A 56,614-nucleotide genomic window follows, 5' to 3' on the forward strand; every position below is an offset into this window, starting at 1 on the left:
AGACTTTTTGTGCGCCCGAGCGGGGAGTCGCGAGCCCGCCCCCCCCCCCCCGGCGGGGGGGCGGGGTGGGGGGGGTGTCGGGGGGGGGCAGGAGGTCCTTGCGGCCATTGCCCCGATTCCGCGGATGCCGTCCGAAGTCGATCCCCGTACAACGAGAGTTAGTAATTCACCGGGAACAGCTGGACAGAACTCGGCTCGAAACACACATGCTGCCCCTCCTTCAGGGATGGTGACAGATCACCCTGTTCTAACATCACGGTTCCGGGGGCAAGGTCTAGTACGAAAACCCCATCGTGGAATGTAGTCGAAACTCGACCGCTGACTTCAACTTTACCGTCCGATATGAAGACGCCACTCCGGTTTCTCTGGTCGGAAGTGCCACTGTCCCAGCAGTCGATTTCATTGATTTCGAGTTCGACATCATATTCTCTGCCCTTCTCGGCAGGTTCTCGACCGCACCATATAGCGAACCATTCTCCGGATTGCGAGCGTATAGTTGTTTGCTCGCCAGGAGTGGCCTCCTTCAGGACGGTAATTCTCATCATCAGCTTCCTTTCGGAGATGGAACCCATACGACGCGGTCGTCATCACGCCATCCCGACGCCAAGTCGAATATCCAAGTCTCCTCGTGGTAATGACGTTTTGTCGGCTTGCCTCTCATCTCGTGGGCCCGACACGAATGCTTCCGGGGTCGTCGGAAGCTATTTGGGCCGGGCAGCCCTGTACCGGATACCCCGCGTCTTGGGCTCATTGGCCAATACTGCAATAGCCTTCAGGCGGGGTGGGTCGCCGTGCGTGGGGACACTGCTCTTCCGACGCGATGGGTCGGCTCATGAGCACTCGTTCTGTCTAGAGGGGCGGTGCCTATGCGATCAGGGTCATTTCCGGTCCGTCTGGGTCGATTCGATTGCCCGGTCGATGTGTTGGTTATCGAGCCTGCCGTTGGCGCTGGTTGTCCGCTGCGCGTAAAGCTGTCCGGTACGCGCAATTGGTTGTCGCCTTTTCGTCTTTCCGTCATCGAATTCCAGCGCTACCGTTGGCGAAGCACGCTTCCGAATGCGTGACTCGTTCATCGAAATTGCTTGCAGGGCAGCATCTTTCCTTGCATGAACTGTTATGAGGGCTCTATGTCGACCACCACTATCGCGCCACCTGGCAGCGACCAGGTCAGCTCAGGCGGTACCCACGCCAGGGCCGGCCTGGTGCTGTTCATGGTGTGCTCGGCGATCTTCATGCTGATGCTCGACGCCACCGTCGTATCCGCCGCGCTCGCTGACATCCGCACCGACTTCAACACCTCGATCGATGGCCTGCAGTGGGTTATCGACGCATACGCGATTCCGCTGGCAGGTGTGTTGCTGACCTTCGCCACGATCGGCGACCGCTACGGACGCAAGCGCATGTTCGTGATCGGCATGGGGGTGTTCACGGCATCGTCACTGGCACTGTCGGTGTCGGACACCATCTTGCAGCTCAACATTCTGCGCGCGGTACAAGGCGTTGGCGCGGCGATACTCTTCGCCACCGCGCTGCCACTACTCTCGGTGGCCTTTCCTGATCCGGCCAAGCGCGTGAAGGCGATCGGGATCTACGGTGCGGTCATGGCCGGGGCCTCGGTCGCCGGGCCGGTACTGGGCGGTGTGCTGGTCACCCAGTTCGGCTGGCGTTCGGTCTTCACCATCAACATCCCCATCGGCCTGGTCATCATCGCGCTGGCGGTGATGCGGATGCCCGAATCGCCGCGGACACCGGAGCGCCGCACCGATTGGTTCGGCTCGCTGCTGCTCACCGGCGGACTTGTGGCCGGGGTCTACTGCCTGACCCGCGGCAGTGCGCTCGGTTGGGGTTCGGCGACCACGGTCACACTGGCCGCGCTCGCCATCGCGCTGCTCGTGTTCTTCATGGTGTGGCAATTCCGCGCCACGCATCCGCTGTTCGACGTGTCGATGATGAAGAAGTCCGGATTCGCCGGTACCGCAATCGTTTCTATCGCGCACATGGCCACGCTGATGGCGGCATCGAACTATCTCGCGTTGTTCCTCATCAATACTCTCGGCTACACCCCGCTGCAGATGGGTCTGCGGCTACTGCCGATCAGCCTCGCCGCGCTGGTCACAGCACCGCTTGCGGTGATCTATGCCAAGCGGATCCCGATCCCGATCTCCTTGCCCGCGACCATGGCGCTCGTCGCCCTCGGCATGGTGTTGGTCGGCGGCTTCGAGCGGGGTGACTCGTGGACGCACTTCGTGCCCGGCATGGTGATCGGCGGCATCGGCCTCGGGGCCATCACGGCGATCAGCCAGGCCGCGTCGTTGACCTTCGCTTCGGCGGAGCATGCGGGTATGGCCAGCGCTACCTTCGGCACGCTGCGTCAGGTCGGTATGGCGATAGGGGTCGCCGGGCTCGGGGCGCTGTTCGGCCACGTCGCCAAGGACCGCGCGGGCACCGGATTCGATGCGCTCCCGCATTCGGACCAGATTCCCGCCGGGCTGCGCGAACAGTTCGTCGACGGTGTCGGAGCCGGTGCGGGCGCCGAGGTAATACATGCGGTGCCGCCGGAATTCACCGGCGCGGCATCCACGTTGGCCGACACCGCGAATACCGCGTCGATCGACGGCCTCAACGCGCTCGCGAACCTGGGTGCAGGCATCGGTGCCGTCGCGGTGATCGGCTCGGCGCTCGCCTTCGCCGTCGGCCGGCGGCTGACCGGGCCGGTCAAGCAACTGGTCTAGTTCTCTCGGAATCGGTAGCACTTCCGCCGAAATAAGCGGCGGGAGTGGTACCGATCTCCCGTCTGAACGCGGTGATGAACGCGCTGGCCGTCTTGTAGCCCACCGCCCGCGCTACTCGCGATATCGGTAGACCCGCGCCGAGTAGCGGAAGTGCCGCGTTGAGGCGCTCGAAGGTCCGCCAGCTTTCGAAACTGACACCGGTCTCGGCGCGGAAGCGTCGCGACAGCGTTCGTTCTGACGCGCCGACCTCCCGGCCCCAATCATCGAGCCCACGCGCATCGGTCGGGTCATCCTTTATCGCCAACGCGATTTTCCTGGCCTGCGGATCGGTCGGCAGGATCGTCGGAATCGTCGTTACCGACAGCGGTGTCACCAGATCCCACAGCACCGCCGTGGCGCGGTCGCGTTCGGCGTCCGCCCCATCGGGCAGCCCGACCAGGTAGGTGAGCAGTGGGCCGACCAGACCGGTGGCGTCGATGACCGTCGGCTTTTCCCAGCGCTGTGGGCATTCGGCCGGATCGAAGTAGAGCGAGAGCATTTCGCACGATGAGCTGGGGACTACCGAATGCGCGGTGTCGCCGGGAATCCACAGCGCGCGCGAGCGCTGCACGATCCAGCGGTAGGAGTCGACCTCCATCGCGAGCACACCGTTTGGCGCCCAGGTCAATTGATGCTGGGGATGGCTGTGTACCGGAACACCGGTGGTGGCTTCCAGCGGAATTACGATGCTCGGGTAGGCGGAGTAATCGATCCTCGGAGGAATCCCAGTCGCCATCCCGAAATATTATCGGAGTTCCAGCACGGTTGCCCTGCGTAGAAATGCGGCGGTCAGCCCACCTCATGGCGCGGCTGGGGAACCCGGCGGCGTGGGCGATGGTGGTGAGGTCATGTCCTGCGGTGGCCTGGGTGATCGCGTGAGTGAGCCGCAGCCGGAGTAGGTAGCGCCCGCAAGGGCAGCCTGACTCCCGCGGTGAACAGGTAGGTGAGTCTGGTTGGGGCGACGGCGAATAGGCAGTCGCCCAAGTCCGGTCAAGCGGGCTCCTGTTTGACCAGGCGGGGCCGTAAGCGTAGGCTACCGGCGATTATGTGTTGGGGACTGTGTGTAGCGACAGACGCTGACCGGGTACGCCTGGTCGGCGACTTGTTTGTCTCCCCCCTCGCTCCTCTCGCTCACCACCATCACGAGCACCTGTAGCCAACTCGGGCTGCGTCGTTCTTGCTGAACTGCGCCACGAGTTGGCGACTCCGGCGATGTGTATCTGACCACTGCCGTGACGTGCTAGATGCAGCTACGGCACATTGTTGAGCGAGAAGCAACCTAATGACTGCCAACGAACCGGCGTCCTATCAAAGTGTCACCGCTGCAAGTGGTGCCCGGTACTCGAACCCGACCTATCTGGCGACCTATCTACGCGCGGAGTGGGACGACCTACTCTCTCCGCCATCCTTGACGCCTCCTGAAGAACCAGCTGTCCTGACAGCCGATGCCCTCGATGATCAGAGTAGACCTGGCCGGTTCTACCGTCGCGCCGGCGCAATTGTGGAGCGATGGTGCAGCGAGCTGGCGATGGACCCAGAACGCATCTGTGACATCGGCGGATCTACTGGCCGCATGGGGCTAGAACTGCGGACCCAATTCCCGCAGGCAGGGGAAATCCTGATTGTTGAACCGTCGGCGGAGTTTTGTGAGTGGTCGGAACGCCTGCTCAAGGGCCCCACACTCGACCTGCAGATCCCGGTGCCGCAGTCGGTCGGACGCGTCAACTATCGCCCGGCCCCAGAGGATTGGAGCCCCATCGCGGCAAGCAACATCCAGATATTGAACGGAACCGCGGAGTCTGTTCCCACAGGCCGCGCCAGATTTGATGTGATCACATGCCTGAACGTCGTAGATCGAGTTGTCGATCCAGTCGGTCTGATCAAGGAAATCAAGCGGCTGATTCGACCTGGCGGGCTCTTCGTCCTGGCTAGTCCGCTGCACTTCGACAGCCAGTTCACCCCCCGCGAACTGTGGGTCGAGGATCTGCGAGAGCTATTGAATCCCGCGGATTGGCGAGTGGACGACAGAGTAACTGATGTGCGTTACAACTTCTTTCATTACTCACGGCGACTCAGCTGTTATTTGAGTCAAGTGGTCGGCGCTATTCGAAACGGAGACGAAGATGAGTAGGCGAGAGGTATACCGGCTCCTCGAGGAGAAGATGCTCGGCTACAAAGATTACGCCGACATACCGAGTACTCCCGAGGAGGACGAGATCGGGCTCGTAGTCATCCGATCCTCGGCGGTCTTGCGAGCAGAGCCGCTGACCGATGGGCTGGTACGGGTACCCAAAGACGGAATTATCGTGCGACGCACAGTGGCCGATCGTTTGTACTGGGCCGGCCAAGCGCTCAAATCCTATGATAAGGACCTTCAGCTCGAGGTTGTCTGCGGATACTGGTCGCCGAAGATTCAGCGAGATCTGTTCGAGCAAGCAAGAAGTTCATTGGACGACGACTATCGTAGCCGCGACGATCTAGTTGAAGCAGCGCACCGGCGGATTGCCGTACCTGATGTGGCGGCGCATCCTACCGGCGCGGGTGTCGATGTCCACATCCTTCGGGATGGTGCACCAATTGATATGGGAACAAAGATCTGGGACTTCGATCGCAACTCTTATACATTCTCGCCGTTCGTTTCCCGGGAAGCATGGGATAATCGTCAGCTTTTGCGTCGCTGTATGATCCACGCAGATTTTGCCCCATTCGATGGTGAGTGGTGGCACTTTTCCTATGGAGATAAAGAGTGGGCATGCTTTTACCACAAGCCGGAAGCATTGTACGACGTTATTGACGAGCATGATGTGCAAGACCGGATGGTATAGCGCGAGATCTAACACCGACTGTCCGCATTCTGCAATTTCAACGCGACCAACTGATCGATACATTTCCTCCGAGGAGCTGAACTCGCATGCTCGATGACAACGCGATCCGACTGGGCATTCCGAAAGGAAGTCTCCAGGCATCAACGCTGTCGATATTCGAAAAGGTCGGACTGAACTTTACGGGGGGATCCAGAACGCTGTGGCTCAGTTCCAATGATCCTGAGATCGTACCGGTCCTCTTGAAGCCGCAGGAGATACCGGAGTATGTACGCTCCGGTCGGCTGGATGCCGGTCTGTCCGGGCGAGATTGGATCGTGGAGCAGGATGTCGTACAGCACATCAGTGTGCTGGCCGAACTGCCCTTTTCTCGTCAGACCAGCAAACCGGTCCGATGGGTACTTGCAGTGCCGGAGGCGTCGAGCATTCGCACGGTCGATGATCTCCGTGCAGTCTGTGATGAACGTCGTGCATGCGGTGATCCGTTCACGATCTCTACTGAGTTGATCCACATTTCACGCATGTGGCTGGCGCGAAACGGTATCGACGCCCATGCAGAATTCTCATGGGGAGCGACCGAGGCAAAGCCGGAATACTTCGTTGATGCCATCATCGAAGGTACAGAGACTGGTGCGTCACTTCGGGCTAATCATCTTCGCGAGGTGGCGGAAATTTTCAGCTCGACGAATCAGTTCTTCATGAACCGCAAGGTTTACCGGGAAAACCAGTGGAAGCGTGAGAAACTGGAAGGCATCGCGCACCTCGTCCGCGGCGCATTGAAGGCGAATGAGTTCGTCGAAATGCGTATCATCGCCACGCGGCCCTTGCTGCTGGATGGGATCCTTGGTGACTCCGGCCGTATGATCACCAGCTCCCTCCCGACTGCTGGGATGCCCTTCATGGCGCTGGTAACTCTCCCGAAGGCCGAGGTGCCACGAGCGCTGCCTGCCGTGATCGCAGCTGGGGCTACCGACGCATGGGTTACCCCGATGACGATCTACTACGACACTGAACCGAGCGCAGCGGGCAACGGGGTTGTTCGCAGCGCTCCGATGACTGGGCGTTAGTCGAAATCAGAAATCAAACCAATCAGTTGCAACAATTTACAGGATAGACATTCTGCAACTCTATTGACTAGTTGAAGGTAATACTTGTAGTATAAGTGTGTGAAAACCGTCAGGCGCGTCTCGGCTTCGAATGCTCGACGCTCGGTCGAGGCGTCTGATGATATTGGAGTTCTATTCCATTCCGCCGTCGAAACTCTAGCTCACCCGCATCTGTTGCCGGTTCGTGCTGGCTAGTTCTGGTCGTGAACGCGACTCAACAGAACGCCAGCATAAGCTGGCGTTCTGTTCTTCTATTAACTGATAGTTCAATAAGGGATAAGAAATTGTGTGTGAACTTCCATATGTTGTGTCGGCGGAGATCGAGTATTGCAGCGCGACAGCCGTCCGGCGCGATAAAATAGATGAATTCAGAGAAAGTCTCGACGAAGATCTGCGGGGGATGGGTAAGAATCCCGAATGGGTGAGTGCGGATACTCTCAGTCGAGGGATGGAACGACTTATCGCTCGGACTACCCTGCCGGTTGTGAGTCTCGACAGGCGGTACGTCTCCACTGCGGACATGTATTTCGGTATCTCGCGTGCTGTCGACCCAGGGTTCGATGATGCAGGATATGACGCTCGGCTGGGTTACCCGTCCCTCGATAACCAGTTCGATGATCTCGCCAGACGATACGGCGGTGGAGCGGTCGTCATTGCCGACGACGTGCTTTTCAGTGGTCGGATGACTCTCATGCTCGACCGCGAACTCGCAAAACGAAACGTCCGGCTGGCAGCTGCCCTCTGCGGCATAGCAATCGGAAATGGTGTCAACCGTTTGGGTGACGCCGGAATACCGACTGAAAGTGTGATCTCCTTTACTGCCGTCGATGATGAGGTCTGTGAGCGAGATTTCACAGTCCTCGCAGGATCCGGTCGCAAGGTCTATGGAGAGCAGCTAAGTGCTGTCTACTTCGACGACCGATTTGGGCGACCGTCGGACTGGGCCTCGATACCCCAAGACGCGGCACCTAAATTTTGCCTCCAGAATCTATTACGCAATCGTAAACTGTTGCGCGCAGATGCGCCGTTTCCGCGCTTCGTCGGCTACGCTGGCACTCGAACTGGATCTGCAATAGACCGCGCAGTGCGTGAAAGGACTGACGTATGACGGGTGTCACCGTCATCACCGATCCCGGTGTCGACGACATGATTGCGCTCGTGCTGCTCGACAAGCTGGCGGCCGGCCGACGCAAGACTTTGGTGTCAACATATGGCAATGTCGACGGCGATACTACAGCGAAGAACGGTCGCGAATTCGTCTCATTCATTGGTGGAGAATGGGAATTCCGGCGAGGTGCCGACCTGCCGGAGTCGCGGTCGTTGAACCGTCCGTGGGCTCGTAACTTCCACGGCGATGACGGTTTATGGGGAGTGCAACCGCCCGTTTCCGGCGGTCCGGTCAGGGACGCGATACTCGAACGGCCCGCCGATGTTATTTCGCTTGGACCACTGACCGAGACACGCAGCTTGGTAGACGGGGGACTCGTCGAAAGTTTGCTGATAATGGGTGGAACGATAGATGTTCCAGGAAACGAAACAAAGTGGTCGGAGTTCAATGTAGCGATGGATCCCGAGGCTGGCCGAGCGCTGTTCAGGGCATGCCACGGGATCGATGTTCGGCTGGTGCCGATGGACGCTACTCAACAAGTAAAATGGACAGTCGATGACGTACTGTCAATTCCGGAAACAACAGTGTCGAACCGCTGGATGAAAGAGCTATTGTTCACCTGGTTCAAGAACTATGAGCGGGCCGATGAGCTCGGCTTTGTGCTGTATGATCCACTCGCGGTCTACCTTGCGTTCAACCCTGGCGAGGCTTTGTGGGTGCGAAGCGGTCTCGATGTGATTACCGACAGTGCGCAACGTGGACGCACGGTCTTGTCCGACGCGCATCCATCCTGCTCGATCGCCATGGATATTTTCGACCCCGACGCGACTGCTGAGAATATCTTCTCACTGCTGTTCGAGGCTGACTGAAGATGAACGCAGTGGGGGGTGCAACACCAAATCTCGGCCTTGTGCTCCTGGACTTGGATGGCACATTGATCGACCATCGGTACCAGCTGGCTACCGATAGCATCTATGCGGCCATAGAAGCAGCCCAGGCTGCCGGTTGGACAATTGGGCTCAACTCCGATACCCCTTACGAGGCACTCTGCGTTTGGGTTACGCGGCTAGGCATAACAGGTCCGATCGTTGCCGAGAATGGTGCGGTTATTGGAGTCGACGGTCATCTGTGGTATGACCATGAAACGGCCGACAAGTTTGCGGAATCGCGGCGTGTAATACTTGGTGGACTGCTCGGCGACGACATCGGGGTGTGGTCCGGAAATCCGGTCGAAGCAATTCGGAATGGCGAGGTGACGATACCTGCTGAAATGCCATTGGTGATGGTGAATACGCTGCGCCGGTGTAGTCTGAGCCTCCATATCCGGCGTGGCAGCCGCGACGGACTTCTCCTCGACACTGACTTGACGGAAGTCATTGCCGACCGTGTCGCATCGGCATACCCGGACTTTTCAGACCTGATAGTCGATAAGAATCATGACTATGGCGTCATTATTGTGCAACGAGCAGGGTTCACAAAACGACTCGGTGTCCAGCGACTGATGGAGAAGATCGACGCCCCTCGCGTCATTATGATCGGTAATTCTATTTCCGACTATCTCGGCGATGATCTCGCGATGCACATTGCCGTGGCTGATGCGACCGAGGCATTGAAACAGCGTGCCGATCGGGTGACCGAGGCGCCTCTGACCGGAGGTGTTTCGGAAGCCTTGCACCAGCTGTGTGCTGAACAAGCATCTGCTTGATTCGGCACCAGAATGGTTCTCGCAGCTGCAATATATCCAGACCGGTCGGCTTTCGTGCGGCCTTGGGGTTGCTGTGACGAGAGAGCTGGGCGGTAAGTGGACTAGCGGGTCTGATTATTTTGCTCGCTAATGCATGGAGATCAAGCTACGATTTCTATCGCACGGTAGTCGTTCCGTAGGCTTGGGCTTTGTATTCATACACAATCTCCGCTCGAAGGACTGCCGCGTCTGGTCACTTGCCGCACGGATGGCTCGATCGGAGATTAGCGCCATGGACGAATTGGTCATCAGGGCCGACTATACGGCTGCAGTAACATCATTTCTTCGACATAACGGACTTCATAGAATTGTGGCCTTCTCTGGTGGCGCTGATGACAAGCTACACGGAGTGGGTGACAAGAAGTTGGTCAGCGACTACGAAGCCGTCATGAGCGCCAAACAGGAACGTGTGGTTGGCGACGCAATTCGCAAACTTCGGTACTATCGCATTGCCGTACTAACAGGCGGAACCAAGGGTGGACTGCCCGGTACTGCCACCTCGCTGGCGCATGAGTACGGCCTGAAGACCATAGGCGTATTTCCGGAAAATGCCCGCAAAAAAGGGTATGTCCTGCATGATCTGCTGGACCTCGAGTTGGAAGTACCAGCCGTGTACGATCAGAGTCAATGGGGTGACGAAAGCCCCTTTTTCGCCAGCCTTCTCCATGGCGTCTTCGTATACGGCGGCAGTGCCGGGACGTTGATCGAAATGGCGCACGTATTGAAGATCAACGACAGGCTGAATAATAAAGAACAACCATTGAAATTTATTGTTCCGATCTCTGGAACCGGCGGCGTTGCAGATGGATTGAGATTCATCTGGGCGAAGCCGGAAATACGCGATGCCAGCATGCCCAAGTCGGTTGTCCTCGGCGGCGGGGATGCGGCGAAAGCGATGATCGACCAGCTGGAGCTGGATGATTACTATAAAGACAGCTATTCAAATGAGGAGAACTCGTGACCGCTCCGATGCAGATCAGTGGATTTCCGGAATATACACCGGAAGAACAGCTCGCATTCAACCGGCTGCTTGATGCTATTCGGAAGGGGTATGAGCGCTTCGGCTTCTCTGCCATCGAGACGCCTGCTGTGGAACGTCAGGAGTCCCTCCTCGCGAAGGCGGGAGATGAGAATGAGAAGCAGATTTACGCGCTCGCGCGGCTGGCTGCGAAAGACAACGAAGATGATTCAACCGGCCTGGCGCTGCACTTCGACCTCACCGTGCCACTCGCCCGGTACGTGGCGACCCGGCAGGATCAGCTGACGTTCCCGTTCCGGCGCTACCAGATTCAGAAGGTGTGGCGTGGGGAGCGCCCCCAAGCAGGGCGGTTCCGCGAGTTCTACCAATGTGACATCGACATTATTGGTAATGAGCAGCTGAGTCTGTTCGCTGACGCCGAGATTCCGAGCGTGATCTATCACGTTTTCTCCGAGATGAGTATCGGACGCTTCAAGATCCGGATCAGCAATCGCAAGATATTGCAGGGCTACCTCGAGCTGCTGGGAGCGGGCACCGAGGAGGAATCGCGGACGGTCCTGCAGATCGTGGACTCACTAGAGAAAGTCGGTACCTCCAAGGTGCGGACCGACCTCCTTGCGGCAACCTCGCTGACCGACGAGAAGGCCGCACGATTGATCGAGTTCGTCACCTACGACGGCGATACCGATGCCATCCTGGCCTACCTCGACACCGTGCAACCTACGCAAGACAGCGAAGAGGCCGGCGAGGTCGGTGAAAGGCTGAAGGAGGGCGTCTACGAGTTGAAGACCGTTGTCGCTTCTGTCCGTGCACTCGGTGTTCCGGATGAATACCTCGCCGTCGACCTGCGAATCGCCCGCGGTCTCGACTACTACACCGGCACGGTGTACGAAACCGTGCTGGTCGACCACCCAGGGCTCGGCAGCATCTGCTCGGGTGGTCGGTATGACAATCTGGCAGAGTATTTCACGGAAAAGAAACTGCCAGGCGTGGGCATCTCGATCGGCTTGACCCGACTGTTTTCGAGGCTGGTCCAGGCCGGGATCGTGTCTGTTGACCGATCGACGCCGTCGCAAGTTCTGGTGGCAGCCATGAATGAGATGCGCATGACGGACTACTTCGGCATCGCCAACGAGCTGCGCACCGCTGGGGTCAACACCGAGGTCTACATCGACAACAAGCGGCTCGGTCAGCAGCTCAAATACGCCTCCCGCAAAGGATTCGACGTCGTGGTCATCGCCGGCGACGACGAGCTCGCCAAAGGCACACTGACCGTGAAGGATATGGCCTCGGGCGACCAAAAAGAAGTCGTCCGAGGTGATTTGGTGACGGCGGTTCAGTCCATCCTCGCCAATCGGTAGTCCGGCAGCCCAGCCGTCCAAGACAGTTACACGAGTTCACCTCTCGCACGGCTGTCTTGGACGAGAGCATCGAAGTCACCGGCAGAGAGGTAGCGCCGATACAGGGGATCGCGCCGCAGCTGATCAAGGGGACGTTCGCCAAATGCTGCCTCCAGGTAGATCATTCGTCGCAGAAACCGGGCGTGAATCCAGCGGTGCGAGATATCGAGCGTCTCGTCTGACCCAAGTGCCCGCAGGGCGTTCGTATTGACAAGCCGGTTCGTGTCCAGCAGCCGAAGATCACCGGCCCGGTCGATCACCAAGTTGCGGAAGCGGTCGTCGAAGATGTCGGGCAGGAGCATCGGCCGGCGCCGGGCGTCCTCCAAGACAGTCCGCGTGATGGCAATGAAGTGACCCAGTTGGGCCGTGGTTGTGCGCGGCAGGTGCTGCCGTCGGATTCGTCCCAGCGGCAGCGCCATGTTGACGTCGACCCACCGCTTGACCACCAACGCCTCTGAGATGTGATCGTGCGGACTGCGCGCGAACAACCGTTGAAACGGGATGAGCTGTGGCATTGTGCCGTAGACCGTACGGAGATAGTCATATTCGATCCGCACTTTGATCGGCGTCAACTCCGGGCAGCCAACCCTGAACAGCTGGACGCAGTAGGAGCTGCCCGGGCGCCGAAACACCTGACTATGCTCGCCGTCGCCGATCATCACGTAGGCCGGCGGTGGTGGCTTACGAAGCTGCGACATCGACGATGCTCCCCGCGGCTATGGACAACTGAACCAGCAGGTCGCTGATCACAACGGCATCTGCTTCAAGCCGCCGTGTGCAAGCTAGAGCTTGGTCGGCCGTATCTAGGAGCACGGGAGGATGGCCACACTGCATCAGCTCGTCGAGCACTGCGGCCACGAACTCGTTGTCCGATCGCGTCAGCTGTTGTGGCCGGGTCGTGCGGTCGATGAACGCGAGAACCTCGCCCTGGCTATTTGTCGCACATGCTGCCGCATCATGGTAGGTGTAGGTGCCCGCATTAATGCCGAGAATGTACGTCATCATGATTGCCCCCTTTGATTGAGCCGTCGGCATGACCACAAATGACCGCGTCGTAGGCGTCGATCATCGCGTCGACGGTAAATCGACCAGCGCTCGCCCGACCTGCGGTGCCGATCCGGTTATGTGCTGCCGCATCATGCAGCAGCCAATGAATCGCCGACGCGATCGCTGATGGGTTCCTAGGAGGCACAAGGACGCCGGATACTCCGTCTTCGATGTATTCCAGCGGCCCGCCATGAGCTGTCGCGATAACCGGCGCCCCCGCCAGCATCGCTTCGATATTCGCATACCCAAATGGTTCGGGATCACGAGACGGCAGAACGGCGATATAGGCAGCGGCGTAACATGCCGCGACTTCCTCTCGAGTGAGCCGATCGAGCAGGAACACTTTATCGGTCAGCTGAAGATCGGTAATGAGCTGACGTAGCTCGAACTCATAATCCATCGACCGCGAGTCCAACAGTCCCGCGCCATTGATGACGATGCGTCCATCGTCAAATCCGTCATACGACATCAAGAGCGCAGCAGCCTGAATGAGGTCCTCGTGCCCTTTCCATGGCACTCTGCGGGCGGACATAAGGATAATCCTGGTGTCAGGAGGCACGTTGTTGCGGCGGCGCACGTCAGAGAAAGTATTGGTAGCACGGGAGTGGCGGATCCGTTCGTGGAATTTATCGACGTCCATTCCGTTGGTGATCTTTCGAACCCGTTCTGCTGGAATGCCTGATTCGCACAGTGCCGACCGGATCGATTCCGAAACGGCGATCAGCGATATCCGTGGTCCTTGGTTTTCCACTACGTGCCGGGCTATGTATCGGAAACGTCCTGATGCTCCCGTAGCATCGTGAATCACGCCGGTGAGGCGGAGCTCAGAATTCAGCAAGCCGGTCTCCACGGCTTTCAGTACAGCGACCAGTGAGTTGATGTTTTGAAGTACCAGATCGTGAGTCTCGGCCGCGGTCACACATGAGGTGTACTGATGTGCCAATGATACCCATACAGGATTGTGCTGATCATCGACACGTTCGTCATAGAAGTGGTGAACCAGCTCTGCGTCCTTTCGGGTGCTACCGGAGCCGCATATCAGCTGTGGAAAGTGCGTGGCCACTCGGAACAGATCGACAGTCGGGCCATCGGGCGTTTGCAATCTGCCAAGCTGTTCCAGCTGTTCGCCTCCGGTAATGGTGACCGTAAAGCGCGTCCGAGGGTGACGTCGTGCCAGTTCGTCGAGCAGATGATGTGTGTGGCCCACGAGCCCGGACTCTCTCGTGGGCCATGGTGTTCCGGAACCTACCAGTGCACCACGGATGTCGTATGTACTGATCAGCAAGGAATGAGGGAATGGCAACCCGACCTCCCCTGGTCTTGTCTATTCGAAAGGTGACGTTCCCGACTCCCTGCCTCACCGGTTCTTGATGGCAAGATACAAGGCGTAGTACTCCTGCTCATCGGTCCACCATGTATGCAAGGCCAGCCCGGCACGCTCCAACTCTCTCGCGATTTGTTCCCGCGTGAACTTCGCCGATATCTCGGTTCGGATTTACTCACCTTCGGTAAACGGCACGTCGAATCGGCACCGTAGGAGTTGTTAATGAGGACGGTGGTGGTCACTGCGGCCTGCCAATTTGAGAAGTGAAGTCAGAAGCGGAGGTCCATGATACGACAATTCCAAAGCACTGGTGCAGGGCATTTTTCTGCGATACACATCTCTCCGAGGCGGCAGCTAACTGCTGGCGCAGAAGGGTATCCCGAGGTAATGGCCAGTTGGTTTTGGAATTTTAGATCCGGTAGCTCGGATAGTGTCGATCCCGCCTGTGTGAGTAGACGTATAGCTACTGCGCTCGCGGGCTAAAACATAATTTTGGTCTGTTATTCGGCCCCGGACGCGCTTCGGGGTCACTCGTCGATTAGCGGGCGACTTCTTCGTGTCGTCCTCCTCGCTCCACCAACGCGGCCAGCCTTGCCATCAGCTTGGACGAGCGTCTTGGGCCCCAAAGAATCTGACAGCGTCACGTCGGGTCACCCGGCTGCGGGCGCACTGCCTTCGGCGGGAGACCCATGGCCTTCTCCGGCGGCCGCACCCGGCATGCACATCGGCGACGAGTTGGTCGGACGCCTCGATGCGGCGCGTCGAAGCAGCAGCGTCATGATCGGCGTAGGCCGACTGGCGACACCCGCGAACACCCGCCAGGTAGGGCGCGACACCGCTTCGAGCGCGGCCTGCATCAAGGCTTCACCTCAGGCGGAGGGGGCGCCACTGCCGCGACTTTCGTCGAAGTACGCCTCCTCGCAAAGCAATTCGCCAGTCGCCAGATTCGATGATCGCGAACGATCGTTTATCGGCACTGCGCGGATCGGCTGGGAGGCATTGCGTTCGAGCTGGGGCCGGCGGCCAGTCCCTCGGCTCGACATTCGCCGGCTTCTCCGCCACGTGCTGATCCCAGTCGAATTCTGGTGCAGGTGGGCCCCACCGTAGGGGGCCGTCGAAAGTAACACGCTCGGAGCCGAAGTCGGTATTCGAGAAAGTGGTCGGGCCGGTGAATGTCACGCCACTGAACCCTGCGGTGCCGTTGAACATCGCCTTGCCGAAGTCGGCGGCCTCGTCGAACGTCGTATCGTCGAACCCCGCGTGGCCGTTGAACGTGGTCCCGTGGAACACGGTGCCGCCATCAAAAGTCGCGTTGTGGAACCTGGCGTGGCCGTTGAACACTGCTCTGTAGAACCCGGCGGCCTCGTTGAACGTCGCTTTTGGAACTCGGCGTGGCCATGGAAGGTCGCTCTGTAGAACCCGGCCTCGCCCTTGAACGTCGCCTTGTGGAACTCGGCGCTGTCGTTGAATGTCGCCTCACTGAACCCGGTGTGGCCATGGAAGGTCGCTCCACCGAATGCGGAGACGCCGTTGAAGATTGCATCGTCGAATCCGGCGGGGCCGTCGAATGTCGCCTTGTCGAACCAGGTGTGGCCGGAAAACGTGGCGGCATCGAAGGCGGCCTCTTCGAAGTGGGCGGAGCGAAAATCTAAATTGCTTGTCGACCAACGGTATTCCGCTTCAGACTGTAGATGCCCCGCGATGACGCGGACGATGGTTTGGCGGACTTCGCGGTCGTTCTGCCGGTACTCGATGTGTTCTTCGGTGTCGCCGCGGTCTTGTCCGCTGTCGACCCGGGGAATGGTGGTCACGAGCTTGGTCCGCCCGGTCCGGCCGGCTCAATGGCCGATCGCCTTGCTGCGCTCGACCATCCGAGCGTGTAGCGCACTCGCCCCCTTACGTTCTCGTGCGCCGCCTGCGCTCACCTCCCCAGCATCGCTCTCGAAGCCGCTCGGTTCCGCGAGCTACTCGCTGAACTTCCCGCCTGACCAGCGGCCGCATGTCGCCGGGGACCCATTCGCGGATGGGCCGACCGCGACCTGTCCCTAGGGCGCGGTTGCCCGAAGCCGCGTCGATCCAGCAATGTCGTGGCCGAAGACTTCCGATGGCGCAGTGATGAACCATCGGCTCGGGAGAGATGAATCCGCCGACGCGCGCTGTCTCTACGGGTATCACCGCCATCCGAGGTCGTGGCAGCGCAGAGCCAGGCGCAGCATGTGTCAGTGGGCGCGGGGTGTGCGGCCAGACAGTGAAAAGCGGTCGAATGACGATTCGAAGGGGGCACGCCGAAAACGGGCTGCCCCCTTCGAATCTCGCCTCGAGCAATGTCGATCGCTAGGCTGCGGCGGCCGTTTCCAGTTGCCGCCCCACCTGTGTCGGCCAACGGCGGTGTTCGGCGTCGATAACGAAGACGTGGGTGTGCCGGTAGTGACGTTCGTCGACGCGGTCGGCGCCGATCAGCCGGGCCGGGTCGATGGTGCCGACTTCATGCAGGTGAGTCAGCTCCTGAGGGTCGTGGCGCGGCCACATCCGCAGTGCCGCAGTGAATCCCGCGCCCGCGAACACCGCGAGCGTTATCCAGGTGGTGGTGAAACCGGCGGCGGCGGTGAGCCATCCGGCGATCGGATAGGTGATCAACCAGGCGAGGTGTGACAGCGAGAACTGCGCCGCGAAGAGTGCGGGGCGGTCGGCGGGTTGCGACGAGCGCCGCAGGACCTGCCCGGTCGGCGTCAGCACTGCCGCGGTGCCCGAACCGGTCATCGCCCACACCGCGATCGCGGCGCCCCATCGCCAGTCGCCGACATCGGCGGTGGACAGCGCGATAGCCGAGCCGAGTCCGGCGATCAGCGTGGCCGCACCCGTGAACATCACCGGCCGGGCGCCGACTCGATCGAGGACCCGGGGCAGCGAGAGCGCGATGATCATGGTGCCGAACCCGTTGGCGGCCAAGAGCATCGCCACTCCGGACTGTGTGCCGCCGAGGGTGTCGCGCACGTAGTTGACGGTGTTGACGATGATCACCGATCCGGCGGCGGCGACTACGAGGTTCAATCCGAGAAGGCCGCGCAGCCGTGGTGTCGCGGCGAAGATCCTCATGCCCACCGCAATCCGATCCCGGAAGGAGCCCTGCGTGACGGCAGTCGCGTTGGGGATGCGGGTGGTGATCACCAAGGCAGCCGAGATGGCGAATCCGATTGCGGTGCCGACGAACAGCCAGTGGAAGCTCATCACGGCCAGCGCCGCCGCGGCGAGCATCGGGCTCAGCAGCGTTTCCATCGTGGCGGCCAGTTGCGCGGCCGACAGCGCTCTGGTGTATTCGCGCTCATCGGGCAAGATGTCGGGGATGATCGCCTGGTAGGTGGGGGTGAAAGCGGCCGAGGCGGTTTGCAGCACCGCGATCAGCACGTAGATCTGCCACACCTGGTCGATGAACGGGAGTGCTAGCACGATGGCTGCTCGAATCACATTGAGCGCCACCAGGAAAAGCCTGCGCGGGAATCGGTCGGCGTAGGCTGCCACGATCGGCGCGATCGTCACGTAGACGAGCATCTTGATGGTCAGCGCGGTGCCGAGGACCGCGCCTGCGTCGGCTCCGGCGAGTTCGTACGCGAGCAACCCGAGTGCGACGGTGGTCAGCCCGGTGCCGAACAGAGCCGACACCTGGGCGGTGAACAGTCGCAGGTAGTCACGGTGGCCGAAGAGTGTGGCGATCATGGGCATAGAACGCATCGGGAACACATCCTTGGATTGAGTCGGGTGGATCATGGGTGCTGGGACAGCGGCATTCCGACATGTCGGGCTCCTTTCAGGAGGCGGCGGCGAAGGGGTGGAACATACACCCGCTCAGCGGTTTTCAGTGATCGGCGTTGATGGTGTGCTGCATGAGGCGGCGGTGCGGAATCTGTCACCGTGCTTGAAACCGAGCGCAGCCGGTAGGTTTCGGCGCCGGGTGCGGCCATGTGGCAAGTGACATCTGGACCGGGCGCGGTCAATCCGTCATTGGGTTCGAGGTTCGGGCGGATGCGGGCGAGGCCAGATCGCCCTCCCGCGGGGTCGCTGGCCAGGTAGGGCCGCCGGTCGGTGACCGGGTCGCCGTCCTTGTGCACGCCGAGCGTGAGCAGCCGGCCCTGGGCCTGCGCGAGTTCGTCGTCGAGGGTCGCCTTGTAGCCGTCCACGATCGCGGTGCGGGTGGCCTCCGGGGTGGGACGCGGTTCGTACGCGTCCGCTACCGGGAAATCCGCGCCGAGGGCTCGCGGGGCGATATCGGTGATGGCGCGGTACGCGCCCGCATCTGGATTGGTGTGCGTCTGCGTTGTCATCGCCCTGGCCTCTCCGATCTTGTTCGTTCGACCCACAGAGAAAAGATATACCCCTAGGGGGTATGTGGCAAGGTGGGTTGATGTGATGCGCCTCACTCGTGATTCGGGCGATGGATGCCGCCCGAATTCGCGAACACGCACAGGAAACCTGCTCGTGCGCGATGTCGACCCGGTCACCGGGGCGGCGCACATCAACAGGCATGGGGGAGGGCGGCACCGGTCAGCCCCAGAACTAGGGTCCGCTGGATCTGGTTGAGGCTTGCGGCACGCGTTTGTATATGGCGATCGAGTCTTATCCCGGGCGACGGTTTGCGATGTCGCGGGACGAGAGCTGTTCCGGAGCGACGTCCTGTGGTGTACGTGGGCTGTGGTGCAGCGCAACGGCGGTGCGTGGTGTCGATCAGGACCACTCTGTCCGGCCCGTTGTCGACGTTGCCGGTCGCATACAGCGACAACTTCGGCTACAGTCGGCATGCCAATTCGAGGCTGTTGCCCGATCCGGACTTGATGCCGACTCTCTGGTTCAGCATGGCTGTCTACGAGGCTGTTTCGATGATGAAGGATGTTTGTGAGTAGATCTCCAGTTGTTCTGTCAGTTCTCTCCCTTGCCGTGATCGGTTTGTCGAGTGTGACCGCGTGTGGCGACTCGGATAGTGGGGAACCTGCAACGACGTCCACCACAGTTGTCGCCCCGCCCGTGACGAGTGCGGCGCCGCAGTCGAGTTCGGTGCCGGTGCCGCCTCCGGTGAGCTCACCGGCCAGCGAGGCCGAGGTGCCGCCCCCGGCGCCGACGACGCCCGCGGTTATCGAGCAGCCCAAGCAGACCGCGCCCGCGGAGCAACCCAAGCAGACCGCGCCCGCGGAGAAGCCCGCGCCGCCGACACTGCCGGATCCCGGTTTCGAGCCGCATCCCGGTTACTGACCGACAAGATTGGTGTGCGAGTTTTCATGCAGTTCGGCGTAAAGGTCCGCGGCTCGTTGCGGACGACCAGGCTTTTTCATGTCATTCTCTCGGTACTCACCGTCGCGCTGCTCGGCGGTAACGCGGCGGTTGCCGCGGCTGAACCGGAGAAGACACCGGCCGCCGGTAAGTCACTCGTGGTGATCGGCGACTCCTACACCGCCAACGGTGTTCGGCTCAATGGTGATGAGAAGGAATGCCGGCGCGGTCCGTCGGCATGGCCGACCCAGCTGAGCCAGCTGATGGGGATTCACGGGACACCGGAATTCATGGATGTCTCGTGTTCAGGTGCCTCGATCCAGAGCCAGACCGCCTACAACCTGGTGCACGAGGCTCGCCTGGCAGACAAGGCGGGGGCGTTCGGTCCGAACACCAAAGTGGTGGCGATCCAGCTGGGTATGAACGACACCTGGGGCACGAACAAGACCATGCTGTGGACCGCGATGGATCCGTGCATCCTCAACCTGACCGACGGCTGTGGTCTCGAAGCCGCCGAGCAAGGCCGCAGCCCCGACTACCGGGCGGTGACCGGGAAAGAGTACGCGGACCGCATCAAGACCGTCATCGACTACATTCGCTACTACGCGCCGCAGGCACGGATCGTTCTGGTCGGTTATCCGGAACTGGTCCCCGCGCAAACGCAGAAGTTGTGCGTCAACATTCTCGGCGTGGGCGCCTTCGTCCAGGACCGGGGTGCGGCGGTGGTGGAATACATGGATCGGCTCGACCGAGCGCAGCGCGAGGCGGCCGAAATCCTGAAACTGGAGTTCTTCAACGCCAAGCCGATCACCGCGGGACATGGTCTGTGTTCGGACGAGCCGTGGGTCAACGGGATGTTCGATCCGCGCGCCGACTTCCTCGGGATGCCTTTGCACCCCACTGCGAAGGGCGATGCGGTCATGGCGGCCGGGCTGCGTGACTGGATCTCCCGGTGACGACATCGGACACGGAAGCGCCGAGCACCTCGGCGCTTTCACCCACGGCGCCCGCTACCTCCGGCTCATCGAGCACGGTCCGGCCGGGCGGAAATCTGCCAGGCCTGACCGGGGCGCGGTGGTGGGCAGCCGCGGCGGTTTTCCTGCTGCACGCGCTGGTGTTCTTACCGACCTACCCGTTCCAGAAGTCGGAGCTGTTCCGCACGATCCATCAGAACTTCCTGCCGATGCAGTTCGGCGCGACGGCTGTCACGTTCTTCTTCGTGCTGTCGGGTTTCATCATTTACTGGTCTTTCCGGCCCGGCACCTCCACGGTGGCCTTCCTGCGCCGCCGCATACTCAAGCTCTACCCCACCCATCTGGTCGCAGCCGCGATGTTCATCGTGGTGGCCTCTGTGCCGCTGAGCCGCATCGTCGTCTGGGTGCCGAACGTGCTGCTGATTCACACGTGGCTTCCGAAATGGACAACGGTGGGCGGGCTCAATGTCCCGTCGTGGTCGTTGGCGACGGACCTGGCGTTCTACATGAGTTTCCCGCTGGTTCTTCCGTTGGTGCGGCGCATCCGCGTCGACCGGTTGATGGCCTGGGTCATCGGTCTGCTGGCATTCATCATCCTGATGAACGTCGCCTACCACTTCGGTCTCGACGGTCCCACCAGCACCGCCAACCCGTTCGTCCCTCGCCTCGTCCCCGGCGAGGTGTCCCCGTCGACTGATCTGCACGCCTCGCAGGCCTGGTTCCGTCAACAAGACATCCCGGTCGTGCCGTCGTACTGGTTCAGCTACAACTTCCCGCTCTCGCGGCTGCCCGAGTTCTTCGTCGGCATGATCGCGGCACGGATGGTGATCGAAGGGCGGTGGCGCAACACCCGGCTAACCCTGCCGCTGGTCGCGCTTGCGGTGACCTACGCCGCAACGTACGTGGTGCCGGTGTCCTTCAAAATGTCGGCGCTGGTGGTTGGACCGATGTGCGCCCTGATCGCCACCGTCGCGGTTCGGGATCTGCGCGGAATCTCCGGGTTCACCGCATCCCGGCCCATTGTGTGGCTCGGCAACGTCTCGTACGCGTTCTACCTGATCCAATTCCCCATCATGGTCCTGGTCAGCAGGCTGGTCATCGGCGGACGGCAATTCGGTCTTCTCGGCTGGGTCGGATGCACCGCACTCTGCTTCGCCCTGTCGCTAGCCGCTGCCGCCGCCATCTATCAGTGGGTCGACCTACCGATCATGCGCCGGTTCGCCCACGTGCGACCCCGCAAGCCGGTCCAGCAGGCTGCGTAACCACCACCGGCATGTCGCGATGGGTTGCTCATGACCCGGCTGCTTCATACGGCATGTCACGGTTGGCAGCGCGAGCTGTCGAAGCCGGTGCCGCATACTGCGGCACCGGCTTCTTCGTCCGACTAATCGACCCGCCCGTCACACCGAAACATCGTCAGCGACAACATCAACCCTCACCATGGGCTCAGCCTGTCGCCCGCGCGATCTCGGGCAGTTGCTGACCATCCGCGGCCTGCGCCGCTGTGCGTTCGACCGGAATCTCGCCGCCGAGCAAATTACGCGGTGCGGCTCTGTGCGGGCCCGACCTGTGGTCAGGGCGGGCACTGGAACGCATCACAAAGGTGCCGGTAATCGGATCGGCAGCCCCTCGTGGACAAGTCCGGCCGGCAGTGCCCGCAGCGACGCGTCGTCGCCGAGCTGGACCAGTCGTGGATTGAAGTGTTCGTGTACGTACGTGCGTCCACCGTCGGCATCGTGGATGATGTACGACTTGAACGCCGACAACGTCGGCTCATCGCTACCCTGCCAGGGCGCCAATCCGCTGGACACGTGCGCGCGATACTGCGGAATCCGCTGTTGCCGCAGTTGCATGCCGAAGGGAATCGAGGTGTCGGGGCTGCCCATCCGGCGCCGGGTGATGTTGTCGGTGACGATGTGGTTGACGCTGACCACTTCGTCCTCGCTGGTCACCAGGCAGGATCGGCGTTCCAACACGGGTGCGTCGGTGTCGAGTGCCAAGGCGTCCCGGATTGTGTCCGAGAGACGTTCGGGCGATGTCTCGCCCTGGGCGTCGACCCGGACGAACAGAGTTTCACCGGTAAGGGCTTCGAGCAACACGGTGGTCGACCCGTCGCAGGCGAGCAGCATTCGGACGGTCGGTCCCAGCTGCACGGTCTGTCGGTTCATGCGGAATCCATCTATCTCATCTAGGTGCGGTCAGGCCGCGACGATGCCCTTGGGCTCGAGGAGGAATTGGGAGTAGTTCCCGTCGTGCGGAATTCCAGGGATCAGATCCCATGGTGATGCGGTCCCGCACGTGATCTTGCGAATTCCGGGGTCGGCGATCGCTCGCTCCCGGATATCGTCGTTGTCGGTCAACAGATTGAGCACCAGTGCCGGGCTCAGCGGGCGCACGCCGTCGGGTTCGGTCCATGGCGCCACGACGACGAAGGGGAAGCCCAGCTCCATTCCCACGGCGGGATGATCCGCGCGTTCGGCGGACAGGACCATCGGGCGCGGCAGGAACGAGCCGTCGCCGAGATCGACCAGGAAGCCACCGTCGTAGTGCGGCGTGCTGTGATCACCGAGTTCGGTGCCGAGTTTCGCGATCAGGCGATTCATCGCGTCGGCGCGGTCACGACCGAGCACAAGTAACTGCGCGGCCGGGTCCATGGCCGGTCGCACCGGCAGTTGCGCAAGTCGGGCAGCGAGCCGGTCGGCTGTTTCCGCGACGGGACCGCTCGTCAGCACGGCGGACAAATTGGTACACCGAGTGCCGCCATCGTAGGAAGCAGAGGTGACCAGATGGTCGAGAATCGGTTCGGTGAGTGGACAATCCAGCAACGCTCTGGAGCGTCCCGGTCCCCGCGTGGTGACCTGGCGGCGGTCCCGCCAATCGCGGACCGCGGCGTCGTTGCCGTAGATGATCCCGCGGTCGACACTGCGGAGCAGGAACGAGCCCACTGCCTGGGTGCACGGCAGCAGCGCCACCTTGTCGGCGGGCAGCCCGGCGGCGAGCAGTGCCGAGACCAGCCTGCGTGGGGTGAAGGGGTCGCGGCTGCCCGGGCGGACCGCCACGCTGTAGCCGACGAACAGCGCTTGCACCCAGGTCGAATGGGGCAGCGGATGGTTGCTCGCCATGATCGCCGCGAAAACACCGCCCGCGGGCACCCACCGGGTGTGGTGGCCCCGCTCGGCGACCGGTGCGGGCAGTTCGGACTCGGTGATGCGCGGCAGCGCCTCCAATTCGGCCACCATATCGGCGATCGCGCGCCGGACCGTGGCACTAGGAAGACCGGTACCACGCACGACTTGGCTCACGTACTGCTCGACAGATTGCCCGTCGAGTTCCGCGTCCGCGAACAGCCGTGCCGCTCGAACGAAGATCGCCGGCTCGGCGCGCTGCCCGTCGGCCGCCCGGCGAAGCTGGTCCACGGCGGCTTGCACACCAAGCCGGGGCAGCACACCGACATCGGCCAGCTCCTGGCCGAACACATCGATGAGCGGCGATCGATCCGAGCTGGTCGCCGAACGACCGCCGATGACGGGCTCGATTGTCGGCACGGCCATTCAGTACACCCCTTCCACCACGTCGACATCGTCGATCGTGCGGATGGGCCGGACGTCGGCAAGTCCGTCCGGTCCGCCGGGGACGGGCTCCACTCGGATCGCGGTGTCGCGTTCCAACACATTCGGCAGGAACATCTCCTCGCTCACCAGGTGCATCCGCACCCGGCCACGACTGCCGTAGTCGACCGGCTGTCGGTCCTCGGCCACCAGGTCGAGTCGGGTCGTCTCGTGGAACGGCTCGAACACGCAGCGGTGGTCGTCGCCCGGCTGTCTCGGTCGCTGCGGGGCGACACCCATCAGGCTGTTGCCGTAGATCCCGACGATTCGGATGCCGGGAAAGAAGACCTCTTCGGCCTGGCGGAGGCTCTCGGCGCTGAAAGATGTTCCCGCCCAGACGATTGTCTCGATCTTGGCCGCGACCAACGCGAGTAGCTCCGGTCGCGCGCAGATGGCTTCGAGCAGCGGAGGCGTCGTGTTGAGCACGCTGATCGGCTGGGTGCTCAACACCTCGTGGGCTTGGTCGAGCAGATGTTCTATGTAGTCGTCGGCTTCGGAGTGGCGGCCCGCGGCGATGAGCTTTTTCACCCAACGGGGATCGAGATCGATGGTGTACAGCACGCCACCACCCAGTGCCGCGTAACCCGCGGTGTCGAAGGCGACCACGTGCGGGCCCGCCGGTCCCAGATGCAGCCAATTCGCCGCATTCGGCACTCCGTGGGCTCGAAGCCGGGACCACGCCCACACACCCATTCGCGACCGGTATCCGCCGTCGACGATGCGCTTGGGCGCGCCGGTCGTACCGCCCGATTCGTACACCCGGAACACCTGGTCGGCGATGGCGCCTCTGGGGATGAGATCAGAGGCGGCCACGGTGCGCAGCTCGCCGCTGACGTCCGGGAAACGCAGCAGATCATCTCCGCTGTGGATATCCGTGATCGGATCGAATCCGAGCACATCGCGTTTGCCAAGCCAGAACGCGGACCCGGTGTCCTCGCTGAAGTGCCATTCCATCATTTTTCGAACATGCGCGTCGAAATCGACATTGGACACAGTGCTCAACCTCTCGAATATTTCGGCGTTGTCTAGAACGCCGTGTTGAGCTCGTCATCGACCTGGTGCGCTACCCGGACGAGATCGTTCTTCAAGAATTCGATCTGCCGGTCCAGCGAATCCTGGTCCGTGGTATTCATTTCCGAAAGAAGGATATTCTTGGACGCATCCTGGATCATTTTGCACCGGCCGAATCGGCGTTCCTGGAACTCACCGACCAGATCGGTCACCGCGCCGGGGCGGCTCATTACTTCGCCCAGTGCGACCGCGTCCTCGATCGCCATCGCGGCACCCTGGGTGCGATGTGGCGCCATGGCGTGCGCGGCGTCGCCCAAGACCAGCACGCCGTCCCGGTACCAGGTACCGCCGAGGAAGACCTCCTCGATCGGCGCGTAGACGATGTCGTCGGTCGGCACGAGGCCGGCGGCCAAGTCTCCGATGAGGCCGGTGTATCCGTCGAGCCGCGTCTGCAGGAGCTCGAAGAACTGCTCCCGTTCGTGCCGCGGATTGCCGGGCTCCGGGGTCACATGCAGCAGATACATGGTCTTCTCGTTGAGCGGGAACAGTCCCGCCTTCGTGCCCATGCCCTGGAAGTACATGTTGCTGGTGACCGCGGTGTGCCGGGGCAGCGCGACTCGCCAGACCGAGTAACCGGTATGGACCGGCTCGACGCCGAAGATCCGCTTGCGCTGCGACGAACGTATTCCGTCGAACGCCACCACGAGATCGAAGGTGTCCGAGGTGCCGTCGGTGAGCGTCGCCCGCACTCCGGTCGCGGCGGGCGTCACGGTCTCGACCGTGGTGCCGTATCGAATGTCGACGCCCGAGTCGATGCACGCCTTCTCCAGCAGCTGGGCAAGATCCCGGCGCTGGATCGCGCAGTTGGCAGGCACACCATCGATGCCGAGCTTCGACGGCACGGTGGCCAAGTGCACGGATGCGCTGTCGTGAAAGTCGACCCGGTCGAAGGTGTATCCGTGGTTCACGGTGTCGTCCAGCAGATCTAGCCGCCGCAGTGCGCGCAGCGCGTTCCCCGGAATGTTGATACCGACGCCGGCTACCGTGTTGTCCGGCTTTATTTCGACGACAGTGACGTCGACGTCTTTTCTTCCCAATGCCACACCGGCGGTCAGTCCGCCGATGCCGCCGCCAATAACAAGAATGCGACGTTTGCTAACCACTGAATTTTCTCCTCGGAAATAGCATCAGTGCAATACTGACAATGTGAGTGAGAGATAGTTCCGACCCTCGCGACGCAGGGATCGCAATTTACTGCTGTTGGCGATTCACTAACTCGTGATCCCGGTCGACATCGCGATATCGCGCTGGGCGGCCAGTTCCCCGGCCATATTGTCGAGCTTTGCCTCGACGCGGGCGACGCAGTCCGCGCCGAGCTGCAACCGCAGCGGCGGGGCGCTCTGGTCGGTGATCTCGACGATCCGCTGAGCCGCTTTGACCGGATCGCCGGGCTGATTGTGGTTGGTCGCCGCGGCCCAGCCGCGGGTCGCGCCGGCCGTCTGCGCGTAGTCCGCGATCGGTTCGGTGGACCGCAGTGACGAACCATCGAGGAAGTCCGTCCGAAACACGCCCGGCTCGATGATGGTTACCCGAATTCCCAAGGGGGCCAACTCGGCCCGCATCGCTTCGCTGATGCCCTCGACGGCGAACTTGGTGCCGTTGTAGACACCCCAGCCCGGCGCTCCGGTAAAGCCGCCGACCGAACTGATGTTCAGCACGTGGCCGCTGCGCTGCCCGCGCATAATCGGCAGCACGGCTCTGGTCACCGTGAGCAGACCGAAGACGTTGGTCTGGAACAACTCTCGGACCTCGACGTCGGTTGCTTCCTCGACGGCGCCGAGCAGCCCCCGGCCCGCGTTGTTGACCAGAACATCGATTCGGCCGAAGCGATCGATGGCTTGCCCGGTTGCATGTTGTGCCTGCGTCTCGCTGGTCACATCGAGCGGAAGGACGAGCAGAGCGTCATTGTGCTCGCCCAGCGCGGACTCGACATCCTTCGGTTGCCTGGCTGTCGCGACCACCTGATGTCCCTGGTTCAGCGCCGCCCGCGCGGTGTGCAGGCCGAGCCCGCGTGAGCTGCCGGTGACGAACCAAACTGCCACGTTTTTTCTCTCCGAAACTGGTTGCCGCAGACCTGACGATGTCCGGTCATGCGCGAAATGATCTTGATGCCAACGTCATTCAAAACTGTGTTGCCGAAGTCGACCAAAGGGGGGCTTCCCAGTTCTGGCGAAAAGGTGACCGCATGGCCCTGCCGCGCGCGGTATCCGGAGTGTCGGCGAGAGTGGTCGCTGTGCTGGACACGCCTGGATGTGGTGGCCGACCTCGCGGCGCGTGGTCAACGCTCGTACCTGTGATTAATGCTGTGGCTCAACATGTTTCACTAGAATCTGCCGACAATGTCGCGAGAATTCCGTAGAGGTCGGCGCGGTCGCTCGGCAGTCGGGCGCTTGCTGGAGTTTTGGTGAGGTACAACACAATTGGTGGGGTAATGTGCATCGTTGCCCCGAGAGCTCGGGCGGCCCCTTGAACGCGCTTTCGCGCGAAGGATCCGATCGAAAGTGCATTCATGGCAACGATGTTCAGGTGAAGTCGACAATGTGATCGTCGACCCGACGATCGTTACGGTCAGGAGGCCGCTGCCGGTGCCGACCGCGCCGACGCCCACAGTGTCCTCGTCCGTTTCACCCGGCAACAGGTCCACGACGTTCCGTCCGATCGACATGATGAGCTGACCACCCTCCGTTCCGGCCAGATCGGCCCGAACACCGCCATCCGAACGGTTACTTGATCCCTGTCTTCAGTACCGGGACCAGCTTGTTCAGCAGGATCTGTTCGGAGTCGGAGTTCCAATAGCGAATGGCGTTCACCGTTTGCGGGTCGTCGACGACAAGGACTGTCGCGTGGGTGTCGAGGAGGGCGCCGGGGAGCCCGAGGAGGCCGCCGCCGCCTGCGCGGGCGTCGCTGCGGATGGCCAGGATGTAGCCCTCGGTGACGGCGCTGAAGGCGATGTACTGGCTGTCCTTGCCGATCGGGCGTGGGGATGGTTCGTCGCCCTTCGTGGCGAAGGATGGGTTGTAGGTGAGGCCGATGTCGTGCAGGAAAGTGGTGGGCGGGGTGGTGTCGAGGAAGACTTCCATGTCGGGTTCTGCGGTGCGGCCTGCGCCGGTGACGTTGACCATCAAGATCGGGGTGCCGATGAACCGGGGATTCTGGGCGCGGGCCTGATCTTTCGACGTCGGCGGCGCAGCGGATGTCGCGGTCGCGGGGCCTGCGGTGGGGGTGGCACCTGGACTGTCACGGCCGGTGAACAGCACGCCCGCGCCGATCGCGAGGGCGACCACGACGGCGGCGGCCGCCGCGATCACGCCCCAGCGCTTGCCGGACGGCCGGGGAATCGGTCGGAGCTCGGCGGAGGCCACCGGAATTCGGGGATCGGTCGGTGCAAGGGGTGCGCCGACCCGAATCGGGGAGGTGGTCAGAGTGGGGACACGGCCTGGGAGCATGGCGTCGGCCGCGGCGTCGGTGAATTCGCGGCAGCTGGCGAACCGGTCGGCAGGGTGCTTGGCCATGGCTCGGGCGAGCACGTCGTCGATGGCGGGCGGCAGGCCCGGGTTGGCCGCGGTGGCGTGCGGCGGCGGCTGGTGCAGATGCCCCATCATCACCACGGTCGGCTGCGTCGACGGGTACGGGTTCTGCCCGGTCAGCAGCTTGTAGAGCGAGCACGCCAGGCTGTAGATGTCCGAGCGCGGATCCAGCGCGAGCCCGGAGAGCTGCTCGGGCGAGGCGTAGGCGATGGTCGCCACGAAGCTGCCGGCCTGGGTGAGTTCGCTGGTGTCGTCGGAGGCCTTCGCGACACCGAAATCGGTGAGCAGGACGCGCTCTTCGTCGCCGTCTGCTGTGGAGAGCAGAAAGTTTGCGGGCTTGATATCGCGGTGCAGCAAGCCTTTCCGGTGCGCGTAGTCGAGCCCCTTGCCGACCTCGGTGATAATCCGAAGTGCGCGTAGCGGATTCATGCCGTGCGGGTCACGTGCCATTTCCGCGGCGACGTCGGTGCCCTCCACGTACTGCATGGCGATCCACAGTCGACCGTGCTCCTCGCCACGGTTGTACACGGAAACGATATTCGGATGATCCAGTCCAGCAGCGAGATTCGCCTCCCGCTCGAATCGCGCGCGAAACTCGTCGTCGACCGAGCGCTCGGTGCCGAGCACCTTGATCGCGTCGCGCCGCGGCAGGCTGGGGTGCTGGGCGAGGTAGACGGTGCCCATGCCGCCTGCGCCGAGTACCCCCATGATCCGATATCCGCCGACGATGGTGCCGGGGCTCATCGCCATCTGTGCCGTCCTGTTCCTGCGCCGGCCGCGGTGGCCGGGTGTGATGCGTGGAGGAGCCGATCGCTCGGGTGCGGTCTTGTCATTTCCCGCGGGCTAGCTGTTCGCGAAAAGTGCGTACTGGGCGGCTGCCTTTTTCTGGGCGTCGGCGAGGCTTCGGTCGGAGACGAATCCCACGTACTCGTGATACGCGACGATGCAGGTGAATTTGTAGGCCGATTTCGACGGCTCGTTTTCCACGCACGCTGAATCGGGCAGATTCGCCGGAGCTGCGGCGTCGCGCGCGGCCGGGGTCAGGGTGCGGCGCTCGGCGACGATCTTGCGGGCCGTCGCGGCGTCTGCGGTGTGCGCGACCATTGTGCTTTCGACAGTGGCGAATTGGTCCGCGCCCATAGCCTCGAGGCGATTGTCGGCCAGCTCGCGATCCTTGCTGAGGTGCAGCACGCCTTGGCGGCCGACGAGCACTTGGCGGGTGCTGAACGACGGCACCAGGGACTTGTTCGGATTCAGCGCGCGACTGTAGAGATGGCCGGTATCCCAGGGTATTTGCAGCATTTCCATGGTGGACAACGGCTTCGCTTGCTCGAGTAGTGGCAACTGTTTGTCGTAGGACTTCTCGGCCAGAGTGCGCAGTGCGTTCAGATCCACGCCCGGAGTGGACAACAGGAACGCCACAACGTACGGGCCGCGTGCCAGCATGGTCCGCAGGAACGGCGAGTCGGGATGCCAATATGAGTGCGCCTCACTATATTTCGGCAAGGGCACCGCTTGGTTCTGGTCCGGGTCGACCGCGAGGTCGGCCTCGTAGAACTCTCTCGCCGCCCGCCCGGCGAGCTCAGCATCCGGGAACTGCATGATCATCGAGGTGATGATCGTCTCGTCCGCTGTGGACTTCTTCGGCCAATCGTAGGGGGCGACGCCGACGGAAATGCTGAAGTCTTTGTCCGATCCATTCGACATGAATCCGTTGACCAGCTTGTTTCGTGTGGCGATCGGTTCCAGATCCGCAGGGCGCCCCAGCTTGTCGGGCATCACGCCCGGCAAGATGCTGTAGGGAAAGTATCCGGTCTTCAACCGTGGGTCGATGTCGTGGGCGGTCGCGGTGTACTCGGCCAGCCGCATGGCGGCGACCTCACGCCGATAGAAGAAGCTCGGGGCATAGTCGTCGTTGTGCGCGTGGTACGGCACGGTCGGGTACGAGCCGACATCGAGCTCGCGGACATCTATTTCGCCGGGCCCCGAAACCCCGGGGACGATGGATCCGCACGCGGCGACCGACATCATGAGCGCAGCCGCGGTCATCGCGATCGCGCAGGCACGCACCGATCCGATGCGGCGCTGGTAATTCTGCATGGAGAACCTCATTCGGCGTTCACCAGGAGCGCATATTGGGCGGACATTCGCTGGTGCAGGTCGACCAGCTGATCCGACCAGACCAGAGCGACATAGCGGCTGTGGGAGACCGAGCAGTAGAACCGGATCACGAACTTGTCGCTGCCGATGTACTCCTGGCACTTGGCCTGTGGAAGGTTCTTCGGCGACTCGACGCTGCGGAGCTTCTTGTTGAGCTCGGCTTGGTGTGCCAGCAGCTCCCTGGCAGCGGCCATGTCGCGGGTCCGGTAGAGGATGGCGTGGTCCCGCGTGTACCGGTCGACACCCGCGGCCTCCAGTGCTGGACGGGCCTCGACCGGTGTGGTGCTGAAGTGCAGTCCGGCGAGGCCGGTGTATACGCCCGGCGGATTGGTGAAGAGTTCCTCGTTGATCCGGGGCAGTGTGCGACCGAGCATCCCGTCGATATCGACCGGCTGATTCATCAACTGGCCGGGCGGGGTCGGGGTGAACTTCGCGATCGAAGGAACAATGACGTCGAGGCTCTTTTCCACCAGGCTCACCAAGGTGGTCAGATCCACTTCACCCGCTGTGATCCGCAGATAGTCGTAGACCCAGCTGTAGACGACGAGTTTGCCCGCGGCGAACCAGGATCCGATCGACTGCTCCTGCGGCTGCCAGTGGGCCTTGGCCGCAGGATATTTGGGAATCGCCACGGCCTGGTTGCGATTGCTGTACTCGAAGTCGGAGCGTTCCAGCGCGACAACCGCGTCCGTGGCCTTCTGCTCGTCGGGGAAGATCATGACCACGTTCATCAAATCCATGCCCTGGACGTTCGGGTCGGTGGTGCCGCTGCTGGCGAAGCCGGTGATGAAATCCGGTGCGGTCTCGGCGAATTTCTCGAGCTTGATGGCATTGCCCAGGTCGGAGTATCTCGGATCGAAGAACACCTTCGAGGTGAGCTTGTAGCCGTGCGCGAACCGCGGGTCGATGTCGGAGGCCAGCGGTATGAAGTTCGCCAGCCGCTCGGCCTCGACGATCTTGGCCTGGTCGAGTGTCTTGGCCGTGCCGTAATCGTGCGGCTTGGTCGCGTTGCCGCCCACGTCGAGCTGCGTCAGGTCGATCACCGGATCCGGCGCTACCGGCGCGTCCGGTTCGGACCCACACCCACCAACTCCGATCGCGACGACCGTGGTCACGACCAATGTCATTGCGGTCCGAACCGCGTTCGATCCCATGACGGATCGCCCCCTCCCCCTTGCCGAGCGTGCTTCCCGGGGGGATGCTACCGGGGACCGATCGGTATGTGCCACCGCAGCTTTGGTAGCCGCGCCAAGGGTGCTATGGCTCGCCCGTACCGCTGCGATCCTTCCCTGTCGCGGGGAGCTGGGACAATGACGAGAGATTCGGAAGGCGGGTGTCGGCGGGTATGGCGGACGGCGATGCTGAATACGGCATGGAACTCACTGGCGTCGAGCGAGGACGGACTACGCTCGGCCACGGTACGTTGATCTCTCCGATATTGCCCGATCCTGGTCGGGTTCCGCCTGGCGGCGGTACTTCGGTCTCTCCAGTGTTTCCTGATCCCGGGCATGGCCGGCCTGTGATCCCGGAGTATCCGGTCTCGCCGGAATTTCCTGATCCCCGGTATGGCAGGCCCGTGATCCCGGAGGATCCGAAACATCAGCGGCCGCCGCATATCGAGCCCGGCGATCCGATGCCGCGGGATCCCGATGATCCCAGGCCGCCGATCATCGAACCCGGCTTTCCGCCCAAGCGTGGGCGCAGCACGCCCCCAGCGCCGCCCTGTGATCCGGCCGACCCCGAGATCTTGCCGGGAGAGCCCGCGCCGAACAGGCATCACTGGACCGTGCATCTGGTGCCGCCACCCGGCGCGGAAGCCGGCTTCAAGAAGCAGCTCGTATTGGCCCAGCGGGCGATTCAAATGGCGGTCGACCTGCTCGGCCGCGGCGGGCCTATCCTCCCGCCGCGCATGGACGACCTGCTGAAGCCTGTGCCGAACGGGAGTTACGGCGAGGGCTATGCCAGCGAGATATACAAGATGCTCGAGGCCTTCAGCGCCAAGTTGAAGGCGTCGTTGCTTGGCCTGGAACGCAATGTGCACATAGCGTCCGGCAGCGTGGCAGACGAGCAGGAAAAGACGCTGCGCGCCATCAAGGGCATCGTCGCTAAATTGAACAGCGAGCTGAAAGCCGTAGGTAGCGGCAAGCTGAAGCCGGCGCAGGAGACGGCATTGTTGCGGCTGGTCGCCGCTGCTGTGGAGGCCGTCTTCGACAAGGTCGACGCGGTCTCGGTATTCAATCAAGACATAGCCGACCCAGGCGAAAAACACCCCGTAGGGATCGGGAGCGCGACCGCGGCCACCACCGCCGCCGTCGGCGGTTCCGGTGCGGGCGGAAGTGGCGGTGGTCTGGACGGGTTGGCGCAGGCGCTGACGCCGCTCGGCATGATGATGGCGCCGCTTCTGCAATCGCTGCCGGGTCTGCTCGACAAAGAGGATGGCGCCGACGCCGCCGAAGAGGAAGGGCAGACCACCATCCCACTGCGCGATGTCAATACGGCGGCGTCCGCGGCCGTGGCCGTACCGACCGGACTCCCTGCCGCACAGTCGATCGCCGCCGCCGCGCCCATCACGGGACAAGTCGCGCAGGTTTCGTCTGTGCTCAACGGGTCCGGTACCGGCCGGGTCGAAGCGGGTCTCCCCGCAACCCCGATGTCGGCGATCGCACGCCCTGCCGCTCGCACTCGACGCACGACAGATTCAGCCAGGCCTGCGGACGGTGCGCAAGCAGACGGCACCACGGATGCTGACGACGCGGCGATCGAAGCCGTGGACGCGGTAGAAACCGTGTGATCCGTGTCGCCGAATCCCGGGGCTGTGTCGACTCGGCCCCGGGATCCCTTTCAGCTGGTCGAGCCGGGGTGGCTCGACACCGGGCAGCCTGTCGCTCGTCCTTCCGGGTGCACAGGCCACTGGAGCTGCCCGGGAGAGACCACCGGCGGTGATCTCTCCCGAACCGGGTGGTCGTAGCAGGTTTAGGCTCTGCTCTTATGGCCCTCAGCGCAACATTGCACAACTTCGCCGTCCAACTGGCCGACGTCGACCGTGCCGTCTACCAGGACCTGGAGTTGCGGATAGCGCGCCACCCGTCCGAAACCGCCGAATACATGCTGACCCGACTGCTCGCGTACTGCCTCGAATATCAGGACGGCATCGCCTTCAGCGACGGCGGCATTTCGGCGACCGACGAGCCCGCGGTGCTGGTGCGTGATCTCACCGGTCGGCTCACCGGCTGGATCGAGGTCGGTGCCCCCGATGCGGAACGTCTGCACCGAGGCAGCAAACTGGCCGGCCGCGCCGCCGTCTATACCCATCGTGATCCGGCCAAAGTACTCGCCCAGCTCGTCGGCAAAAAGATCCATCGCGCCGAAGCCATTCCCGTCTACAGCTTCGATCGCGACTTCATCGACTCCGCTGTCGCCGCGCTCGGACGCCGCAACACCATGACGCTGTCGGTCACCGAGCGCCAGCTCTACCTGGACCTCAACGGTACGAGCCTGAGCAGTTTTGTGGAGGAGCACCGACTCGGATAGTCCGCGCGCCGATCTGGCTGCCGGATCGGTCGTCGCCGATCCCACGCAGCGGTTTCTCGCGCGCATACTTCGTTGTTACCGTGGCCTATGGTCAGTGAATCCACGCAGCGCCGCCGCGAGCAGCTTCGTGACTTCCTGCGCATCCGCCGGGCGCGGCTGGCACCGCAGGATGTCGGAATTCCTGTGGTGGGCAGGCGACGGACTCCCGGGCTGCGGCGCGAGGAGGTCGCGCTGCTGGCCGGGGTCGGAGTGTCCTGGTACACCTCGCTCGAGCAGGGCCGAAACATCACGGTCTCGACCGAAGTGCTCGACGGCATTGCCGGAGCCTTGCTGCTGAGCGAGCCGGAGCGCGCGCACCTGTATCTGCTCGCTGGTCTCAACCCGCCGTCTCCCGACGTAGGGGCCACCGAGGTCACCTCCGAGGTGCGGCAGCTGCTGGACGCGTGGGAGCAACGGCCTGCGGTGCTGCGGGATCGCTACTGGAACGTGCTGGCGTTCAACGACACCGCCCGGGCGGTGTTCGGCTTCGACAACACCGCCCACAACTGCCTGATCACGTTCTTCACCAATCCCCGATATCGCGCGATGCCCGATGTGTGGGCATCGGCCTGCGCCGCTGTCGTTGCCGCCTATCGCGCCGACGCGGCGCACTTTCCCTGCGATTCCGAATTTCGAAGGGTGGTGGACGATCTCAGTGCGGTGAGTCCCGAATTCGCCGAACTGTGGGGACGCCATGAGGTCGGCGTGCCGATTCAGGCTGTCAATGCGCTGCGTCATCCCGAGGCGGGTGCGTTGTACTTCGACGCGACGACCCTGACAGTCGCCGACCACCCCGACTGGTCCCTCGTGCTGTACAACCCCCGGCCCGGCACCGAAACCGTGGGCCGACTCGAACGACTACAACACCTGCGTCTCGCAGCCCCCGCCTGACAGCTACGAGGCGGTTCGATACCGGTCCCGAACGTGCTACTGCCACTCCTACGATAACTGCGCACTGTATATCCGGCGTGCGCGGCGGCACGCTGAACCCATGACGCAGAACAGTTCCCGATTCGACGGCAAGGTCGCACTGATCACCGGAGGCACCAGCGGCATGGGGTTGGCCACCGCGCACCGGCTGGTCGCCGAAGGCGCGAAAGTGATCATCACCGGGCGTGACAAGACCCGGCTGGACGCCGCGGTCGCTCAGCTCGGTGACCGGGCGCTCGGAATACCTGGTGACGCGGCGAGTCTCACCGACCTCGAAACGCTGACAGCAGCCATCCGCGAGCAGTACGGGCGGCTGGATGTGGTGTTCGCCAACGCGGGCATCGGCGCTTTTCAGGCTGCCCGTGACGTCACCGAGGCCGAGTTCTACCGCGTCGTGGACATCAACTTCAAAGCAGCGTTCTTCACCATCCAGAAGACGCTTCCGCTGCTGTCGGACCAGGCGGCGATCGTGATCAACGCGTCCTTCGCATTGCATCGCGGTGTACCGGACGCTGCTCTCTATTCGGCGACCAAAGCGGCGGTACACAACCTGGCCCGCACCCTCGCAGCCGAATTGGCGCCCAGGGGTATCCGAGTCAACTCCGTCAGCCCCGGCTACATCGACACCCCGGCTTTCCGGGCCGAGGCTTCCGCCGAGGCCCAGGCCGCTGTTGGTGCGACAGTGGCCGCCGGTCGTGTCGGCACTGCTGAGGAGGTAGCCGCCGCGGTCGCCTTCGTCGCTTCCGGTGAAGCGTCTTATATCAACGGACAGGACCTACTCGTCGACGGCGGCCTGACCTCCGCGATCCCGGCAGCGATGCTCTAGGCGGAGGCCGCGGCGAGGCCTCCGCAGGAGAAACCGTCTCGGTGCAGTTATCGGTGGCCGAAGCCCGAGGACGCGCTGTGCTGCCCGCAGGGTGGACCGAGCGTGGTGACCTTCACCCTGAATGGAACATCGATCCAGGCGCAGGGACAATTCCCACCCGACAACTGAGTTGCCGGGTCGGACACGTACGCGAGAAGAGGCTCACGCCCATAGGCGGGAGCGGATCGTCAGGGGTGTGCGGGCGGCGGGGGCAGGGGCTTGCCGTCCGGACCGATCGGGGGTGGGCACGGCTTGCCATCGGCACCGGTCGGTGGCGGTAGCGGCTTCCCGTCGGCACTCAGCGGTGGCGGCAGCGGCTTGCCATCGGACCCCATCGGGGGCGGCAGGCACCCGCTGGGAGGCTGCCCGACGGGCTGCGCGCCGACCGGCTGGTGGTCCGGGTGCGCCGCCGCCGACGAGGCAGCGACGGGGACAGGGGCGTGATGCTGTTCCTGCTGCGCGGAACACCCCGCGGTGACGGTAACAGCGGCGGCGACTGCGCACAGGGCAACCACGAGGCGACTTCGTATGCGACGCATGACGGTGAACGTACCAGGCGTACCCGGGCACGTCACGACCTTCTCGGCGCACCGAAACTTGCTGAGCCGGAACATATTCGGCTACAGAAAGGCTGGTTATTGTCGAGCCCTGCGTCGTGCAGGGCTCGCTGTGCAATCCGCATGGTCGGTTTGGGGTGTCGATAACGCGGCGATCGCATCGCCGTGTTGGGAAAGTGATTCATGGATTGTGCTGGTACGGTTCGACGGCATGTCCGTCATGTCTTTTCGGCGCGCGGTTCGCGTTGCGGCTTCGCTGGGCATCTGCGTCGCAGCCAGTATTGCAATGCCATCGGCGCAGGCGCAGGCGCAGGCGCAGGCGCAGGCGCAGGACCTCGGACAGCTGCGGAGCGTCGGAGTGCTCGATCCCGCATGGTCATTCGCCGAGGCCGCGGTTGCGTTGGAGATCGTGTACACCACAAAGGATCAGCGCGACGCGCCCGCTCCGGCATCGGGTGCGCTGTACCTGCCCAAAGGCCTGCCGCCGCAGGGTGGGTGGCCGTTGGTGGTGTGGGCGCACGGCACCGCGGGCATCGGCGATTCCTGCGCGCCCTCGCGCAGGCCGCAATCGGAACGCAACAAGACCTACTTCAGTCACATTCTGGACAGCGGGTATGCGGTTCTGGCTCCCGACTATCAGGGGCTCGGCACCAGTGGTCAGTTCAGTTACTACAACACGAATGTCGAAGGGCGCTCGATACTGGATGCGGTCGCCGCGATTCGCACGACGCCCGTTCCGTTGTCGAGCAAATGGGTGGTCATCGGCCAGTCGGAAGGGGCGCATGCCGCGATGAGCGCGGCCGCCCTTTACGGCGCGGGCGGCGGCGGCTCCGCGGCAGGGCTGAACGGGGTGATAGCCACGGGGCTGCGCACCAACCCGAGCAAGAGCCTGCGGGAGATGTTCGAGCGAACCTCGACAGGCGCCGAGAACCAGGTGGGCTACGCGGCGTACTTTCTTGCGTCGTTGCAGGAGTTGCACCCCGACAGCGTGACTCCCTTCCTTTCCGACTTCGGAAGAGACTACGTGGAAAAGGCGGCGTCGGAATGCCTTGCCGATCTGGTCGCCGGCGCCGGCGGCCGGCGCCCTGCGGCACTGGTCGCCGACCCCGACGAGCCGACGCCGACATTCGAGGCGGATATCACCGCCTTGGCCGGATACCCCGAGAACCGCTTCGTCAGTGACGTCATGATCGGCTACGGGACCGCCGACATCGATGTGCCTCCTGCGGAGACCGACAGTTACGGAAACCGGCTGCAGGAATTGAATACCGGCGTTCGCATCACCGTGCGGACGTATCCGGGCAAGGGCCATAGTGGCGCGTTCCTGGCCTCGCTGCCCGATGCCCTCGATTTCCTGAAGACGCACCTCCGCTGAATCCTGCGCGTAACTGCCTCCGGCCCGGCTCATCGAAATCAAAAGGGTTCGATGAGCTGGGCCGGACGATTCGGATCGACTAGGGCACCGTGTATTCCACGCTGCAGTCGCCGTAGGTGTAGTTGTCGCCCGTTCCGTGGTTCGTCACGCTCAGGACCAGGGCAATCCGTCCCGCTTTCGTGACAGTGCCTGGGATGGACAGGGTGTTGTCGGAGCCCTTCACAAAGGCGGAAGCGTCGGCCTGTCCGTTGCGACCGGTAGTGATGTTCGCCCAGGTAACCGCGAATTTTTGATCATATCCGGTCTGCGACCGAGAGTCGGTGTGCAGCTTCAGTTCCATGGACCCACTGGTGACCGAGGTGGCGAACGCGTCGCTGGTTGCCTGGACGGAAAAGTCGTCCGGAGTGGGGTATGTGATCGTGCACAGTGGATCCGATGGGGCGTTCGGTGCAGCCAACGCGGTGGGTGCATAGCCGACTGTCACCGCGGAGATGCATGAGATGGCGGCGATCCCCGACAGGAACCCCGAATATGTGCGCGATTTCATCAATACCGTCCTATCGATCCTGGAGCTGTACAGAGTGAACATGCGTGCCCTTGCCGAGCGGGTCTGGAGAAGATTGCTTCCGCTGTCGACCGAGTCGTCTCCCATGCGTAGACGCCCAAAGGTCAACGGCCGACCTGTCGTTCATCCGGTGGTAGCGATGCCGCGGTCGTCGGCTCGGGCGCTTCGACCGTTGACCGGAGTTCGATGCTAGTGGGCGGAGGTGGCGATGCCGGGGCTGATGGGGCGGGGAAGCGTCGTGAGGATTGCCTGCGGTGAACCCTGAAAAGGGTGTCCTGCCATCGATTTCGTGAATGGGCGGAAGGCTCGGCGGATGTGCGCCGGTTCCCACGGCTGAGAGGAGTTCTCAGCCGCCGTCGATCCTCGCGTACAGCGTTGGCCTAACGGAACGCTGTCATGGTCGGCGCGCGCGTGACGGAGAATCAGCGGGGAACGGTTACCGGGTCGGTGCAGCTGGCGACGGCGTCGACGAGAGAGCAGGATTTGGGGGCACGGGTGGGGCGGTAGTCGGGGGCGACGCCGTTGTCGCGGGTGATGGCGGTGTAGGCCGGGACGGCGTCGGTGGGGCGGCGGGTGAGGGTGGGGTCGGTGCGGACGTCGACGGTGTAGAGGCCGAATCGGGGTGTGTAGGAGCCCCATTCGTAGTTGTCGGTGAGGCTCCAGTAGTTGTAGCCGATGAGGTTCATGCCGTCGGCTTTGGCGCGTTGGAGCCAGTAGACGGTGTCGTTGAGGTCGTCGGCGCGGGTGTAGCCGTCGGCGCGGGGGAGGCCGTTCTCGGTGGGCATGCCGTTCTCGACGATATAGAGCGGCTTGCCGGGGAAGAGGCGGGCGTAGTGCTGGAGGGCGTAGTAGATGCCTTCCGGCTGGAGCGGGTTCTTCCAGAGTTCGGTGAAGTTGGTCATCCCGGCGAGATTGTCGGGGGAGAGGCCGTAGTAGTAGTCGATGCCGATGTAGTCCAGTTTGGCCGCGATGCGGGAGATGATCGTCGAACCGTTGACGGCGTCCTCGACGGCGGGAATGTAGGCGACGTTGCTGGTGACCATCGCAGCAGGCTGGGTGTGGTGTATGTAGTCGTAGATGTCGTTGTGCGCGTGGGCGATCCGATCGAACATGGCGGGGGCCGCGAGCGGTGGGATGCCGCCGTGACGCGTCTCGTTGAGGACATACATCGTTGGCTCGTTGAAGGTGACCCACAATGGATCGACCGCGGCGTAGCGATCGACGACCCTGCGTGCGTTGGCGAGCCAGTTCTCGACGATGCCGGGGTTGTTCCAGCCGCCGCGGTCGACTTCCCAGCCGGGGTAGACCCAGTGGTCCAGGGTCAGCATCGGGCGCATTCCGGCGGCGGTGATGGCGGCGATCACGTTGTCGTAGAAGCGAAGTGCGTTCTCGTCCCACACGCCGGGCTGCGGCTGTACGCGCGCCCATTCGATGCCGATTCGGTACACCCGCACGCCCAACTGCTCGGCCAAATGGATGTCGGACTGATACCGCGAGAAGAAGTCGACTGAGTTCTGGTATTGATCATCGGTCTTGCCCGCCGCGATGTAGCGGGTCCAATTGCTGTCGGGCGCATGCCCTTCCGACTGGAATCCCGAGGCGGCGACACCCCACAGAAAGTCCTCGCCGAGCGGCGTGACCCGAGCGGGCGGCTCCGGTCGCGCGGCGGCCGGTGCGCCTTGCGCGATGGTGGTGACGGCGGCAAGGACCGCCAGGCAGAGGCCACTGAGGCGGAGTCGCATCGAGGTGCTCCTGTTCATTCTGTGCAGGCACGGCAGGTGCGAGGAGTGCGTCTGAACGAAAACCGTACAGTGCTCGGTTTTTGCTGGCAAGGAGTCCCTGGTCCGTGCCTACACTGACCCGGTGGTGAAACGGGGTCCCTATGGGAAAGGTATCGAACGGCGAGAGCAGATCCTCGACGCCGCGCTGCGCACCATTGCCGAGCGTGGATACCTGGCCACGTCCATCGCCGAACTCGCGGAGGCGGTCGGGCTGAGCCAGGGCGGTCTGCTGCACTATTTCGGGTCGAAAGAGGAATTGTTCGTCGCTGTGCTGCGCAAGCGCGACGAATCCGACCTCGCCGCAGCGCGCGGCCCCGCGCCCGCCGCATTCGTGGAGATCGTTCGCCGAAACGCGGCGGTGCCCGGACTGATCGAGTTGTTCACCCATATGCAGGCGGCCGCGGCGGATCCGCGCCATCCGGCCCACCGCTACATGCTGGAGCGCTATCAGCTGGGCACCGAGGGTTTTTCGCGCGCACTGCGCGAGATGCAGAAAGCGGGCGAGTTGTCGGAGGACCTCGACACCGATGCCGCGGCGACGATGTTCTTCGCCCTCGCGGACGGCCTGCAGGCCCGGTGGTTGATCGATTCGAGCATTGATATGGCAGCGCTGCTCGAACAATGGTGGCAGCGCTACACCGCAGGCGCGTCGATCAATAGCCGTCCCGCGAAACGCATCTGACGAGGTGATCGACACACGAGAATCGCGCGTGCGCTGACCCGGTTTTCCGCGGTTGCCGTGTTAGCGTCGCCAGCGATCTGCATGGGCGTCACCGGAAAGGAATCTACAGTGGCAAGGCGAATCATTGAGGCGCTGGTCGACGACATCGACGGTTCACAGGGTGACGAAACGGTGTCCTTCGCTGTCGACGGCCGCGTGTACGACATCGATCTGTCGGCCGCGAATGCCGCCAGGCTGCGGGCGGCACTCGCGCCGTGGGCGGAGAAGGCGCGCAAGACGGGCCGTGTGTCGTCCGGTGGTGGCCGGAAGCGGGCCGCATCCGGCGGCGAGCAACTCGCCGCCGTCCGCGCGTGGGCCGCCGAGAACGGCCACCAGGTATCGAACCGCGGTCGCATCTCGGCGGACGTGATGGCCGCATACCGTGCGGCGCAAGACGCTCCGCGGGTGCCGCCACCCGCACGGAGCAAGCCGGACACCTCCGCTGTCGCGGAACCGGAGCGCAAGCGTGGCGCGAAAGAGGGCAAGAAGTCGGCCGAAGTCGGCGCGTAGGCGCTCGTGGTGGCCGGGACGCTTTCCGGTCAGGCGTCTATGGCCCGCGGATAGGGGCTGTGCATGGTCAGGAACTTGATGTCGAGATCCTGCTCGAGGTAGTCCATGCGGCGCTCCCAGAAGTCTTGCAGGTGGGGTAGGGCCAGATGGCGGTCCAGGTCTTCCTTGGACCGCCACACTTCGTAGAAGACGAAGGTGCCCGGGTCGGCGCTGTCCTCGTGGAAGTGGTACTCGAGGGCGCCGTCCTCGGCGCGGGTGGGGGCGACGAATGACAGGAGTAGCTCGCGTAGTTCGGCGGCGCGCTCGGGCTTGGGGCGCGCGAAGCCGACCAGCGCGAAGGGGGTGTTAGGTACGATCTGGGTCATACCTGGCACGCTAGAGTGCGGATAGGTAAGAATCAATTCGTACCTTTGTGAGAGGGGTTACGGTGCCCGATGGCGGCGAGCCGACCCAGGCGGAGATGGAGTTGGGCGCGGTGCTTGCGGCGCTGGCCGATCAGCACCGCAGGCGGGTGATCCTCACGCTGCTCGCCGAGCCGGACGGAACCGAGCGAACATGTAGTTCGTTCGGCCTTCCCGTGTCGAAAGCGACTCTCACGCACCACTTTCGGACGCTGCGCGCGGCCGGACTCATCCGGCAGGTCAACCGGGGCAACAGCAATATGGCCCAACTCCGCCGGGCCGACCTCGCGGCTCGGTTCCCCGGCCTGATCGAGTTGCTAGCGGCCGAGCTCGGACGGTGATGCCGCGTAGTCGGGGGTCAGGGCGCTCATTGTGCACAACCAGGCGTCTGCCTCGCGGACGAACACCTCGGTGACCCATTCGTCGGCGCTGAACGGCTCGCCACGCCAAGTTCCTTTGTTGGTTCCGTGTGCGAGAACCACGGCCACATCACCGAATACCCGCGCTTCGAGCAGTTCGAACGTCATCTCCGAATGGGTCAATTCACCGGACGCGACGACCGAGAGGAACCCTTTCCGGTCACCGGGCCCGCCTTCGGGACCGGTGAGGATCCAATCGTCGGTGGCGAAGCTGCCGATGGCGTCGGCGTCGTTGGCGACGATCGCCGCGGCCCAGGTGTCGAGCAAGGTTTGGAATTCGTTCTTTGTCTCCATACGTCGAGCATCGACCGATCCCATTCGTGTGTATTGGATGAATGGAAACCCGGCCGCGATCGCATGCTGATATGGCCGGGTTCGTTCGGTCCTCATCGGCTGAAGGCCTGCGCGAGCGCTGCCGCGGCGTCGGCTCGTGCTTGTTTGCTGTCGTCGAAGGGATGCCGAAGGAACTCGTGGATCATGCCTGGATAGCGAGTGACCGTGACCGGGACGCCCGCTTCTTCGAGGCGTTCGCCGTACTCTTCGCCTTCGTCGCGCAGTGCATCGTATTGGGCGGTGATGATGAGTGTCGCCGGGAGTCGGGCCAAGTCGGGGGCCAGTAGTGGCGAGACGCGTGGGTCGAGCTTCTCCGTGGCGCTGTTGAGGTAGTTGTCCATGAACCAGTGCTGGGTTTCGCGGCCGATATTGCCGTATTTGCCCGCGTACTCGCGGATGCTGAAATTCGTTCTGCGGAAATCGAGATCGGGGTAGATCAGCAATTGGAAGACCAGCGCCGGGCCGTCGTTGTTGTCTCGTGCCATATGCGCGACAACGGTCGCCAGGTTGCCGCCCGCACTGTCACCGCCGACCGCGATGCGCGCCGCATCGGCATTGATGCTCGCCGCGTTGTCGGCCACCCACTGTGTCGCGGCGTAGCAGGCGTCGGGCGCTGCGGGGAAAGTATGTTCGGGGGCTCTCGGGTAGTCGACCGAGACGACGATGCACTGTGCGCCGTTGGCAAGGCTGCGGGCCAGGCCGTCGTGGGTGTCCAGATCGCCGAGCATGAAGCCGCCACCGTGGAAGAAGACGAGCACGGGGAAGGGGCCGCTGCCGTCCGGGGTGTAGATGCGGATCGGAATCGGGCTGCTTGCGCCCGGGATGGTGTGGTCCTCGACCTTCGCGATGGGTTCCGGGTCGCCGAGCAGGGCGATCTGTCGGCGGAGACCTTCGCGCGCCTGCTCCGGCGGGAAGGTGTGCAGCGCACCGAAGTTGAAGCCGGCCAGGCGCGCCAGATAGGCCTGGACCTGCGGGTGGAGTGATATCGGGTCGTTGTGTGTTTCGGTCATGACACCAGCTTCCAACTTGAAGCACGGTTCAAGTCAAGGGCAATCATGCCGAAGGCGCGCCGCCGAGGCCGGCCACCGCAGGCGAAATCCGGTGTGGCACCGCGAGGACGGTGCCTTCGCCGAACGGTGACCGTTACGCCGGTTGGGTCTGCACCAGGTCGGGCAACGGCTCGGGCGCGAACTCCGGAATGTCGCTCAGGCCATCGATGCCGAGTTCCGCGCGCGTCGCGTTGATGACCGAGCGTTCCTCCTCGACGGTCCGCGCGATGGCCTTCGTCCACAGGGTGAGAACGGCCTGCATCTCCTCGCCGGTCGCCTCGTCGTCCATTTCGATCTTCAATCGCTGCAACGTGATATTCCGGGCAGCGGTCAGAGTGCGCAGCAGATCTTCACAGCGACTGGGGATCTCGCGATCCGACAGCACGCGAAGTTTGTTGATCGGCCCGCCGCGTCCCCAGATCGTCTGCTCGATGTCCTCGCCGATTCTGTCGATGTCGTCGCTGCCCCCGACATTCCAGCGGTGGCAGGCCGACAGCTGCTGTCGCACCTCGGTGGCGACGGCCAGCACGGAGCTGACGGTCGTCAGAATCGTTTCGCGCCGCCACATTTCGTGTCCACGCTGTTCGGCGGCGGTATTGGTCAGCTCGATGGTGCGCTGCGCGGCAGCGAGTATCACCTGATTCCGCTCGTCTGCGGCGGCGATCGCGCCGCGATTGGTGCGGTTGTTGATCACCACGCCGATGAGCGCCACACCGGCGACGACCAACGAACTGAGGAGCGGAAGCCACGGAGTCACGCGTAGATCATTGCATCACGGGGTATCGGGGCCGTGTGATCGGCCGGTAATGCCGACGGATGACCGTTGTCGCATGGCCTACAGCTTCCGCCGCGACGAGTCCGAAATCGCCGGGTTCGCCAGCGCGAGAGCGGCAGGGGAATCGCCGGCGTGAAAGGACGTGATGGACAAGGCGATCAGGCCGCGCGCACGGTCGGCGGCGCAGGCGTGGGTTGCGGCGGACAGCGCCTGTCTGATCAGCCGCATGCCCTCGGGCACGGCTCCGATCGACACCCACATGACGAACAGTTCGCCGGTGGTCCGCAGCGCCTGGGCAGGGCGGTGTCGCAGATCGTGGCCGATGCCCGCGCGCAGATTGGCGAGATCGGCCTCCAGGCAGCGGATCGCGGAATCCGAGTGCGGCCTGTTCCGCAGCGCTGCCTGGTCTGCCGCGAAGCGTCGCACCCAGGCCGCGTGGGCGGCCAGGCTGATTCCCCGGTCGGGATCGGTTGCACGAATTCGCGTCCCTGAGTTCCGAGCGCGCTGCGCAGGCGATGCACGACAACCCTGATCGTGTTCTGGATGTCCGCGCCGGGTTCCTCGCCCCAGACCAGTTCGGCCAGCGTCGAGTCGGGTACCGGTGCACCGTCGCCGGTCGCGAGCGCGGCGAGCATCCTGCGCGGGACCGGACCGCCGAGCTCCACCTCGGTCCCGTCGATCTCGACCTCTATGTGGCCGAGAACTCGACAGAACATCGCTAAGTAACTGTACCGAGCGGGGGCCATCGAATTGCCGGACTGCGCAACGGCAGTCGGTCGGGCAACCAGCGTCGGACCCAGCGGCGCGCTCCGGCTAAGATTCGATCGGAACAGTCCGCCTGTCGAGATCGGGCGCGCGCTGCCCACGAGCCAAGTAGGCTCACTGTGTCGAATTGTGTCGCGACAGCGAAAGATTGGTTTTCCGTAAGGGGGAACAGTGGACGCGCTGAAGCTCGACCCGGCGGTGCTTGCCGCCTACACCACGATCGCGAATACGGTCTCGCAACAGCTGGCGTCCGCGTCGGCGTCCGCGGCCGGTGCGATGAATCCGGAGCAGTTGGCCACCGATCTCGGGCTGGTCGGCGCCGGATTCGCAGCGCGATTCTCCGAAGCGGTAGCCGAGCACACGCAGGCGCTCTCGACCGCGGGCCAGCTCGTCGCCGCCTACGGGAAGGTGCTGCGTGACTACAACGAGGACACGCACACCGTCGATGCCGACACCGCGGGTGCCATTTCCCAAGCAGGGGAGGCGCTGACATGAGAACCATGAGCAGCCTGATGGGTCTGCGCAGGCGAGCGGCGACGACTCCGGTCAGCACGCCCGCCGCGACTCCGACGCCGGTCATGGACCCGGATGTCGATCCGCCGATCGTGGCCGCGCTCGTGCAGCCGTTGCTGACGTTGCGCGCCTCGCTCGGCACCGGTGTCGCCATCCCCGACAAGACCATCACCAGTGCGTTGGCCGCCGCCTCCACACAGGTGGCCGACACCGAGGCCCCGCAACGCGAAGGTCTGCACGCGCTGGAATCGTCGTGGGAATCCACCGGCGCCGATGCCGCGGTGCCCGCGCTGCGCACCACAAGAACCGAGATCGGTGAGATCTCCGACCGGGGGCCGGCATACCTGTCGGTGCTCGGCGACGCGCACGTCACCAGCTCCCGCGCCGCGCGGCGAGTGGACCAGATCATCGAGGACTTCCGCAAGGACGCCCGGGTGATCATGGGCAACGCGGCCTCGGCCCCGGACACCGATGCGGTGATCGCGCGGGCGACCCAGGCGCTGCGAGATGCCGTCACCACGGTCACGGCCGCGCAGACGGAAATGGACGGCCACACCCGGCGTCTGGACGAAATGGGACCGCTCACGGTCACCACACCGGCGGGTGTCGCGGCCAACCAGAGCACCACCCCCGGACAGCTGGTGCCCGGCGCCACCACTGCGGGTGCGACAGCGCAACCCCTGGATCCGGCCGCGGCGGCCCAGCTGCAATTGCAGCAGCAGCTGATCTCCGCGGGCGTGCAACTCGGCACCGCGGCGATCACCGCGGGAGTCGACATCGGCACCCACTTGATCGACAAGATCGTCGAGGTCGGCACCCACGCCATGGACACCGTGGCCGCATCGGTCGACAAGGCGATTCCCGAGCTCATCCACCCCGGCAGCACCACCGGCGGCGGCACTACGGGCGGCGGCGCCTCGACTACTCCCAGCGGCACACCGCTGTTCGATTTCGGTGGTAAAGCGCCCAAGCCGACTCCGGCACCGGGGACCGGCACGGTGATTCCGCCCACGCAGAACGGTTCCGCCATGAGCGGGAAACCCGAAGCCAAACCTGCACCCGCGCCTGCGGAGGGGCCGAATCCGTCGGCGGTCGCGGACTCGCCGCTACCGAAACCCCCCGCGCCCGCGGGCCAGCCGGGTGTCACGGGTGGGTTGGCGTTGCCGTCGTCGCCCGGATCGGGCGATCAGGAGCACAAGCCTCGTGAGGGTCAGCTCGGCGTGACCGTTCCGACCGGCGCGGAAGCAGTCCCGGCCGCCGTTATCGGCGACTTCGACGATTTCGGCGATGACACGCTCTGATCCCGGCGACTCGAGCAAGGATCAAGGACAGGCCAACCCATTCGATACCGGCCTGCCCATGTTGCGCCTGCCTGCCAAGCCGCCGTCGAAGCGGCGTCGGCCCTCGGCTCGTCGCACTTCGGGAGCTGAGCTGACCCCGGAGGTGGACGTGCCCCAGCAGCGACCGGAACCGGACCCCGGCCCGGCACCGAGTCCGTCGGAGCTTTCCGGCGACTGGAAGCATTGGCTGGATGCGCCGAGCCCTGCCGAGGAATTCCCGGACTCGGCGATTGATCATGGTGGATATCCGATCTATGACGCGGACACCGAATCCGACCACCATGACGAGCCAGGTGAGCTGGTGCCGACGCTGGTCGACCGATCCGGCGGAAATCCCGGCCCCAGACTGCGCCACCCGCCGCGGCGTCAGGAGCAATCGGGCGGCAGCCGACTGCTCGCGCTGTTGATCGTGTTCGGCATCGTGGTGGCGATCTCCGCGGTCGTGCTGATCGCGGTCAAGAGCTCCGACAAGCACAAGCCATCGGTCGTGGCGACAAGTCCGGTGTCGAAGGCGACTTCGGCGTCGAGTGCTGTCACGCGTACCTCGGCAACCGCGGCGCCAGGAGACCGGTCGCCCGCGTTCGCGACCCCCGGCTGCGAGCAGCGCAGCACCCCGGATGTGGTGTCCGGCACCGACCCCGGCGGCACCAGTGACGGACCCTCCGCGATCCTGGCCTTCGAGCGCGCCTACTACGTGCAACGCTCCGGCTCCGCGGCCCGCGCCGTAGTCGCCGATGACGCCGCCGTGCCGCCCGCCGAGCAAATCCAGCGCGGTATCAACCAGATACCCGTCGGCACCCTCTACTGCGTGCTGATCACTCGAACCGCCACCGGGGTCGGCGATGGTCAATCGCACTGGGAGGTCCAGCTGACCCAGCAGCATCCCGGGCAGCAACCACAGACCTTCACTCAGATCATCACCACCCGCACCGCCGCCAACCGGACCCTGATCACGGCGATCAACGCCGCCTGAACCGGCAGACGATCGAGATCACGCCCGGTTGGCATGGGTCAGCGCACCATAGGGATTGACCATGGCGCTGTCGCGGGGGATGGTGGGCCGATGAGCGGCGAAGAGGTCCGTGCGGGCGTGCGACTGACCAATCTCGACACCCCGCTGTTCGATGGCGCGCAGGCGACCAAACGGGATCTGATCGACTATCTGGAGATGGTCGGGGATCGGCTGGTGCGGCAGCTGCGCGATCGGCCGCTCTCGGTGCTGCGGATCCGGCCGGGGCAGGAGCCCTTCATGCAGAAGAACCTGCCGAAATACACCCCGGACTGGATGCACCGCGTGACGATGTGGGCCGACAGCTCCCAACGCGAAGTGACCTATGCGCTGTGCGACGAAGTGCGCACGCTGCTGTGGTTCGGCAACCAGCGTGCGGTCGAATATCACACGACGCTACTGCTCGCGGAGTATGAGAAAGGTCCGACGCATCTCGTTCTCGACCTCGACCCGCCGCCCGGCCAACCGATGCGGCAGGTCGTGCTCGCCGCCGAGCTGATCCGTCAGGCGCTGGACAACGACGGACTCGCGGGCGCGGTGAAAACCAGCGGCGCCAAAGGCCTGCATGTGTTCGTCCCGCTCGTGCCCGGCATTCCCATCGAGGACGTCGCCGCGGCGACCCGCGCGATTGCCGCGCGTGCCGAGCGCATCGATCCAGTACTGGCTACCACCGCTTTCATCCGTGCGGACCGCGACGGCAAGGTCTTCCTCGACTCGACGCGCGCGGGTGGCGCGACCGTTGTCGCCGCCTACAGCCCGCGGATACGACCGGGCACGACGGTGTCGTTCCCGGTCGGCTGGGCAGACCTCGGCGACATCGCCCCGGGTGATTTCACCATCTACACCGCACCGAAGTTGCTCGGCGACCGAGACCCGTGGGCGGCGAATATGCCTGCGCCGCAGGCGTTGCCCGCGGATCTGATCGAGGAGGGCCACACCATCCCGATCGCCAGAGTTCAAGCGATGCACGAGGGCAAGCGCCGCGCCCGCGCACGGCGCAATTAGTCCGATCCGCGTCCCAGCCCGCGTTGGCGTTCACGCTCGTCGATGCGTTCGCGTTCCCTTTAACCGCCGCTCGCGAGTGGGATGTCTTCACCTCGCGCGTTCACGACGACGGATCCGGTGCCCGCCCCGGGCACCGCCACACCGCCGAATCTGTCCACGCCCTCGGTCCTGGCGCTGTGGGCGCTCAGTCGCCGTCCACGCCGGTGCTCGGGACTGCGGTCGAATCGTCCAGGCGAACACGCACCGTGACCCGCCCACGCTCGTCACGATGTGCGAGCGCGTGACCACGCCGGTCGCCGCCCTCGAGGTGCAGCGTGATCGGGCCGCCTTCCTCGGTGAAGTTGCGCCACCAACTCTTTCGATCCGGGAGTGCAACCCCGATGACGATCGAATCGCCGGAACGGCGGTAGTTCACGGGTGTGCTGAAGGTTTTGCCCGAACGGCGGCCCACGTAACTGATCTCGACGAAGCTCTTGCGCATCAGCGACCCGACCACGGGTGCGTTCGTCAAGGTCAGCATCACCGCGTTGAAGCCGTTCACGAAAGATTTCGCATTCACCGAATGCCTCCTGGTACAGCCTGATAGCGGTCGAGCTCACTTTACCGACCCTCATGGCGCCGGCGCTCGGCGGCGGTCGATGTATCCAGGCGAAACCACATCTCGGCCGGATTCGGCTGAGCCCCAGCGCTGTTCAGCGGCATTCCGGGCCTGGCAATCTGCCGGATTCGACTGATCAACAACATGATGCTCGGGGAGGGCCGGGCTGACCCGGACCCGCGAAACGGCGAGCAGGGTGGTGGAGTGCCGGAGGCTTCGACGATCACGATGGCGTACAACCGATCCGGCAGTTATGCAGAACACGGTCGTGAGTACCTCGACGTAATTCTTCCTAGACCTCGTCGAGGGGGTCACACCCTCCCGGTCGCCAGAATCCAGGCGATGCACGAGGGCAAGCGCCGCGCCCGCCCTCGCTCGATCAACTCGACAAGATCGGCGTCGTCTGGGCGGACTCGATGAGCCAGCGGCCGTTCTGTTCGACGACCACATGGGTGAGTCGTCCCGCCGACGCGGGCAGCGCGTCAGCGTCCGCCCGCTCGTCGAAGACGTTTTTGACGCAGGCCACGATCGCGACGTCGTCGCGAACGAAATGCACGTCGTCGACCTCGATCTCGGTGCGCACATGCGCGAGCGGGGAGGCCAATGCCGCCTTCATCGCCGCGGACAGCGCGCCGATCCCGCTCACGCGACGTCCACCGAAGTTGACGATGTTCACGGTGCTCGTGTGTAGCGGAAGGAACTGATCTGGATCGTTCTGATACTTCACCGCGTCCGCCACCAGCGTGTGAATAGCCGCGGTCGCGACCGTGTGGTCGAAGTTGCCCATGGTGTTCGACTCCCTTTCTGTCGCTTGCATGATGCCTGACGCGCACGCCGAAGGCTCCAGTGGTCACGATGGCGTACAACCGATCCGGCCGTTAACGCGGTCGTGAGCACGTCGATACCGGCAACACAATGCGATCGCGCGGACCCAGGCCCGTCGCGCCGCTAACCGAACAGTCCGCCAAGCACGCCGCCACTCTGCCCGGCCTCCTGGCCGCCGCCTGTGCCGCCGATGAATCCGCCCGGCGGCAGTTCCGAGGGTTGCACGATGACGAATCCCCGGCCGGAGAACGACAGGGTCAGGCCCTCACCGGTACTGCGGCCCATGAGCCTGCCGAGGCCGAAGGAGTCATTGCGTTTGATACCGCTCTGCAGGCTCGACGACCAGGCCACCGCGGCCTGCGGATCGGCGTAGGTCGGCTGGTCGACATTGAGCACGACCGGTGTGCCGTGGGTGGTGATGGCGATCCGGCCGCGGCCGGTGAAGACACAGTTGAACAGACCGGCGTTGCTGGCGAACCCGGCGGCGCCCTGGACCCTGCCGATGTTGTAGGACAACGTCGAATCGAAGGCGAGCACGTTCGCGCCGTTGATGGTCAGGCCGTCGGTGCCGTCGAGGTCGACAGTGTGCACGTCGGCGGCGGCATTGGCGAGGAACAGATCGCCGCGGCCGGTGACCTTCATCAGCGGCACGCCCTCGCCGGTCAGCCGCTGCTGGATGGCTCTGCCGATGCCGCCGGAGCCGAGCGCTTGGAAATGCAGGTCGCCCTGATAGGCGACCATCGATCCGGCACGCGCCATGACCTCGCCGTTGACGGCGACCTTGATCATCTTGCCGCCCTGCTTCTGGATGCCGACTCCCGCGACTTCCGCATGGCTCGGGTTGAACAGATCGCTCTGCATCGGCAGCGCTCCTTGCTGAGGTGATGACATCGGTGGGGGCGGCGGCACCGCGCCGGGCGGCGAATAGGTGGGGGGCGCCTGGTGTCCGGGTGGCGGGTACTGCGGCGCGGACCCGGGCGGCGCGGCCGCGGGCGGATAATGCGGTGCGGCTGTGGGGGTTTGATATCCAGGCGTGGGCGGGAATTGCGGCGGCGCTGCCGTCTGGTGTCCGGGCGGGGGTGTCGCGGCCTGCGGCTGGTACCCCGATGCCGCGGCAGCGGGCGGGCTCGGCGGTGCCGGATCGTCGTCGATGTGCACGCCGAACGCCGTCGCGATTCCGGCCAGCCCGTTGTCGTAGCCCTGGCCGACCGCGCGCACCTTCCAGCCGCCGCCGCGCCGGTAGATCTCCACGCACACCACGGCGGTCTCGGTGCTGAGCCCGGTCATCGGGAAAGTGATGGTGCCCGAATCGGATCCGATCGTCGCCAGCAGCGAGCTCGCGCCGGCGAAAGTGGGAGGTCCGCTGCCGTCGAGGCTGGCGGTGATGACCACCTTATCGACGTCGGCGGGCAGCGCGGAGGTCTGCACATCCACCATGTCGCCTGCCCCGCGGCCGTGCCGATAGACGACACCGGGCCCGACCGGCTGGTTGAAGAACACGAAGTCGCCATCGGACCTGACCCGGCCGCTCGCGTCCAGTAGTAGCGCCGATACGTCGACAGGAGCGGAGCAGGTGACGGTGACCGTCATCCGGTCGGCGGGTGCAGGCCGATTCTCGCCGCGGGCAAGCGCGGTCACGACCGACCGCCCCGGCCGTCGAAATATTGTTGTGGCGTGCGATTCACGGCCTCAAGTGTCGCGCGAGTCCGGGCTGCGCGCCACCGATCCGCCGATACGGGTCATCGATCAGGGGATACGGGCCATACCGCAGAGCATGGAGACGGCCTCGGGCCTCGGGTGCGCGCGCCAGGTTTCCGGGCGCCACGTCATCACCGAGGCGATGCCCGGTGAGACGAGCTCGTATCCGGTGAAGAAACGGGTGAATTCGGCGGTGGACCGCAGCTGGAAGGGCACTCCGCTGCGCTGATTGGCCTCCTTCGTCTCGGCGAGGTCCTCGGCGGTGAGGTGGTCGTTGGTAGCGTGGGTCATCACCAGGTAGCTGCCGGAGGGGAGTGCGCCGCACAACTGCCGCACCAGGTCGTAGGGGCCTTTGTCGTCGGTGATGAAGTGCATGATGGCGACCAGCATCAGCGCCACCGGTTTGCTCAGGTCCAGGATCTTGGTCAGGTCTGGGTGGGTGAGAATGCGCTCGGGGTCGCGGACATCCGCGTCGAGGTAGGCCGTCGCGCCCTCGGGGGAGCTGTTCAACAGGGTGTTCGCGTGCATGAGCACGATCGGATCGTTGTCCACGTAGACGATCCGCGATTCGGGGGCGATGCCCTGGGCGATCTCGTGCACGTTGCCCGCGGTGGGCAGGCCGGCGCCGATGTCGAGGAACTGCCGGATTCCAGCCTCGGCCAGGTAGCCGACCGCGCGCCGCAGGAAATTGCGGTTCTCCAGGGCGGCGAGGCGGACGGTCGGGAAGGCTTCGGCCACCGCGTCGGCCGACTCCCTGTCGGCCGGGTAGTTCTCGTTGCCGCCGAGCCAGTAGTCGTACCGGCGCGCCGGGTGCGGCTTGGTCACGTCGATCCTGGCCGCTGCCGATTCCGAGTCCACTACGCCCTCAATTCATCTCGACTACGGTCATCTTGTCAGCTCGAGTTGTGCACCGGTAGCGATGGTGATGTCGCACCGCCCCCGGAAGGCTTCGTCATGCAATTGCAGTACAGCCCATACGATTTCGACGTCCACAGCGATCCATACCCGTACTACGCCAGGCTCCGTGACCAGGCTCCCGTGTTCCGTAACGACACCGACGATTTCTGGGCGCTGTCCCGGCACGCGGACGTGCTGGCGGCGTTGCGGGACTCCGACCGCTTCTCCAGCGCGAACGGTCTGCGGATGGAGCCTGCCTTCTGGGGCCCGCAGGCCGAACGGTTCTTTTCATTTGTCGCCATGGATCCGCCCAAGCACACTCGCTTGCGCGGTCTGGTGACGCGGGCGTTCACCCAGCGTCGCGTGCAGTCGCTCGAGCCCCGACTGCGGTCGATCGCGAATACGCTACTGCAACCGCTGCTCGAGCGTGGCAGCTTCGATCTGATGGCCGATTTCGCGGGCCCTTTCCCGACCGAGGTGATCTCCGAACTGGTCGGCGTGCCCGCGGCCGATCGCGACATGGTTCGCAAACTCGGCATGGAGATCATGTACACCGAGGAGGAGTCCACCGACCTGCGGCCCGAGGCGATGCAGGCGATCGGCGCCCTGGTCGGCTACTACACGGAGCTGACTATCGAGCGCAGCAAGACGCGCGGCGACGATCTGCTCTCCGGACTGCTCGACGCCGCCGACGGCGAAGACCGGCTCAGCCCGGAGGAAATCGTCGGCGTTCTGATCCTGTTGGTCGGAGCGGGTATCGAGACCACCATGCTGACGCTCGGCAACACCTGGCATGCCGCGGCGCTGCATCCGCAACAGCGCCGGAAGGCATTCGACGGTCGGATCGATGACTGGATCGCCGAGTCGATGCGCTACGACCCGTCGTCGCAGACGCAGTTGCGCACGACCACCGAGCAGATCGAAGTGCACGGGGTGACGATTCCGGCCGATGCGCGCATGCTGCTGATCGTGGGTTCGGCCAACCGGGACCCCGAGGTCTTCGACAACCCCGACACCTTCGATCTGGACCGTGACACCAGTCGGTCGCTCGCCTTCGGCAGCGGCCGCCATCACTGCCTCGGTTCGAATCTGGCGCTGCTGGAACTGCGTGTCGCACTGCAGGAAATTGTTGCGGCGGTGGCCGACTACGAGGTCGACACCGAGCGCCTGCGCCGCATCCACTCCTCCAACAATCGCGGCTTCGCCAGCCTGCCGACCACAGTCACGGTGCGCTGATCGTAGGCAACTGGTCGGTCGTCTATAAAGGGTGCTCGTCGTAGGCGGAACCCCGTCGAACCCGCGTGTGTCGCGCGCGGCACGCCGATTATTTCGCAACACGGCAATTTTGCAGTTTCGCTCGCGACGGTGCATCGACTATGAATGGCATGTGCCGTTCCCACGCGTGATCACTTGTCTGCCATCGAATCTCCCCCCTCGGGAGTCGAATTGACCATCGAGCACCCCATTGAGGACGAGGTCACGCAGCTCGCGAGGCGGGTCGAGAAGGCCCGTGGCCGGCTTGCGTACCAATTCGATCCTGCGCTGACCGAGGCGCTGTCCGAGGACGAGCTGCTCGCCGAACGTCAGCTAGCCGAAAAGATTCGCGATCAGGACCGTGGTCAGCGTTGGAAGCACGTCCAGGCGGCCGCCGCCGCGGCCGACCGCGCTAGGCAGACCACCGAAGCGATCGAGAAGGCCGACATCAGAGATCTATTGGTAGCTCGCAAGGCAATTGCCGCGCAGCGGCGCGAGTCCAGCCCGCATGCCAAGCTGGCGTCGCTGTACCGGCACCGGGCGTGGTCGCTGCGTGCGCTGGCCGGTGTCGTTGCCGCGGGCATGCTCTGGTCGGCTGTCAATGTCCAGCAGAACATCGCGCCGAGCGGGCCGAGCGACCCGCTGTACTGGTTCAGTTACCTGATCGAATCGATGATCAGCGTGTGTCTGATCATCATCATGATCGGTACGAACAAGGTGGCCGAATGGGGCATCCTCGACAACCGCAGGCAGGTCGCCGCCGCCGAAATCGCCCTGCTCGCACTCACGATCACCCTCAATACCTACCCGTACGTACGCGACGGCAAGTGGTATGACGCCGCCGTGCACGCGGTCGCGCCGGTCATGATCGGTGTCGCGCTGCTCATCCACGACGCGGCGAGCTCGCGCTACGGGCACGCCATCGCGCAGGCCACCGAGCAGGTTCGGGAATTGCCCGACCCGGCGGATCTCATCCGGCACCGGCTGCCGACGGTCGCCAGCTACCGGGCCAGTGCTCGAGCGGATACGCCGACCTCGGTGGCGGCATTGGCGGCCGCGGAACAACACGATGAGCCCGAACCACGTCCGCGTGCCACTGAAGCGTTCGTGGATCAGAGCTTCGAAGTGATCGTGCCCGAGGCCGACGAGGTCGCGCCCTCGGCGTTCGTGATGGATATCGACACCACGGTCGGTCTGGACGAACGACCGGCGTCGTCGGTGGCTACCGTCAAGACCGCTGCCCGGCGCGCGCCGAGCACTTCCGGTCGCACGGTGCCCGGAAGCTCCGACGACGATGAGCCGAGCAGCGTCGATCGGCTCACCGCGCCGATGGCCGCCAAAGAATCCGCCACCTCGTCGATCGCGAAGACCAGGCCCACCGCCGCGTCGAACGGCAAGAGCAGGCCGTCGGCCGAAAAGCCCGCCGCGGCCACCAAAGTCGACAGCAAGCCCGTCGCGACGGTGAGCAGCTCCAGCACGAAGGCAAAGACAAGCTCCGCGGCGGCAGGCAAGCCGACCGTACCGGTGAGCGCCAAGGCCGACACAAAGTCGGAATCCGCGTCGACAGCCATTGTTCGGCAGACTCCGGCTGTCTCGAAGTCCGACAGCGCGGCAACCGATGCCGACTCCGATATCGCCCGCCCGCAGGAAATCTACGACACGGGCCAGTTCCGCGTCGCCGAGATCCTCGAGCAGGAGCTCGCCGAGTTGCAGGCCGAGCGGCGGCGTGCCCGTACCAGCAGGCAGCGCTGAGCGCTGCGGCCAGGCATGAACCGTCGGCCGGGTTCAGTTCGCCGCCGAGACAGCGGCTGCGCTGATGATCGCGATGGTGACGGCCTGTATTTCCTGGACGGCTCGGCGCACCGCCGGCCCGCCCCAGTCGCTTTCGCTGATCGCCTTGCCGCGTAGTGTGACGGTTCGCTTGTCGATGTCGGGGAAGAGCTTGGGCAGCAGGTCGAC

General features: G+C 63.9%; 55 protein-coding genes and 3 pseudogenes (1 of these 58 running past the window's edge). 27 read left to right on the forward strand and 31 right to left on the reverse strand.

The window, feature by feature from the left end:
- Positions 1-1,127: 1,127 nt before the first annotated feature.
- A complete protein-coding gene (locus ACFU4Z_RS10355; RefSeq protein WP_379061185.1) occupies positions 1,128-2,732 on the forward strand; it encodes an MFS transporter in 1,605 nt (534 codons plus the stop codon).
- Here ACFU4Z_RS10355 and ACFU4Z_RS10360 read toward each other — a convergent pair.
- Positions 2,716-3,507: an AraC family transcriptional regulator gene (locus ACFU4Z_RS10360; protein WP_379061187.1), complete on the reverse strand. Its 792-nt coding sequence runs from the start codon at positions 3,505-3,507 to the stop codon at positions 2,716-2,718. The genes ACFU4Z_RS10355 and ACFU4Z_RS10360 overlap by 17 nt on opposite strands.
- A 546-nt stretch (positions 3,508-4,053) precedes the next feature.
- On the opposite strand from ACFU4Z_RS10360, the gene ACFU4Z_RS10365 reads away from it, so the two are divergent.
- From ACFU4Z_RS10365 to hisS, 8 genes are all read left to right on the forward strand, one after another.
- Positions 4,054-4,902, forward strand: a complete 849-nt coding sequence (locus ACFU4Z_RS10365; RefSeq protein WP_379061190.1) for a class I SAM-dependent methyltransferase — start codon at positions 4,054-4,056, stop codon at positions 4,900-4,902.
- On the forward strand, positions 4,895-5,596 hold the full coding sequence (locus tag ACFU4Z_RS10370) for a M15 family metallopeptidase (protein WP_379061192.1): 702 nt from the start codon (positions 4,895-4,897) through the stop codon (positions 5,594-5,596). The genes ACFU4Z_RS10365 and ACFU4Z_RS10370 overlap by 8 nt, the downstream gene beginning before the upstream one ends.
- Positions 5,597-5,682: 86 nt before the next feature.
- Positions 5,683-6,660 (forward strand): ATP phosphoribosyltransferase, encoded by a 978-nt coding sequence (gene hisG / locus ACFU4Z_RS10375; RefSeq protein WP_379061194.1) that lies wholly within the window; start codon positions 5,683-5,685, stop codon positions 6,658-6,660.
- Positions 6,661-7,183: 523 nt separating this feature from the next.
- Positions 7,184-7,807 carry a hypothetical protein gene (locus tag ACFU4Z_RS10380; RefSeq protein ID WP_379061196.1) on the forward strand — a complete coding sequence of 208 codons (624 nt, stop codon included), beginning with the start codon at positions 7,184-7,186 and terminating at the stop codon, positions 7,805-7,807.
- The gene (locus tag ACFU4Z_RS10385) at positions 7,804-8,676 is read left to right on the forward strand and encodes a nucleoside hydrolase (protein ID WP_379061198.1); all 873 of its coding nucleotides are present in this window, start codon (positions 7,804-7,806) and stop codon (positions 8,674-8,676) included. Before ACFU4Z_RS10380 ends, ACFU4Z_RS10385 begins: the two co-directional genes overlap by 4 nt.
- 2 nt (positions 8,677-8,678) lie before the next feature.
- Positions 8,679-9,512, forward strand: a complete 834-nt coding sequence (locus ACFU4Z_RS10390) for an HAD family hydrolase (protein WP_379061201.1) — start codon at positions 8,679-8,681, stop codon at positions 9,510-9,512.
- A gap of 271 nt (positions 9,513-9,783) precedes the next feature.
- Positions 9,784-10,512: a hypothetical protein gene (locus ACFU4Z_RS10395; RefSeq protein ID WP_379061203.1), complete on the forward strand. Its 729-nt coding sequence runs from the start codon at positions 9,784-9,786 to the stop codon at positions 10,510-10,512.
- Positions 10,509-11,891: a histidine--tRNA ligase gene (hisS, locus tag ACFU4Z_RS10400; protein WP_379061205.1), complete on the forward strand. Its 1,383-nt coding sequence runs from the start codon at positions 10,509-10,511 to the stop codon at positions 11,889-11,891. Before ACFU4Z_RS10395 ends, hisS begins: the two co-directional genes overlap by 4 nt.
- 26 nt (positions 11,892-11,917) lie before the next feature.
- Here the strand turns inward: hisS and ACFU4Z_RS10405 are convergent, their stop codons facing one another.
- The 8 genes and pseudogenes from ACFU4Z_RS10405 to ACFU4Z_RS10440 all read right to left on the reverse strand — a co-directional run bounded on the left by ACFU4Z_RS10405 (position 11,918) and on the right by ACFU4Z_RS10440 (position 18,620).
- Positions 11,918-12,628, reverse strand: a complete 711-nt coding sequence (locus ACFU4Z_RS10405; RefSeq protein ID WP_379061208.1) for a hypothetical protein — start codon at positions 12,626-12,628, stop codon at positions 11,918-11,920.
- Positions 12,612-12,935 (reverse strand): hypothetical protein, encoded by a 324-nt coding sequence (locus tag ACFU4Z_RS10410; protein WP_379061210.1) that lies wholly within the window; start codon positions 12,933-12,935, stop codon positions 12,612-12,614. Before ACFU4Z_RS10410 ends, ACFU4Z_RS10405 begins: the two co-directional genes overlap by 17 nt.
- Positions 12,910-14,184, reverse strand: coding sequence for a glycosyltransferase family 4 protein (locus tag ACFU4Z_RS10415; RefSeq protein WP_379061212.1), 1,275 nt, complete (start codon positions 14,182-14,184; stop codon positions 12,910-12,912). Before ACFU4Z_RS10415 ends, ACFU4Z_RS10410 begins: the two co-directional genes overlap by 26 nt.
- Positions 14,185-14,334: 150 nt before the next feature.
- Positions 14,335-14,472 carry an L-histidine N(alpha)-methyltransferase gene (locus ACFU4Z_RS10420; protein ID WP_379061669.1) on the reverse strand — a complete coding sequence of 46 codons (138 nt, stop codon included), beginning with the start codon at positions 14,470-14,472 and terminating at the stop codon, positions 14,335-14,337.
- A gap of 693 nt (positions 14,473-15,165) precedes the next feature.
- Positions 15,166-15,642, reverse strand: coding sequence for a pentapeptide repeat-containing protein (locus ACFU4Z_RS10425; protein WP_379061215.1), 477 nt, complete (start codon positions 15,640-15,642; stop codon positions 15,166-15,168).
- Positions 15,643-15,692: 50 nt separating this feature from the next.
- Positions 15,693-16,112 (reverse strand): annotated as a pseudogene (locus ACFU4Z_RS10430) (pentapeptide repeat-containing protein); the annotation flags it as partial.
- 523 nt (positions 16,113-16,635) lie between these two features.
- Positions 16,636-18,015 carry an MFS transporter gene (locus ACFU4Z_RS10435; protein ID WP_379061671.1) on the reverse strand — a complete coding sequence of 460 codons (1,380 nt, stop codon included), beginning with the start codon at positions 18,013-18,015 and terminating at the stop codon, positions 16,636-16,638.
- Between the two features lie 47 nt (positions 18,016-18,062).
- A complete protein-coding gene (locus ACFU4Z_RS10440; protein ID WP_379061217.1) occupies positions 18,063-18,620 on the reverse strand; it encodes a hypothetical protein in 558 nt (185 codons plus the stop codon).
- 697 nt (positions 18,621-19,317) lie between these two features.
- On the opposite strand from ACFU4Z_RS10440, the gene ACFU4Z_RS10445 reads away from it, so the two are divergent.
- From ACFU4Z_RS10445 to ACFU4Z_RS10455, 3 genes are read left to right on the forward strand one after another with little or no spacing between them, the layout of a single operon-like run.
- A complete protein-coding gene (locus ACFU4Z_RS10445; RefSeq protein ID WP_379061219.1) occupies positions 19,318-19,542 on the forward strand; it encodes a hypothetical protein in 225 nt (74 codons plus the stop codon).
- 26 nt (positions 19,543-19,568) lie between these two features.
- On the forward strand, positions 19,569-20,516 hold the full coding sequence (locus ACFU4Z_RS10450; protein ID WP_379061221.1) for an SGNH/GDSL hydrolase family protein: 948 nt from the start codon (positions 19,569-19,571) through the stop codon (positions 20,514-20,516).
- Positions 20,513-21,796: an acyltransferase family protein gene (locus ACFU4Z_RS10455; RefSeq protein WP_379061223.1), complete on the forward strand. Its 1,284-nt coding sequence runs from the start codon at positions 20,513-20,515 to the stop codon at positions 21,794-21,796. The genes ACFU4Z_RS10450 and ACFU4Z_RS10455 overlap by 4 nt, the downstream gene beginning before the upstream one ends.
- Before the next feature lie 333 nt (positions 21,797-22,129).
- Here ACFU4Z_RS10455 and ACFU4Z_RS10460 read toward each other — a convergent pair whose 3' ends face one another.
- The 8 genes from ACFU4Z_RS10460 to ACFU4Z_RS10495 form a co-directional block, all read right to left on the reverse strand.
- Positions 22,130-22,702 (reverse strand): hypothetical protein, encoded by a 573-nt coding sequence (locus ACFU4Z_RS10460; protein ID WP_379061226.1) that lies wholly within the window; start codon positions 22,700-22,702, stop codon positions 22,130-22,132.
- 30 nt (positions 22,703-22,732) lie between these two features.
- Complete coding sequence (locus ACFU4Z_RS10465) at positions 22,733-24,085, reverse strand: aldehyde dehydrogenase family protein (protein WP_379061230.1); 1,353 nt, start codon at positions 24,083-24,085, stop codon at positions 22,733-22,735.
- Positions 24,086-25,135: a phenazine antibiotic biosynthesis protein gene (locus tag ACFU4Z_RS10470; protein ID WP_379061232.1), complete on the reverse strand. Its 1,050-nt coding sequence runs from the start codon at positions 25,133-25,135 to the stop codon at positions 24,086-24,088.
- A gap of 32 nt (positions 25,136-25,167) precedes the next feature.
- Positions 25,168-26,316, reverse strand: coding sequence for an FAD-dependent monooxygenase (locus ACFU4Z_RS10475; RefSeq protein ID WP_379061234.1), 1,149 nt, complete (start codon positions 26,314-26,316; stop codon positions 25,168-25,170).
- 108 nt (positions 26,317-26,424) lie between these two features.
- A complete protein-coding gene (locus tag ACFU4Z_RS10480) occupies positions 26,425-27,255 on the reverse strand; it encodes an oxidoreductase (protein ID WP_379061236.1) in 831 nt (276 codons plus the stop codon).
- Positions 27,256-27,936: 681 nt separating this feature from the next.
- Positions 27,937-29,490 carry a serine/threonine-protein kinase gene (locus ACFU4Z_RS10485; RefSeq protein WP_379061238.1) on the reverse strand — a complete coding sequence of 518 codons (1,554 nt, stop codon included), beginning with the start codon at positions 29,488-29,490 and terminating at the stop codon, positions 27,937-27,939.
- A gap of 93 nt (positions 29,491-29,583) precedes the next feature.
- Complete coding sequence (locus ACFU4Z_RS10490; RefSeq protein WP_379061240.1) at positions 29,584-30,840, reverse strand: hypothetical protein; 1,257 nt, start codon at positions 30,838-30,840, stop codon at positions 29,584-29,586.
- Positions 30,841-30,848: 8 nt separating this feature from the next.
- Positions 30,849-32,027, reverse strand: a complete 1,179-nt coding sequence (locus ACFU4Z_RS10495) for a hypothetical protein (RefSeq protein WP_379061242.1) — start codon at positions 32,025-32,027, stop codon at positions 30,849-30,851.
- Positions 32,028-32,686: 659 nt separating this feature from the next.
- Between ACFU4Z_RS10495 and ACFU4Z_RS10500 the strand changes: the two genes are divergently transcribed.
- From ACFU4Z_RS10500 to ACFU4Z_RS10520, 5 genes and pseudogenes are all read left to right on the forward strand, one after another.
- A complete protein-coding gene (locus ACFU4Z_RS10500) occupies positions 32,687-33,691 on the forward strand; it encodes a hypothetical protein (protein ID WP_379061244.1) in 1,005 nt (334 codons plus the stop codon).
- 197 nt (positions 33,692-33,888) lie between these two features.
- Entirely contained in the window at positions 33,889-34,431 is a 543-nt protein-coding gene (locus ACFU4Z_RS10505) for a YaeQ family protein (RefSeq protein ID WP_379061246.1), read from the forward strand.
- Positions 34,432-34,518: 87 nt separating this feature from the next.
- Positions 34,519-35,361, forward strand: a complete 843-nt coding sequence (locus ACFU4Z_RS10510; RefSeq protein ID WP_379061248.1) for a helix-turn-helix transcriptional regulator — start codon at positions 34,519-34,521, stop codon at positions 35,359-35,361.
- Between the two features lie 100 nt (positions 35,362-35,461).
- Positions 35,462-36,226: a glucose 1-dehydrogenase gene (locus tag ACFU4Z_RS10515; protein WP_379061251.1), complete on the forward strand. Its 765-nt coding sequence runs from the start codon at positions 35,462-35,464 to the stop codon at positions 36,224-36,226.
- Between the two features lie 57 nt (positions 36,227-36,283).
- Positions 36,284-36,394: pseudogene (locus ACFU4Z_RS10520) on the forward strand (LppP/LprE family lipoprotein); the annotation flags it as partial.
- Between the two features lie 59 nt (positions 36,395-36,453).
- Here the strand turns inward: ACFU4Z_RS10520 and ACFU4Z_RS10525 are convergent.
- A complete protein-coding gene (locus tag ACFU4Z_RS10525; protein WP_379061252.1) occupies positions 36,454-36,804 on the reverse strand; it encodes a hypothetical protein in 351 nt (116 codons plus the stop codon).
- A 304-nt stretch (positions 36,805-37,108) separates the two neighbouring features.
- On the opposite strand from ACFU4Z_RS10525, the gene ACFU4Z_RS10530 reads away from it, so the two are divergent.
- Complete coding sequence (locus ACFU4Z_RS10530; RefSeq protein ID WP_379061254.1) at positions 37,109-38,197, forward strand: alpha/beta hydrolase family protein; 1,089 nt, start codon at positions 37,109-37,111, stop codon at positions 38,195-38,197.
- 79 nt (positions 38,198-38,276) lie between these two features.
- Here the strand turns inward: ACFU4Z_RS10530 and ACFU4Z_RS10535 are convergent, their stop codons facing one another.
- Positions 38,277-38,744 carry a hypothetical protein gene (locus ACFU4Z_RS10535; RefSeq protein WP_379061256.1) on the reverse strand — a complete coding sequence of 156 codons (468 nt, stop codon included), beginning with the start codon at positions 38,742-38,744 and terminating at the stop codon, positions 38,277-38,279.
- Between the two features lie 440 nt (positions 38,745-39,184).
- Positions 39,185-40,504, reverse strand: a complete 1,320-nt coding sequence (locus tag ACFU4Z_RS10540; protein ID WP_379061258.1) for a family 1 glycosylhydrolase — start codon at positions 40,502-40,504, stop codon at positions 39,185-39,187.
- A gap of 121 nt (positions 40,505-40,625) precedes the next feature.
- Between ACFU4Z_RS10540 and ACFU4Z_RS10545 the strand changes: the two genes are divergently transcribed.
- On the forward strand, positions 40,626-41,225 hold the full coding sequence (locus ACFU4Z_RS10545; RefSeq protein WP_379061260.1) for a TetR/AcrR family transcriptional regulator: 600 nt from the start codon (positions 40,626-40,628) through the stop codon (positions 41,223-41,225).
- A 108-nt stretch (positions 41,226-41,333) separates the two neighbouring features.
- Complete coding sequence (locus ACFU4Z_RS10550) at positions 41,334-41,774, forward strand: Lsr2 family protein (protein ID WP_379061263.1); 441 nt, start codon at positions 41,334-41,336, stop codon at positions 41,772-41,774.
- Between the two features lie 29 nt (positions 41,775-41,803).
- On the opposite strand, the gene ACFU4Z_RS10555 is transcribed toward ACFU4Z_RS10550, so the two are convergent.
- Positions 41,804-42,139, reverse strand: coding sequence for a putative quinol monooxygenase (locus ACFU4Z_RS10555; protein ID WP_379061265.1), 336 nt, complete (start codon positions 42,137-42,139; stop codon positions 41,804-41,806).
- A 62-nt stretch (positions 42,140-42,201) separates the two neighbouring features.
- Here ACFU4Z_RS10555 and ACFU4Z_RS10560 point away from each other — a divergent pair, with 62 nt between their 5' ends.
- Positions 42,202-42,516: an ArsR/SmtB family transcription factor gene (locus ACFU4Z_RS10560; protein WP_379061268.1), complete on the forward strand. Its 315-nt coding sequence runs from the start codon at positions 42,202-42,204 to the stop codon at positions 42,514-42,516.
- Here the strand turns inward: ACFU4Z_RS10560 and ACFU4Z_RS10565 are convergent.
- From ACFU4Z_RS10565 to ACFU4Z_RS10585, 5 genes and pseudogenes are all read right to left on the reverse strand, one after another.
- Complete coding sequence (locus tag ACFU4Z_RS10565) at positions 42,493-42,888, reverse strand: nuclear transport factor 2 family protein (protein WP_379061270.1); 396 nt, start codon at positions 42,886-42,888, stop codon at positions 42,493-42,495. The two genes, ACFU4Z_RS10560 and ACFU4Z_RS10565, sit on opposite strands and share 24 nt — an antisense overlap.
- 92 nt (positions 42,889-42,980) lie before the next feature.
- The gene (locus ACFU4Z_RS10570) at positions 42,981-43,937 is read right to left on the reverse strand and encodes an alpha/beta hydrolase (RefSeq protein WP_379061273.1); all 957 of its coding nucleotides are present in this window, start codon (positions 43,935-43,937) and stop codon (positions 42,981-42,983) included.
- A 133-nt stretch (positions 43,938-44,070) separates the two neighbouring features.
- Positions 44,071-44,733 (reverse strand): hypothetical protein, encoded by a 663-nt coding sequence (locus ACFU4Z_RS10575; protein WP_379061275.1) that lies wholly within the window; start codon positions 44,731-44,733, stop codon positions 44,071-44,073.
- A 78-nt stretch (positions 44,734-44,811) separates the two neighbouring features.
- Entirely contained in the window at positions 44,812-45,177 is a 366-nt protein-coding gene (locus ACFU4Z_RS10580) for a hypothetical protein (RefSeq protein ID WP_379061686.1), read from the reverse strand.
- Between the two features lie 68 nt (positions 45,178-45,245).
- Positions 45,246-45,497 (reverse strand): annotated as a pseudogene (locus ACFU4Z_RS10585) (winged helix-turn-helix domain-containing protein); the annotation flags it as partial.
- A 190-nt stretch (positions 45,498-45,687) separates the two neighbouring features.
- Here ACFU4Z_RS10585 and ACFU4Z_RS10590 point away from each other — a divergent pair.
- From ACFU4Z_RS10590 to ACFU4Z_RS10605, 4 genes are all read left to right on the forward strand, one after another.
- A complete protein-coding gene (locus tag ACFU4Z_RS10590; RefSeq protein WP_379061278.1) occupies positions 45,688-46,011 on the forward strand; it encodes a hypothetical protein in 324 nt (107 codons plus the stop codon).
- The gene (locus ACFU4Z_RS10595) at positions 46,008-47,330 is read left to right on the forward strand and encodes a hypothetical protein (RefSeq protein ID WP_379061280.1); all 1,323 of its coding nucleotides are present in this window, start codon (positions 46,008-46,010) and stop codon (positions 47,328-47,330) included. The genes ACFU4Z_RS10590 and ACFU4Z_RS10595 overlap by 4 nt, the downstream gene beginning before the upstream one ends.
- Complete coding sequence (locus tag ACFU4Z_RS10600; protein WP_379061283.1) at positions 47,317-48,342, forward strand: hypothetical protein; 1,026 nt, start codon at positions 47,317-47,319, stop codon at positions 48,340-48,342. The genes ACFU4Z_RS10595 and ACFU4Z_RS10600 overlap by 14 nt, the downstream gene beginning before the upstream one ends.
- Positions 48,343-48,432: 90 nt before the next feature.
- Positions 48,433-49,383, forward strand: coding sequence for a DNA polymerase domain-containing protein (locus ACFU4Z_RS10605; RefSeq protein WP_379061285.1), 951 nt, complete (start codon positions 48,433-48,435; stop codon positions 49,381-49,383).
- A 184-nt stretch (positions 49,384-49,567) separates the two neighbouring features.
- Here ACFU4Z_RS10605 and ACFU4Z_RS10610 read toward each other — a convergent pair whose 3' ends face one another.
- From ACFU4Z_RS10610 to ACFU4Z_RS10625, 4 genes are all read right to left on the reverse strand, one after another.
- Entirely contained in the window at positions 49,568-49,942 is a 375-nt protein-coding gene (locus ACFU4Z_RS10610; protein WP_379061287.1) for a hypothetical protein, read from the reverse strand.
- A gap of 418 nt (positions 49,943-50,360) precedes the next feature.
- Positions 50,361-50,768, reverse strand: a complete 408-nt coding sequence (locus ACFU4Z_RS10615) for an SgcJ/EcaC family oxidoreductase (protein WP_379061290.1) — start codon at positions 50,766-50,768, stop codon at positions 50,361-50,363.
- A 161-nt stretch (positions 50,769-50,929) separates the two neighbouring features.
- Entirely contained in the window at positions 50,930-52,396 is a 1,467-nt protein-coding gene (locus ACFU4Z_RS10620) for an AIM24 family protein (RefSeq protein ID WP_379061673.1), read from the reverse strand.
- Between the two features lie 156 nt (positions 52,397-52,552).
- Positions 52,553-53,362 carry an SAM-dependent methyltransferase gene (locus ACFU4Z_RS10625; RefSeq protein WP_379061292.1) on the reverse strand — a complete coding sequence of 270 codons (810 nt, stop codon included), beginning with the start codon at positions 53,360-53,362 and terminating at the stop codon, positions 52,553-52,555.
- 96 nt (positions 53,363-53,458) lie between these two features.
- Between ACFU4Z_RS10625 and ACFU4Z_RS10630 the strand changes: the two genes are divergently transcribed.
- Positions 53,459-54,637, forward strand: coding sequence for a cytochrome P450 (locus ACFU4Z_RS10630; protein WP_379061294.1), 1,179 nt, complete (start codon positions 53,459-53,461; stop codon positions 54,635-54,637).
- A gap of 210 nt (positions 54,638-54,847) precedes the next feature.
- The gene (locus tag ACFU4Z_RS10635) at positions 54,848-56,407 is read left to right on the forward strand and encodes a hypothetical protein (RefSeq protein WP_379061296.1); all 1,560 of its coding nucleotides are present in this window, start codon (positions 54,848-54,850) and stop codon (positions 56,405-56,407) included.
- Between the two features lie 33 nt (positions 56,408-56,440).
- On the opposite strand, the gene ACFU4Z_RS10640 is transcribed toward ACFU4Z_RS10635, so the two are convergent.
- Positions 56,441-56,614: the final stretch of a GPP34 family phosphoprotein gene (locus tag ACFU4Z_RS10640; protein ID WP_379061298.1), read on the reverse strand. The gene runs 516 nt beyond the window's last position; 174 of the gene's 690 nt are visible here — the last part of the coding sequence; its start codon lies off the right edge, out of view — the gene reads right to left on this strand; it ends in the stop codon at positions 56,441-56,443.

The sequence above is a fragment of the Nocardia sp. NPDC057440 genome, from assembly GCF_042802915.1.
Classification (GTDB): Bacteria; Actinomycetota; Actinomycetes; order Mycobacteriales; family Mycobacteriaceae; genus Nocardia.

What these genes read in the sequence shown, in the direction of transcription:
- ACFU4Z_RS10355 (WP_379061185.1), top strand. Translation starts at nt 1,128, where the DNA reads ATGTCGACCACCACTATCGCGCCACCTGGCAGCGACCAGGTCAGCTCA.
- ACFU4Z_RS10360 (WP_379061187.1), bottom strand. Translation starts at nt 3,507, where the DNA reads ATGGCGACTGGGATTCCTCCGAGGATCGATTACTCCGCCTACCCGAGC.
- ACFU4Z_RS10365 (WP_379061190.1), top strand. Translation starts at nt 4,054, where the DNA reads ATGACTGCCAACGAACCGGCGTCCTATCAAAGTGTCACCGCTGCAAGT.
- ACFU4Z_RS10370 (WP_379061192.1), top strand. Translation starts at nt 4,895, where the DNA reads ATGAGTAGGCGAGAGGTATACCGGCTCCTCGAGGAGAAGATGCTCGGC.
- hisG (WP_379061194.1), top strand. Translation starts at nt 5,683, where the DNA reads ATGCTCGATGACAACGCGATCCGACTGGGCATTCCGAAAGGAAGTCTC.
- ACFU4Z_RS10385 (WP_379061198.1), top strand. Translation starts at nt 7,804, where the DNA reads ATGACGGGTGTCACCGTCATCACCGATCCCGGTGTCGACGACATGATT.
- ACFU4Z_RS10390 (WP_379061201.1), top strand. Translation starts at nt 8,679, where the DNA reads ATGAACGCAGTGGGGGGTGCAACACCAAATCTCGGCCTTGTGCTCCTG.
- ACFU4Z_RS10395 (WP_379061203.1), top strand. Translation starts at nt 9,784, where the DNA reads ATGGACGAATTGGTCATCAGGGCCGACTATACGGCTGCAGTAACATCA.
- ACFU4Z_RS10405 (WP_379061208.1), bottom strand. Translation starts at nt 12,628, where the DNA reads ATGTCGCAGCTTCGTAAGCCACCACCGCCGGCCTACGTGATGATCGGC.
- ACFU4Z_RS10410 (WP_379061210.1), bottom strand. Translation starts at nt 12,935, where the DNA reads ATGATGACGTACATTCTCGGCATTAATGCGGGCACCTACACCTACCAT.
- ACFU4Z_RS10435 (WP_379061671.1), bottom strand. Translation starts at nt 18,015, where the DNA reads ATGATCGCCACACTCTTCGGCCACCGTGACTACCTGCGACTGTTCACC.
- ACFU4Z_RS10440 (WP_379061217.1), bottom strand. Translation starts at nt 18,620, where the DNA reads ATGACAACGCAGACGCACACCAATCCAGATGCGGGCGCGTACCGCGCC.
- ACFU4Z_RS10450 (WP_379061221.1), top strand. Translation starts at nt 19,569, where the DNA reads ATGCAGTTCGGCGTAAAGGTCCGCGGCTCGTTGCGGACGACCAGGCTT.
- ACFU4Z_RS10460 (WP_379061226.1), bottom strand. Translation starts at nt 22,702, where the DNA reads ATGAACCGACAGACCGTGCAGCTGGGACCGACCGTCCGAATGCTGCTC.
- ACFU4Z_RS10465 (WP_379061230.1), bottom strand. Translation starts at nt 24,085, where the DNA reads ATGGCCGTGCCGACAATCGAGCCCGTCATCGGCGGTCGTTCGGCGACC.
- ACFU4Z_RS10485 (WP_379061238.1), bottom strand. Translation starts at nt 29,490, where the DNA reads ATGGCGATGAGCCCCGGCACCATCGTCGGCGGATATCGGATCATGGGG.
- ACFU4Z_RS10490 (WP_379061240.1), bottom strand. Translation starts at nt 30,840, where the DNA reads ATGCAGAATTACCAGCGCCGCATCGGATCGGTGCGTGCCTGCGCGATC.
- ACFU4Z_RS10495 (WP_379061242.1), bottom strand. Translation starts at nt 32,027, where the DNA reads ATGACATTGGTCGTGACCACGGTCGTCGCGATCGGAGTTGGTGGGTGT.
- ACFU4Z_RS10505 (WP_379061246.1), top strand. Translation starts at nt 33,889, where the DNA reads ATGGCCCTCAGCGCAACATTGCACAACTTCGCCGTCCAACTGGCCGAC.
- ACFU4Z_RS10510 (WP_379061248.1), top strand. Translation starts at nt 34,519, where the DNA reads ATGGTCAGTGAATCCACGCAGCGCCGCCGCGAGCAGCTTCGTGACTTC.
- ACFU4Z_RS10515 (WP_379061251.1), top strand. Translation starts at nt 35,462, where the DNA reads ATGACGCAGAACAGTTCCCGATTCGACGGCAAGGTCGCACTGATCACC.
- ACFU4Z_RS10525 (WP_379061252.1), bottom strand. Translation starts at nt 36,804, where the DNA reads ATGCGTCGCATACGAAGTCGCCTCGTGGTTGCCCTGTGCGCAGTCGCC.
- ACFU4Z_RS10530 (WP_379061254.1), top strand. Translation starts at nt 37,109, where the DNA reads ATGCCATCGGCGCAGGCGCAGGCGCAGGCGCAGGCGCAGGCGCAGGAC.
- ACFU4Z_RS10535 (WP_379061256.1), bottom strand. Translation starts at nt 38,744, where the DNA reads ATGAAATCGCGCACATATTCGGGGTTCCTGTCGGGGATCGCCGCCATC.
- ACFU4Z_RS10540 (WP_379061258.1), bottom strand. Translation starts at nt 40,504, where the DNA reads ATGCGACTCCGCCTCAGTGGCCTCTGCCTGGCGGTCCTTGCCGCCGTC.
- ACFU4Z_RS10555 (WP_379061265.1), bottom strand. Translation starts at nt 42,139, where the DNA reads ATGACCCAGATCGTACCTAACACCCCCTTCGCGCTGGTCGGCTTCGCG.
- ACFU4Z_RS10565 (WP_379061270.1), bottom strand. Translation starts at nt 42,888, where the DNA reads ATGGAGACAAAGAACGAATTCCAAACCTTGCTCGACACCTGGGCCGCG.
- ACFU4Z_RS10570 (WP_379061273.1), bottom strand. Translation starts at nt 43,937, where the DNA reads ATGACCGAAACACACAACGACCCGATATCACTCCACCCGCAGGTCCAG.
- ACFU4Z_RS10595 (WP_379061280.1), top strand. Translation starts at nt 46,008, where the DNA reads ATGAGAACCATGAGCAGCCTGATGGGTCTGCGCAGGCGAGCGGCGACG.
- ACFU4Z_RS10600 (WP_379061283.1), top strand. Translation starts at nt 47,317, where the DNA reads ATGACACGCTCTGATCCCGGCGACTCGAGCAAGGATCAAGGACAGGCC.
- ACFU4Z_RS10605 (WP_379061285.1), top strand. Translation starts at nt 48,433, where the DNA reads ATGAGCGGCGAAGAGGTCCGTGCGGGCGTGCGACTGACCAATCTCGAC.
- ACFU4Z_RS10615 (WP_379061290.1), bottom strand. Translation starts at nt 50,768, where the DNA reads ATGGGCAACTTCGACCACACGGTCGCGACCGCGGCTATTCACACGCTG.
- ACFU4Z_RS10620 (WP_379061673.1), bottom strand. Translation starts at nt 52,396, where the DNA reads ATGACGGTCACCGTCACCTGCTCCGCTCCTGTCGACGTATCGGCGCTA.
- ACFU4Z_RS10630 (WP_379061294.1), top strand. Translation starts at nt 53,459, where the DNA reads ATGCAATTGCAGTACAGCCCATACGATTTCGACGTCCACAGCGATCCA.